Origin of the sequence: Bradyrhizobium sp. C9 (genome assembly GCF_002532045.1) — a bacterium.
In the GTDB taxonomy this organism is placed as follows: domain Bacteria; phylum Pseudomonadota; class Alphaproteobacteria; order Rhizobiales; family Xanthobacteraceae; genus Bradyrhizobium.
Window position 1 is genome coordinate 115,343 of the sequence record NZ_NWTG01000017.1, and the last position, 57,295, is coordinate 172,637.

A 57,295-nucleotide genomic window follows, 5' to 3' on the forward strand; every position below is an offset into this window, starting at 1 on the left:
ACTCAGGCCTTATGCTCGGCACATCGAAGTGAGTGGAGAGACGCTGTTTTGCTATGCGCCCTATCCGGAGCAGGTACGTGTGCAGCTGCGCGGCCGAGCGGGCCTTCGCATTCTGCAGCGGCCGCCGAATCTCGAAGACGTGTTCTTGCGGCTGACCGGGCGCGAGATGGAGAAATGAGCGATGGGTGAAAGTTATGCGGCGCTGATGCCGGCTAACCCGTACAACTGGATCGCGGTATGGCGTCGAAACTTCCTGGCATGGAGGAAAGTCGCACTTGCATCTGTTCTCGGCAACCTCGCAGATCCCATAACCAACCTGTTCGGCCTTGGCTTTGGTCTTGGACTAATCGTGGGCCGCGTTGACGGGACTTCGTACATCGCGTTTCTGGCGGCCGGCATGGTCGCGACCAGCGCCATGACGTCCGCGACCTTTGAAACCATGTATGCAACCTTTGCTCGGATGGATGCCAAGCGTACCTGGGAAGCAATCCTGTCCACACAACTCACGCTTGGCGACGTCGTTCTGGGCGAATTGGTGTGGGCAGCCAGTAAGTCCGTTCTGGCCGGAACCGCAATCGGAATTGTCGCTGCGACGCTGGGTTATGCATCCTGGGCGTCCATTTTGTATGCAATGCCGATGGTGGCCTTGACCGGCCTTGTCTTCGCAAGTTTGGCGATGGTCGTCATATCTCTTGCGCCAAGTTACGACTACTTCGTGTTTTACCAGACACTAATCCTGACACCCATGGTGTTTCTGTGTGGCGCAATCTTTCCGATGAGCCAACTGCCGAGCTCCTTTCAGCAGGTCGCTGGCTTTTTGCCGCTGGCGCATTCGGTGGATCTCATCCGCCCGGCGATGCTGGAGCGTGCGGCCAGCGGCGGGGCTGCCTTCCATGTCGGTGCGCTCTGCATGTACGCGGTATTACCTTTCTTTGTGTCGACGGCCTTGTTTCGGCGTCGTCTGCTGCGTTGACGGAGTTCGCAATGCTCTGTCTTGGTTGAGGCAGCGTGAGCTGTGACAGAAGCAGTCGCAATGACTTGATAACAAGCCGGGCGTACGCCGCCGGATCGGTCGAACGGTGCGGGAACGCCGAGCACCTAAATAGGCCGAGCCGGCTCGCCGCCGGGGGGGCTTCGCAAGAGCATTGGTTGTGCTGCCTGGCCCGCGTGGGCGTGACGGTACAGACGATTTAGTTGGGAGGGCGATTGGCCTTCCTGTCATGATTAAATGGAGAGCGGAATGTTGTGTCTCGGAGTGAGTGGCGGTCTGGACAGAATCTATCAGAACTCGCCCGAGCTGCCCAATACATTTCTGCACGATGGCGCTGCGGTGCTCGTGCGGGATGGCCGTGTGCTTGCTGCTGTCGAAGAGGAGCGCCTCAATCGAGTCAAGCACTCCAACAAGTTCCCAAGCAACTCGATCCGATACTGCCTTTCAACTGCAGGAGTTGAGCTTTGCGAGATCGACCGCATCGCGTTCTACGCGACTGAAGCCTACTGCAATACCATGCTGGAGCGGCTGTTTGTTTCTCAGCCAGTGCCGTTGGACGCCAAACTGTTGCTACGTCAGCTGTTGGCAAGGGAATTCGGCACCGACGTCGATGCGTCGCGCGTGTGCTTCGTAAATCACTATGAAGCGCATGCCGCGAGCGCATTTGCCATGTCTGGATTTGAGCAAAGCCTGATCTTTGCGGTCGACGGCGGCGGGGACTTTCTCTCAGGTCTGCTGGCAGTGGGGTCTGGCACCGAAATTTCGCAACTCGTAAGCTTTTCAGAACATAACTCTCTCGGGCTGTTCTATCTCGAGACGATCCGTTATCTCGGCTACGGGTTGTTCGACGAGTACAAAGTGATGGGGCTTGCCCCCTATGGTGACCCTGCTCCCTATCGCGAGCTCTTCGCGCAGTTCTACGAATTGTTGGACAATGGTGGTTATCGGGTCCATCTGGATCGAATCGGCCCGGCCTTGATCCGCAGCATCCAGGTCCGGCGAAAGGGAATGGCATTCACGCAGCAGCATCGAGACGTCAGCGCTTCGCTGCAGGAAGCGCTGGAGCGGATCATATTTCATATCCTGCGGCATCATCGCGAAGCGACGGGCATGAAGCGCTTGTGCCTGGCGGGAGGCGTAGCCCACAATTGCACGATGAACGGTAAGCTGTTCTATTCCGGGCTTTTCGACGACATCTTCGTCCAGCCCGCAGCGCACGACGCCGGTTGCGCACTCGGCGCTGCATTGATGATGTCAAACGAGCTGGGTCGGCCCGCGCCGCGCGAGCGACTGTCGGACGTCTATTGGGGACCCGATCTCGGGACCGAGCATGCCATAGAACGCGAGCTCATTGCATGGTCCGGCCACCTCGATTTTCAACGTAGTGATGACATCGCAACCAGTGCAGCGGACTGGATGGCAAATGGCGCTGTCATCGGCTGGGTTCAGGGCCGTTCTGAGTTCGGGCCACGTGCGCTTGGCAACCGCAGCATTCTCGCCGACCCGCGGCCAGCGGAAAACAAGAACCGGATAAACGCGATGGTCAAAAAGCGCGAGGGCTATCGTCCGTTTGCGCCGTCAGTGTTGGAGGAGGATGCAAGCGAGTTCTTTGAGCTCCCAGGCGGCAAGCGGGAGTTTCCCTTCATGAACTTCGTGGTTCGTGTGCGTGCGGCTCACCATGGCGTGCTCGGTGCGGTCACGCACGTTGATGGAACTGCTCGGCTGCAAACGGTCTCGCGCAACACAAATCCTGCCTATTGGGATGTCATTAATGCATTCAAGAAGCGAACCGGCATCCCGGTTCTTCTAAACACGTCCTTCAACAACAATGCCGAGCCGATCGTCGATTCCGTTTCAGACGCCATCGCCACCTTCTTGACGACCGACCTGGACGGACTTGTAGTTGGGCCATTCCTCGTCAAGAAGCGGCCGGCAACACTGCGCGATTGGTGTACACTGAGCGTTTCATTGCCTCCGTATGCATCCCTTCATCGTATTCGCGCCTACACAGCGGAAGATCGGCAGGAAGCGGTTTGCGAGATCCGTATCGGACATTCGGGGCCCGAGAGTATGCGTATCTCGCATGAGCTCTTCGACCTGCTGGTGCGGATCGAGGGGGAGGCCTCGCTCGGCTGGCTTCTCGACACAACTATGCTGGACCAGCCCCGGCGCGAAGATCTCGTCAAGGAACTGCGGCTCTTGTGGGAACAGCGGGGCGTTCGGCTGCATCCGCCACGCGCCGCTTGCGTCCGCATTAAAGCGATAGGCGAAGCATAACCGGCGATCATGTGTATGGCCAAGGCTGCGCCTCCATGTACAGGAGGCTAGGTCGAGTGGAATAGGGCACAATAGGCATCCGGTTGAAATCGGGTATATCGGCGCAACAGCTCTAATAGAAGAGAAGCGGCCAGCGTTGAGGGAACCCGCTACGAGGATAGCGCTGCTATGAAGTTCTACCGACGCAACGCGCGAGCAGCACAAGCGCCGACCAAAACATCGGCCAAGACCATATGTGGGCTGTCTCCAATGACGTCTCTTGTTCAACGAGGAGTCCGGAAGGAAGCAATGCAAATGCCTGGCGGTTGGAAAAATGATCGGTTCGTTGTTTCCCGACGGCGTACGGGCTTGGGCGACTGCCTTTGGTCGCTGGCTGCAGCGTGGCGTTTTGCCGAGCGGACCGGACGGAAGCTGGTCATCGATTGGCGGGGGTCCTGTTATCTCGATCAACCATTCACCAACGCCTTTTCCGTCTTCTTCGAACCGGTTCAAGACATTGCCGGCGTACGGGTGATCTGCGACGACCAGATCAATCAGCACTCATTTCCTGGACCATTCTTTCCGGCATGGTGGAATAGGCCAGCTATTGATTGCGCCTATCGACCGGATGAGCAGATTTTCCGGGAACGCGATGAACTCGATCAGCTTTTCCAAAGCGGGCAAGACAGCGATGCAAATACAGTTGTGTGTGACGCCTGCCTGATGTGGCGCTGCGATGAGGAGGCTGAACGGGAGATCTTTCGGAGCATCAAGCCGCGATCCGAAGTGCAGGCACGGATTGATGCCATCTTCCGTGAGCACTTTGAGCCGTATAGCGTGATCGGCATTCATGTTCGGCACGGCAACGGCGAGGATATTATGGGGCATGCGCCCTACTGGGCTGATCCCGAGCGCGCTTTGCAACAGGTCTGTAACGCTATCGACAAGGCCAAGGCGTTACCGCATGCAAAGCCTGTCAGGGCTTTCCTGTGCACAGACAGCGCGCTCGTCCTTGAGAAGGTGTCAGCTATGTTTCCTGACGTTTTCACCATCCCAAAGCGCTTCCAGGCGGCTCAGGCCGGGCCGTTGCACAGCGCGGCGCTCGGAGCGGAGGGCGGCTTCTCCGCTCTCATCGAGATGTATCTGCTTGCGCGATGCGATACTGTGATCCGTTTCCCGCCGACGAGCGCTTTCACGCGCTATGCGCGCCTCCTAGCGCCGCGCGTTATAGAATTCGATTTGAACGATCCGAGCCGATTGATCTTGATTGAAGAAGCATCAAAAGAACTCGTGGCTTCATGAAAGTCGTAACCCGTCTCATCGATCTGATCGCCGCTTTTTGCATCGAGCAGTACTGCCACTATGTTTCCGGGCGGCAATTGATCGCCCAAACCGACGCTTCAACGGGTCCTTGCCCTGGAGAAAAGCAAGTTGCGGCGGCCGAATGCCGTCCGCTGAAGCTCGAGCTTGACAAGAGCGGCGTTAACGTACTGCCGCCGCGCTGACCAGATGGACATCGTCCTCGGCTTTGCATCACGAGGACCCGCAAGTGAAGGCGTTTCGAGGGTTCGTCACGGATTAAGTTATCGAAGGAGGTTACGTTGAGCCGGTGAGTTCCGTTGCCGCGGGCCACCACTCGCTGGCGCGGACAGACCCTTCGGGTTCGAGTATTGAGTTGGACATTCAGTGCGCCAGCTCGTGATCGCGCAACCAATCAGCGCAGCGATGTGCTGCGATGGGCTCGGTATCAGTTGCGAGAAAACCTAACGTATGGAGTTGGTGCGTCAGGTTTCGTTTCGTGCCGACACGGTTACTGGGTGTCTCTACCATCGTGACCAATTGTTGCCTCGACGAGGAGCGTTCCTTGTCCGCTCGCTGCTTCGAATCTCGATCACGAGAGCGCAGTGTGGTGTCTGGTCCTAGCAGTGGCCCAGTGTGCTCCAGGCATTGTGTTGGTGATGCACCATCCATGTTGCAAAGCACACGCGCCATGTCGCGAATCCGCCAAGCGTTTGGAGTGCGCGACATTAGGACGCAAAACCGGAGCGTCTTTGCGTGCATCGCAGTGGCCCAAATCCTGCTACGCGTTCGCCAGCGGCGCTACAGGAGAGGAGGCGGGCGTGGGTCTCGATCTGCCAAATGACGATCTGGTCGCAGGTCCGCTGCCCGAGACACATTTGGGCTGTCCCTTTCGCGCCGATGAAGCCCGCTTCCACCAGGGAGAGCAGAAGGCGATGTTGCTGACTGGGGCATCGCGCGGAATTGGGCATGCTACTGCCAAGCTGTTTTCGGAGGCAGGTTGGCGCATCATTTCTTGCGCGCGCCAGCCATTCGATGGCGCGCGGTGCCCGTGGGACTCCGGGCGCGAGGATCATGTCCAGGTCGACCTTAGCGATCATCAAATGCTGCCGCGCTTGATCGCGCAGGTCAAGGAACGTTTGGCGGGCGGACCCTTGCACGCACTAGTGAACAACGCCGGCATCTCGCCGAAGACTTCCGATGGTGATCGGCTGACGTCGTTGACGACGTCAACCGAAATCTGGATGAGAGTGTTCCATCTGAATCTCGTGGCCCCGATCCTGTTGGCGAAGGGTTTATTTGAGGAGCTAAGGGCCGCGTCAGGATCGATTGTCAACGTGACGTCGATCGCTGGTTCGCGGGTGCACCCGTTTGCCGGCAGCGCGTATGCGACGTCGAAGGCTGCGCTTGCGAGTCTCACACGCGAAATGGCCCACGATTATGCGCCGCATGGCGTTCGCGTGAACGCGATCGCGCCCGGCGAGATCAGGACGGACATGTTGTCGCCCGACACGGAAGCGCGTCTCGTGCCAAGCATCCCGTTGCGCAGAGTGGGAACACCCGACGAAGTGGCCAAGGTCATCTTCTTCCTATGCTCGGATGCCGCAAGCTATGTTACGGGGGCCGAGGTGCCGATCAATGGTGGGCAACATCTGTGATGAGCAAGCCTAGCAAACAGCTAACTTGAGCGTCGGCGCTGGAGCTCGTGCTCTACGCTGACGTCGCGCATCTATCCCGAAAAAAATGAAATCAAGCCACTGTAAGGTTACCGTCGTGCCATGAAAAGGTGTTACGCTTCTATGTCATCTCGTTAACTTGTGACGCTAGATCGAGCATGACATGCAAAACGAAGCTCGCAAATCCGAACAAGGTGCTAGGGAGGATGATCAAAATCACGGAGACCGCCTCATGCTGCATATCGCTTCCGCACGCGAGATACCTGCCTCTCATCCAGAGACGGAGCGCGAGCTCTCGGGCGAGCCGTTGCGCGAGAGCGCGCTGACCGGAATCTTCGAAATATCGAAAATACTCACCGCTCCCTGCCGGCTCGAGGTCACGCTGGCCAACGTCGTGGGCCTTCTGCAATCGTTTGTGCAGATGCGACACGGTATCGTTTCACTGTTCGACGATGACGGGATGCCGGACATTACCGTGGGTGCTGGCTGGAGCGAAGGCAGCGACGACCGCTTCCGGATGCGCTTGCCACGCAAGGCAATCGACCAGATCGTTGCGACCGACAGGCCTCTTGTCGCCGAGAACGTGGCAGCGGAGCCGGCGTTCAGCGCAGCTGACCTTGAAGCGCTCGGTGCCTCGGATAATATGCCGGTGTCGTTCATCGGAGTTCCGATCCGCATCGATCCGAAAGTCGTGGGTACACTGACGCTCGACCGTGTTCGTGACGAAAGGTCGAGTCTCCGGCTCGATTATGATGCGCGGCTGCTCACCATGATCGCCAACCTGGTGGGACAGACAGTGAGGCTTCATCGCTTGTTCGCCTGCGATCGCGAGCGGCTGATGGCGGAGAAGGACCGTCTGCAAAAGCAATTATTCGAGTTTAGGCAGCCTGTACGAGAGCGTAAGAAGCTACCTGTTCATGGGATCATTGGCGACAGCCCGGCGCTGCGTGGGTTGCTCGAAAAGATCGCGGTCGTGGCCAAATCGAACAGCACGGTTCTGCTGCGCGGCGAATCCGGTACCGGAAAGGAACTTGTAGCCAAGGCTATTCACGAATCATCGTCCCGCGCCAAGCGGCCCTTCATTAAGCTGAATTGCGCGGCACTGCCTGAGACAGTGCTTGAATCCGAATTGTTCGGTCATGAGAAAGGTGCCTTTACTGGCGCCTTCAGCTCGCGCAAGGGGCGCTTCGAGCTTGCTGACAAAGGTACACTATTCCTTGACGAGATCGGCGAGATTTCGGCCCCGTTCCAGGCGAAGTTGCTTCGAGTCTTGCAGGAGCAGGAGTTCGAGCGGGTCGGCAGCAACCAGACCATAAAGGTCGATGTTCGAGTCATAGCCGCAACCAACAAGAACCTTGAAGAAGCTGTGGCAAGAAGCGAGTTTCGCGCAGACCTCTACTATCGCATCAGCGTCGTTCCCCTGCTGCTGCCGCCGCTGCGCGAAAGACGCAGCGATATTCCGCTGCTTGCGCGCGAGTTCCTGAGGAATTTCAACAGCGTGAACGGCCGTACGCTGACCTTGGAGCCGAGCGCGATCGATGTGCTGATGAACTGCGGCTTTCCGGGAAATGTCCGCGAGCTCGAAAACTGCATCGAGCGCACAGCGACCCTGTCGGCCGGGCCATCGATCGTGAGAAACGATTTTGCATGTTGCCACGGCCAGTGCCTTTCCGCGATGCTGTGGAAAAGTACATCCGAGGAGGCGACAGTCCAATCGGCACCGCCCGTCCCAGTGCCCGCCAAGCCGATCACTTCGCAGTCTGAAACAACCGCGCCGGCCCCATTTGTCGGCGGCGAACTGGCCTCACTGGCACCCCCTGGCACAGTCCTCGTAAGTGGGGCGAAGATGGCCGATCGCGAGCGGGTCATTGCAGCCATGGAAAAATCTGGTTGGGTACAGGCAAAAGCTGCACGCTTGCTCGGACTAACGCCGCGCCAGATTGGCTACGCGCTGAGGAAGTACGGAATCGAAATCAAGCGGTTCTGAACGCGCGGACGATGAGAGGACAGTGGGTGTTTGGGCGAAATCTGAAAAAGGGCGGCTCGCCTCGGCGGCAGATTGACCACGCATGCGAGGAGCCGCCCGCCTGCCGCCGTGGCAAGGCGAGTTCGCTTGGAGCCCAGCGAGAACTGGACTGAGCGGCGCGGTGGAGAACCCGCCGGCACGCTACGGGTTGAAACCATTGTGCGGCCCCTGACGGACGCCGTCCGTCGCCGACCAGCGGCAGCCAACAGCTCCGATATCGATCAGTTCGCCGCTCTTCCCGTCAGTTCGGCGCTGGATCATGGCGCCTAAGCCACATTCTCTTTCCCAGAAGACTAATTGAATGGACAAACTAGGGTGGATGAATGAAGGAGCGACATAAGGTGGGCGGCGCAAAAAGGCGGTGCGCATGGGACGGCCGCCGACGGACTTGGCCGCCGAAGTGGACCTGCGGATCCTGACCGCGGCATGCGAGTGGTTCCTGGCTCGTGAACTCGCCGGCGTCAGCGTCGAGGAGATCGCGTGCCGTGCTAGCAAGGCAACGGTCTATACCCGTTTTCCCGACCAAAGAGGCGCTGGTTGCCGCGATCACCCTGCGCAACTTGGCAATAGTGCAGAAAGGATAGGAAAGGCGCCGTCGAGCGGGATGCTCGAAGAGCGACTGACGGTTCTCGAGACCGAGATACTCAAACATATCCCAATCGCCGACTTCATATATGGCAGTCACCGAAGCGCGCCGCTTTCCCGATCTGGCGAAAGTCGGCGCATGATGCGCAAACGCGGCACGCATAACGCGCCGGCGTCCTGAAGGACGTTAGGCTCGAGGCACGGCATGGCCCTCTGCCATCTTCACCTCGGAGCGCGTGACCAAGACGCCCCAGTTCTTCCTCGAACTCGTAATCGCGCCGCTGTCATGCGAGCGGTGTTCGGCGAAGATCCAAAGGCACTGCGGGCGCACATCCGCACGCACGTGACGGAGAGCGTGCCGTTTTTCCTGGCGGCCTGCCGCAACGACGCCACTCCATAGCAAGTCGCGCGGCTTCGCCTTTCGTACGTAGGGCGGCGCTCCTCACCATGAGGCAGATGTCAATGGCGGAGTTGGCGAGCTCGAAGATCAGATTGTCGCTCGATCCGTCAACCAGGAACGTATCGACGTCGGGGACGCGGGGCCGGTGATCGAGGAAAGTACCCTGAGATTACCGGCTGAAAGTGAGGCGTGTACAAGTCAATCGACCGCTCTCGCCGCGCGAGTGGGGCCTGAGACGAGATCGCGTCCATGTGCCGCGATCTGACGTCGAGTGCCGGTCAATCCTCGTCGGCGGCGATCGACTCCATCAGCGACACCAGCTGACGCTGGACGGTCTGATCCTTGATCTTACTGTAAGCGCGCAGCAACCGCAGGCTGAAGGCGCTGTCCAGGAACAGGAGGCTCTGAACCTCGCGCGCCTTGTTGTCGCCGTCGTAGAAGAAGGTGACGGGGACGCCGAGCGTAGTGGCGATCTGCTGAAGACGGGCAGCGCCGACACGGTTGACGCCCTTCTCGTACTTCTGGACCTGCTGGAAGCTGACGCCGAGCTTATCGCCGAGTTCGGCCTGCAAAATCTTCTGCTCCACACGCCGCAGGCGGATCCGTCTGCCCAACTCAATATCAGGCTTGCCGGCACTGCGCTGCCGCATCTTCTTTGCTGCTGATCTATTCATTCTGGCGACCCGTCCTTACGATCGAGAGGTCCCCTGCCTTCTAGGTCGTGGATCCGTCATTCCGACAGTTACGCTTGGCAGAATATCGACCGAACCACAACTAGCGCGAGTTCAATTGTCATGGATTTTGTGAGCATGCTTACCGCCGGCGCAGCCTCATTCCCGTATTTATACCGGAGCTCCAACATGATTGCGTACCGTGTTCGTCGCAGCAAGGGCGCCCAAATTCTCGATAGATTTGCGGCTCTCAAGGTGTTCTTGCCAGAGGGAACGACGATTGCTTCCTCCTCAATCGAGCGGACGGTCTTGCGCCCATCGGTGCATCGTGCACGACGCCGCCTTTACGCTGCTTGGTGATGGTCTTCTGATTGGGACCGCGCTTGCTATTCTTTAACTCTTTGAGCGAGCTTTCGATCGCTGTATCGCCGCTCGTGGCGTGCGTGGCCATCCGCTGTCATAGAGTGTTTGGCCCACAGGCCCTCCCGCACGATGGATCAGAACGGTTGAATCTCTGCGCTCTGGGACCAGCGTCCTTCGCCCTGTTTTCCCTCGCTTCGAGGCATCTGAGAGCCCATTGGTATTCGAACTCGCACCACGCAAGCTCGAATGGTTCCATCAGTATCTCTATCCACGTCTCGGCAAATGCTGCAATTCCGACGAAAAATAGAATTCGCGACCTCCTGATTCGCTATCAGTCGACGAAGCCGGCGAGACGAATGAGTTGTCGCTATGGCCAGCCGCACATGCAGCTAAGAGGATCGTGATCAGCGGCTCAATTGAACCATGGTAAAAATTGGGCACCTCAAGGGGGCACGTAACGATACGAAAGTTTATGGCGGTCGTTCGCCTGGCTCGCACACTTCATCCAACGGCTGCCCGAGCAGCAAAATAGGCCGACGGCTTCGTGGGCTCGTTCAAGAGTCGCTAATCGCCTTGCCTACCATATTGAGATTGCGACGACATACCCACTATCTTGAGGCCTCAAGACGAGGTCGTTAGGAGCTGGGTGAGTATGTCAAGCGCAATGGTAGGGATTGCTTCAAGCTTTGCGGGCCCCGCGCTATGGACGTTGAATGAGAATCGGAGCGGCAAATTAACGTTATCTTGCCGATCGTCGGCTCGGCATTGTGATGACCGGCCGTGCGGCAGTTGAATAATCCACCGTCTGATCCGTTTGATTTCTTATCTCCAAAGCCAAAGTCGTCGCTGTTCACAAAATCATAAAATAAAGCGGTAATGTCACTGATGCTCCCCGACGATGATGATTTGTCAGGACGGGACCGGACAGAGGTTGTCTGTAAATAGCAAGCGCGAAGTCAGCTTTGTAGTGTCAGAGATGCTTGTAGAAGAAGGTCGCCGAGCGATATGTACCGTCAGGGGCGAGCACACACCCGGGGATGATGCCCACCCGCTGCCATCCCTCGCTGGCGTAAAGATGCTCGGCAGCGGAGCCTGTGGTAGTGCTAAGCGTCAACAACGACTTTCCCTCGTTTCGTGCTAACTCGCTGACAGCCCAGAGCATCCGGCGCCCGACGCCGCGACGGCGTGCACTTCTTTCAACTAGGACTTTGACGACTCGAGCGCTATGCAATTGGTTCTCGGACGCGGCAGGTACCATCTGGATTGTGCCGACAATCTGACCTGCGCCATCTTCCGCAGCCAGTAACACGCATCCATTGCAACTAACCGCGTCCGCGACGCTACGCCAGTACACCAGCGCACGTCGCCGAGTTAGCGGTGGCAGAAAGCTGACCGAGTCGCCGTAGGCGACGCAGTCAATGAGGATGTCGGCGAGACGCTCCAAACGTTTATTCACGTCGTCGGCGCCGATGCGCCGTACCCGAATATCGTCCGTCATCTGATTTCGGACAGAGCGAGCCTATCGCCCCCGGCTAGCTCGGACGGCGGGTTAATCGCCAACGCCACGGAAATAGCGAATTTCCATCGGAACGACATGCTTTTGAATGCCATAAGTGGTCACGTGCCGTGTCGCCTAACCCAACCGAAGCTGGCAAATGACTATAGAAGATTACTCCGCCAAGGCTGCAATGCTTAGCTGCCCGCTCGAAGCGCCCGGACAAGGCACGCTCCGTATTACGAACCGAATTTTGCGCAGAGCTCCGCAGCACGAAACAAATTTAGCGCGGAGATGAGATTCTTGTCGCGCGGGAACAGCCTCCGAGCGGACTTGACCCGCGAGTCGTGGTCCAGTCCGGATATCGTCTGGCTCTCAAGAATAAGTGCCTCGGAGAATCTGCGAAGAGCAGGGTGATACTGGTCAAGGGCGGCCTCGCTGCGCCTATCGGTACGAGTCGTCATTTCAAAGAAACTCTCGTCGTCCTCTGAGGGGGGTGGGCGGAATCGCACTGCGAGCAGCTGGCTCGCAGCAAGCGCGAAGATTGCTCAACGGCGCCTTCATCGTTCGATTAGTAGAATTCGTTGACGTGAGCGATAAGATTGCTGATTTGCGCAGATCAAACGCTTGACGTCGAAAGCAGAGAACATGCCCGTAATCGGCGAAGTTCGGTGGTACTGCTTTAATGTGTCCCTTTTTAAGACTCCGAGCCGTAGCATTACTAGTCGCGTCATCAATTCGGCGCTGGTCTTCTTCAGATTGGTGAGGACAGGTACCGGTACTGGCTGGGAGCGCCGTCGCCAAGGACGGCTCAAACGCCCATTGCCTCGCCGGCCCTTCTTGCTGCTCTTCCGAAGTGGCATGCTGCAGCTGCGACCAACTGTTACATTGGATGGGTCACAATTGTTCGGGTCCACCTAGCCTCATGTCCAAGATCACCTGAGCAGACATCCTACCAGAGCAAGCTTTCGAGAAGCTGACGAAGCCGCAGCGTAGCTGCTCGCGCTCGGGCGGGGCGGAATTGGCTCCGATCTCTTCCGTCACGCTTACGTCATCGGCCTCCCTCGGGCATGGTGTCGAGCCGAGAGCGCCGAAGTGACTTTGGATCGATACAGAAGGTGAGCCGCGCGCCGCCCTATCGGATGGTCAGCGGTGGCAGCCCTCCGGCCCGGTAGCTCTGCGGCGAGCGCCCTAGTTTATCGTCGCCATTACTTCGTACCAGAAATGATCGGATATAGCGTTTGGTTGTATTTCCGGCTTGCGCATTGTCGACGAATGCCGGCGGCGCTGGGCGTCGAATGAGCTATGAAATCTTGAGCCGATGGGCACGGAGATTCGGCAGGGCGTTCTGCGCTCCCGATCCGCCAGCGCGCTCCGCTCGCGGTCACAGACGGGATCTGGATGAAGTCTTATCCCGGTGGCGGAGAGCGACATCGGCTACGACGTGAGCGAATCATGAGGCGGCATTGGCCGCGCTGTCGAAGTATCATGCGTGATCAAGTTCAACCCAGGCTATGCCAGTCGTGACCTGACACAGCCTTGCACCGACGAACATGCCTGTTCGCCGAAATCCAGGCGAGCAATGATCTTGAACTGTGGCGTCGCTTACAAGTGTAGAATTGCGGGTTTACTAGGTAAGGCCGGCGAGCGAACAACACGCCGAAGTGGTCGGAGGTGGTCATCAGACGGCAACTGCACGCATCCATTCAACCTGAACAATCGCTCGTCCCGTAACGACCAAACGAGACTGCATGATCGGAGCGGCTATCGCATCGATCAGAGCTCGAGGCCGTGCTCCCGGAGAACCTTATGCATCAGCTCGCCGTTGATCTCGCGGGCGATTTCGCTGAGGATCTGGGCTCCGACCACCCGCCGGGCATCGACATCATCCGTCAGGCCAGGCTCCGCGAGTCGTTCGTTCAAGCGCGTCGCAAACTCATCTCCCATTGCATCGGCAAGCCGGTCCCGCATCGCGGCATGATCATCGGGGGCGATCCGCTTCACCACCGTATCCCAAGGCTCCCAGCGCGTTGCCAGAAAATCCGCGAAACCCGCCGCTTCCTGTTCCCGCACCGACGTCTCAGCCCGGGCAACGTCGTCCGCCGTGACGTCAGAGAGATTCAAGAAGCGCATATCAGGAGCGCTGTGGCGCAATTCCAGCCGATCCCGTAGCTGGGTCTGATAGGCAAGATAGACCTCGATCTCGTCGATATTGGCCTCCGGGTCGGCACGACGGAGCGAGCGGACCGTCTCGCGTGCGATATCGTCAAGCGCCTCCAAACGAAGCATGACACGGCCGTGTTGGAGCAGTTGGTCGAGCTGACTGTCATAAAGCCCATCCTTGACATCAAAGTTCAGGCGTGCGGTCTGCATACCGTTCCAAGTCAAAGTGACGCGGTCCTCGCAGGACGCAGTCGCTCCATTGGCCAGCTCGAAATACTGCTCGCGCAGCCGCGGCCTCATCGCGGCCTGTAGCAGATTCTCGGCCACCTGGTCGCGGAACGCCTGATGACCATAGTTCACGGTGCCCGCGAGCCTTTCGAGAAAGAGTGCGAAGTCCTGCGCACCCGGCTCTTCGGCGAAGCCCTGCCAGGCGGCCACGCGCCGGGCTCGTCCGCGAGCCAATCCGCGACAACCTGGTGCAGGAGTGGCGGCTGATGTTCCACCGGTTGTGGGGGCATGGACAGCAAGACCTGCGGGCCGGCATAATCCGGGCCACGCGTAGCTGACGCCAAATCGGCCAGCACTGGGCCCGGTATCGGATTAGATCGCACGTCGATGCTGGACGCGCTGCCGAGCTGCGTCAGCACGGTCGCGGGCAGGCCGGTCAGCTGATTATTGCTGGCGCCGAGCATTTCAAGGCCGACCGGGAGTGTCTCTGGCAGATTGGTCAGCTGTTTTCGCTGACGTCCAGGTATCGAAGTCTGGCCGGAATGCCGGGCAAGCTTGTCAGCTGGTTGTCGCCTGCGTCCAGGTACCGCAGCCTTGCTGGAAGATCGGGCAGGCTGGTCAGCTGGTTATTGCTGGCAGACAACTCCTCGATCGTTGCCGGAAGGGCGGGCAGATCGGTCAGCTGGTTGCTATCGACAGTCAAGCTGCGGAGCCTGGATGGCAGCTCTGCCGGCAGGCTGGAAAGCTCGTTGGCCGTGAGGTGGAGGTGCCGGAGCCTGCTCGGAAGGGCGGGCAGACTGGTCAGTCGGTTGTCAGAGGCGTAGAGGTCCCGGAGTCCGCCCGGAAGCCGGGCCGGCAGGCTGCTCAACTGGTTGCCGATGACATTGAGGGTGCGGAGCCTGGGCAAGAGTGAGGCTGGCAAGGCGGTCAGGGACAATGACGACAAATTCAGCTCGTCTCCGACATCACCTTCGTCCCGCGATGCCCTCGTCCGGTTGACCTCCTCTTGCCGATTCTCGTCTTCGCCCTGCCCCTCTTCCGCTGCCCAGGTCGCCAGGACGCGGTCCTGCGACGAGACGAGGTCGGCGGCGGCCGCTCCTGTCGCCCACCGCGTCAGGGCTGACGCCCACTGGGTCAGGCATGAAGGGGACTGCCCGGCGGCCCTAGATGTTGGCACGGTGCATTCGGATTCGGAAGGTATGCCGGCGCGAGGCTGGGCCCGTTCTGTATTCATTGAACTCCATAATGTCTCGTCTCAGCCGATTAGGCGGCTCAAGCTCTTTGCGCCACCTGAACAGCTGGCTCACATGAAGGCCGGCCATGCGAGCCACCTCGGAAACAGTGGCTCCGGGCTCGAGCGCTGCTGCAACTAGCTTTCCTTCTCATCTCGCGGACCACCGACGCCGCCGCTCGACCGATGTGATCACCTCTGCCCGCGAAATCGTCATAGCGCTTCTCCTAGGATGACCCCTAGGACCTGCAGCGCTTGCCGCCGTCAAACAGGGCGGCCGTCAACAAAGGCGCACGCTAGGAAGCTCAGCTGTCGATAAGCTGACGAGCGTCAGATTATCCGCCATGTTCAAAGACTAGCACGCGCCAATCGGGAGCAACTTCCAATACGGTCTAAGCAGTGGGCAAGGGGCGGTTGCGGCGGATCGATCCGGGCCCCCAACACAATTTGTCGACCCAGAGTCGTGGGACTCAAGCTGGGTGCGAGATTTGCCCACGCCGTTTTGGCATGAAGGGGATCAAGCAGGTCTGCCTCCCGCCGATAGCTGGAATATGACGAATTCTCGCCGCGACCAGCCTATCCGCCAGTGGAAAGCCATCCACCTTCATTTGAGGAAAGCCTCGGGATATCGATCTTCGGTGCATCACAGTACATGCGCAAGTGGTCACCGCGTCGGCGTTGTCTGCCGTATCCATCGCCTTACTCCTTTCTTGCGCGGTCTTCCGTTGGTCCGGAGTCGCCGTCGATATGCATTCATTATGCTTCCATCTGCGAACGGTATTTCCACTCGATCGTGCCGCGGACTAGAACCGCTCAAACAGTTGATCGTGGGCGACGGCATGCTGGAAAGCAGAGCTTCATCCGAATGCTTATGACTGGCTCAGCGGTATCTGGATTGCTTCGCTCAACCCGTGGCCAACGAGCGATCCTGAGGTTCTACAGCGACACTCGTCAGCTGATCGGCAGGTAGGCCTGTTAACGGCAGAACGCTGCCCCGGAACGGTCCTAGGTACTCCCGCTCGGACAGGCTTTTTGCGGTGGAGAACACGGACGGGCGTCACCCTTGCCGCCCAAACATCTCGAGCCGAACTGATCGAGCAAGGACGCAGCTTCGTGGAAATATCGTGCCTCCTCGATGCCGCCAGCGAGGAGACTCTCCGGCTTTACCAGATCGGTCTTGACGATACCGCGGCCGAAGAAGCCTTTGAGCACGCCATGAATCAGCTGCGAATGGTTACAATGCGCGCCACGACCATCGAGCGAATGGGGGCGACGGCCTCAGCGGTCCTCCATTTCGAATGGGACGCAAACGTCGAGTTCACTGAAGAGGCCATCGAAGGCGCGGCCTTCGGCGTGCTTGTCGCCGGCCTGCTCGACAAAGCCGCTTCCGGATCGTCTGCGACTGGGCCGCGGCCAGGATCTGAATCAACGAAAATTGGCCCGCCGGCCGTGAACCGGCATGGGCGGTCCGGCCTCGGCATCAACTGCCCGTGAAATGTGAGGCGGTTCACACTCGATCATCGCGAGTTGGCCTAAGGCACGAGCGGGTGGAAGCTCGGTGTCGGAGAATCGTGATGCCGTTTTTCAGCAGCCAAAGCTTGGCGTCGGCAGCCGCCGCTTCAGTGCTCAGTATTCTCATCGTGGGAGCGGTTGCCTTTTCGGCTGTTGGTTATGTGGAGTGGTCATCGGGCGTCAATCTGACCCATTTCATGGGCCGGACCGTCTTGGATGCCTCAACGCCGGTTCTACCGCTCAAGGGGCGAACAGGTTGCGAGCAGGGCAATAAGCCGCTGCCTGCGCTTTCTCTACCGCTCGAATGACGCCGACCTAAAGCGACAGCGCCCAATCTCCCAAGGAGACTAAACCGCCAAACGGGCAGGCAGGGCAATCGCGCAAGCTTGCTGTGCGAGGAAAAGACGCCGCCGGTCTCAAAAATACACGCCCGGCGGCGTTTCCTTCCTGAACTGGGACACTGAAATCCCCAGCGTCAATTTAACTGCATGGGTCGTGCCGGCAGGGGCCTCAGCGCCTGCTGGCGACGTGCATCGGCGAATTTGTGCCTGGCTCGGGCGCCCCCATAGTCGCCCATACGGCAATGCCGATGGCCAGCGCTAACAGCACGGTCTTTGTAGCAATCTTGTCGTCAGACATCTCGAGACGCCTCTCACGCGTCAGCGCGGCAAATCTCAAAAATTACGCCGCCGGGCCCGAAATGGTTTGTCCCGGCGGCGCCCTGTCATTCCCAGCGCTAGGGCCCTGAAACTCCCAACGTCACTTGCTTAGCAGGTACCCGGAGTGACGGCTGTTGCCTAACTCACACAAGGTCCAAGAGAGGAGCCGACCCTCAGGGCAGGCGCGCCAGCTCCTCCGAAACGTGACCGTGCTGTGTCCGCACCCAACGGTCCCGTCCCTTAGGCGTCGAAAGGCTGCTTGGCAGGCTTGGCACCGACGACCTCGGGCGGGCGGCTGATTTCATGGCGCTGCAGGCAACGGTGCAAGGATGACCGCGTCAGATAAGCCGCCAGTGCTCACCGAACGACCGCTGAATGCTGGTCAAACCCAGGGCATTCAGATCGAAAGCGGCTTTCTCGACGTCCTTTGGATCGACTTGCGGCAGGAGCTTGCACAGATCGTTAATGGTGAGACTTCGGGCTTCGCCCTGCCATGCCATCGCCACTCGCGCGTGCGAGAGCCACAGCCAAATCGAAGCGAGGACCGACCAGCGTTGTAGTTGGCGCCAGCATTTGCGCGTCGGTCAGGCCGTTCGGAATGCACGTTGGTGCGTTCTGAGATTGCACCTTCCCAATCACTGCGGGCTTTCTGAGCCTGGCTAGGGATCAATTCGCCAGCCAGTTTGACCACCACGCCGGATCGTGTCCCATGGCGTGGTGTAGCTGGCGGCAGGTCACCGCCGATTTTCCGGCGGGGTCGGAAGGCATCAGCCTGCCACGGCGGGCAAGCTGACGACGGGATCATCGCTCAACGGCGCGATGGTTTCCAGCGTCATGTAGCGGGCCCGCTGAACCGCCCACTCGTCGTTCTGCTCGAGCAGGATCGCGCCGACCAGGCGAACGATGGCGTCTTCATTTGGGAAGATGCCAACCACCTCGGTCCGCCGCTTGATCTCGCCGTTGAGGCGCTCGATCGGGTTGGTCGAATGCAGCTTGGCACGGTGCCGAGGCGGGAAGCTCATATAGGCGAGCACGTCTGGCTCGGCCTCATCCATGAAGGCGGCGAGCTTTGGCAGTTTGGGACGGAGCTGGTCGGCGACCTTGCGCCACTGAGCCCTGGCCGCTTCGGCATCGTCCTGGGCAAAGGCGGTGGCGATGAAGGCGGAGACGACGCGTCTTCCGCTCTTGCCGGCATGGGCCAGGACGTTGCGCATGAAGTGGACGCGGCAGCGCTGCCAGGCGGTGTTGAGCACCTTGCTGACGGCGGCCTTGATGCCCTCATGCGCATCGGAGATCACGAGCTTGACGCCACGAAGCCCGCGCCGAGCGAGCTTGCGCAAGAACGCGGTCCAGAACGTCTCGGCCTCCGAGGGACCGATGTCCATGCCGAGAACTTCGCGTCGGACAACGCCGCGGCTGCGGATCGCTTGCTCGATCGTATCGGCAATGCCTTTCAGATGCTTGCCGAGAATCCACGGGCGGGCCGCCAGCGGCCCGAGCTGGGGATGAAAATTCGGAGCTTTACTGTCGGCAACTAAGTACTGTTCTACGAAGCATTACCCAACGGTGTCGAGATCGTACGGGTGCTGCATGGTGCTCGCGATATCACGCCGGAGGATCTCGACTGAGGACTTTGCTTTGTCAGCCATCACACAATCGCATTTACGATTTTACGATGGAATCTCGGCAGGCACTCCAAGAGCGACTGAGGGCTGATCCAAGCTTGGGCTGATGGTCTTTCCCTGGAGCGGCTCCCGCCAACATCAAAGGCTATGGGATCGTCTGAATCAGCAGATCGAGGCTCATAGGGAGCAGTTAGGCAGGTGGCTCCCGTTGGCTCGATCGGGATCTGCATAAGCAACCTCATCGCTCGTTTGGCAGTGCTCCGTCCGTAGGATCTCCTGTGCTGCCTTGAACGCCTCAAGAGCTGCAGGAATGCCGCAATATGCCGCCGCGCGAAGCAGGCCGCCTTGATCTCGTCGACACTGGCGCCGTTCCGGAGCGTGCCCGGACCTGCAGCTTGACTTCCGCAGGAGGTCGCGGTGTGGGCCTGCAAGCTCGCGGCTCCGCGCCGTGGTCGGACGGAACGGAATGGCGCTGTTGCAGTTCCGACGGGTGTCGATATTCGTTCGTCCAGAACACCGGGCTGGAGGGGCGATCTACCTATCTAAGCCTCTGTGGCAGCTAACAGATTCCAAAATCGGGCGCTGTGGTACAATACTTGCTGTTCTCTTCGCAGCTACCGCAACCTTTGGAGCAACTCAGTGCACATTGTCGTCTGCATTAAACAGGTTCCGGACTCTGCGCAGATCCGCGTGCACCCCGTGACCAATACGATCATGCGTCAGGGTGTGCCGACGATCATTAACCCATATGACCTCTTCGCGCTCGAGGCCGCGCTCGAGCTGTGCGACCGGTTCGGCGGCGAAATAACCGTGCTGACGATGGGGCCGCAATCGGCGGAAGATTCCTTGCGGAAAGCGCTGACCTTTGGCGCCGATCGCGCCGTACTGCTCACCGATCGCTGCTTTGCGGGCTCCGACACCCTGGCCACAACGTATGCACTGGCAACCGCCATCCGAAAAATTGGCAAGGAATATGGCCCGCCAGACCTCATCTTTACCGGCAAGCAGACCATCGATGGCGATACCGCGCAGGTTGGGCCCGGCATCGCAAAACGGCTGGGTGTGCTGCAGCTGACCTACGTCGCCAAGGTCAAAACCCTCGACCTTGCTGCCCGTACAATTGAAGCGGAGCGACGCTCCGAAGGTGGTGTCCAGGTGCTGCACACGAGGCTGCCTTGTCTCATTACCATGCTGGAGGGGACCAGCCAGATTCGGCGCGGCGCGATGGCCGATGCCTTGCGTGCTGCGCGTGCACCAATCGTGAAATGGAGCGGGCACGATGCCGGCGTCGAGGACGTCTCCAAATGCGGCCTTAAGGGCTCGCCGACCGTCGTCAAGCGAGTCTTCGCTCCCTCTGCACGGGCTGAGAAAGCGGCGCTGGTTGAGGCCGCCGAGCAACCAGCGCAGGCGTTGATTGATGCTATTTTTAAGCATCAACCGAAGCTCGAAACCGATCTTGCGGCGCTCGCCCGCGATGCTTGACCTGGGAGTCTTGGCGACGATAAGCGTTACGGTCCTGAACCGCGTCAAGGTTTGGCTCTCATCCGGTCACACCGACATGCACGGAGGCGTGTAGAGCTTGGCGCCGACCGTTCAGCGGAGCTGAAGCGCAATCCTCCCGTCGGCGATCACCTCTATCTGGGCCGCCGACGATTTGGTGAAAACTGCTGCCACGGGGGTCGGGCATGTCTGCGGTCAAGCTCTGTTGTCAATCAGCTACAATCGATGCTTACTTGTCCGTTACGGACGGCCCATCGCGATGCTTGAGGTGTCGCTTTCGTGCATTGTAACTAACCAGCCAGATCACCCCGACTGCGACCGGCACGCACGCCGCGGTTAGATAAGAGGGTTCTACATGGAGACCAACATCGTGCGCTCCCTTGGCAAGGTAGCCAAACAAACTAACCACGTAATATCCTATCGCCGCGACCGACAATCCCTCCACCGTGCACTGCAGCCGAAGCTGTTGTCCGGTGCGTTCATTGATAGCGTGCAATAGGTCGCGGTTCTGCTGTTCGATTTCAACGTCGACACGGGTTCGCAGCAGATCGGCGGCGCGCGCCAACTTGACCGACAGAGTGACCTCACGATCCTTGGTCGTCTCGCAAGTTCGCATCGCAGGCGCCATCCGGCGCGCCAGGAACGACGACCATGTCGGATAGTCCGTGATCTCATGGCCTTCGATGATGGACAGTCGGGATTGGACCAGCTCGTAATAAGCTCTGCTGGCGCCGAAGCGAAACAGGCTTCCGGTCGCGCCTCGCTCGAAAGAGGCGGCCAACGCGGTCAGTTCGGCAAGCAGATGGTTGTTGAGCTTCAATCCCTCCGCGCCTTGCATTTCTTCGAGCACCTCGCCGAGACGTCTATCGATGCGATCGACAAAAGGACCAAGCTCAAGAGCGGCCGACAGACCAAGCAACGCCAACGGACGATAAGTCTCAACTTCAAGCAGCCGCTGCACCAGTGCACCAAGATTGTGCGGCGTCAGCCCGAGGTCGCAGACAAGAATTTTGGTGAAACCGTTTTCGTCGACGCGAAAATCCGAGGCCATAACACTTGCTCCGCCCTTTATGCGGACCATGGCGAGGCTGCTCTTGTCAAAAAGTTGTTCGGCGCGCCTCAATGGGGAGGCGTGCTGCTCGACATCCAACTTGATTGCGACCAGCAATTGCCCTTCCTGCCGCAAGTCGCGCATCAAAGAGTGAACCGCACTTTGGGAGTCGCCGCTCTGTCGAGCGAGCGGGCCATTCGCTATCCAGGTAAAGGTTGCGAATTCGGCATGCTGCTCCCAGCGAAGCACAACGGGTCCGATGTCGATTTGGTGATGTTTCGCTGAGAGCTGCGGAGCTGGAAGGTCACGCTCTCGACAAAACGTGACGAAGGCCCGGCGATCGCTTGCGGCCGAATCGCCCCGCGCAAGAAATGCGAAGTGGGTCACCTTAAACGGAGGAACAAGCTGCATAAACGGGCGCGCATGCACTTCATTGAGCACGGCATCGCGTTGCGAATGTAGCTTGAAACTCCGAAGATTCAGTTTATCGGGCACGTCTAAGCACCTCGTGTCAGAATTGGCGCGCATTCATCCGTGTCGCGAGCGCATTGGTGTCGACTCTAAGGGGCTGTTCGCGCGGTGTGGGGCGGGTTGATCCGAAGCCGCTCAAAGTTGCGAAACCTGCGCCAAACGCGTTGGTTGCTACCGGGCGCGCACGAACATCGCTCGACATCGATATGCTGGCGCACATAACGCGTGATGCGCAGGCTAGAACGAAATCAAGAGCGGCGGGGCCAACGCACGCAAGAGTTACACGCGTTCGTCTCCACGAGGTTGCTAATCGTCGTCGGTGGCTCTACACCGGCTGCTGTATCGTCGATTGAAGGCAAAGGCGCAAACGTGTCTCTCATCTTCGGTGCTCTCTTGTCTCACATTTGCACGCGATGCAGGATATGGGCCAGCACGGAAGTAGCGGAAAGGTTGTGTTTCTCGCGTAATGTGATTGTCGAAACTGCCAGCGGAGGATCTCCGGCAAGGAAATCGCTTACATTCGGACGGCCATCCTCACAAGGGACTTTGGAACTGTATCGCCATCAGATGGAATCCCAGTCTCATTGCGACCGCGTAGCTTGCGCTCTTTAAACCCGGCCTCTGTAACAACCGCGACATCAGAGGATGCTGATTTCGGAATGCTGACATGGCTGTCGTACTTGATTGAGCAGTCATCGAGGAATGCCGATTAGCGGTTGCGGATCCGCCTTCGGTGCAGAGACATTCCCCTGCGGTGACGACTATCGCATATGGCGGAGCAGAATCGGCATCCGACACAGGGCGGGCCTGCAGGCCGGTCAACTCCAACCTAGAGAATTGATGGCGGTGAACGTCGAGCGTTCCATGCGTCCGATTCCAAGACGCATTGCCTTGTTCAGCGGCAGCGAAGGCGGCCGAGAACTGAGCGGTCCGACGTCGCTCCTGGACATGGCAAAATCCAAGAGCCGACCTGCAGTCCGAACTGACCGACGTGCCGGAGCGCATCGTGTCCTAGCAAACCACGAGGCTGCTGCGGCACAAACTGTCCGCCTGAAAGTGCAAGATGGTGCACCATCGGACGGCACAGGTCGCCGGAAATGGGTACGGCGTCAAAGATTGCATCTCGATGACGTCAGCGGCGATGCCGCTTGAAGACCATCAACCGATCACGTCAGGTTCGCGCCAATCGGCATCCCACCGCCATAAGCGCTCCCATGCTCACCGGCTATTCTGCCACGTTACCAGCGCTCGCGTGCGCCGCAACGACATCAGTAACACCCTCGAGGGTGCGCCCGATCGGTCCGGGCCGACGACGGTGCGAAGTTGAGGGCGATATCGAGCACGCGGTACCAGGGTTTTATACCGCGATACAGCTCGGACTGTCGGCGTGGGTACGGATTCCGGACGCCGACAACGTCCATCACGGCCTGCTGCTACCCAACTTGCTGCACATCCGCGACGACGGAACCGTCCGCTATTCGGAGCGCCATAAGGCGGTGTCCAGACCTGGACTTTCCACCGCTCACAGCCGACATCCAGCGGCCGCCGAGGCCTGGTGTCAATGTTGGATAGCGATTTGCCGCGTACGCGGATCACCGAGGATCTGGCACTCTAACGGCTTACTTGTAAAGTGTTAGCCGTGCAGTCATTGCGTCGTGTCTGGTTTCCGACAATGTCGGACATGCGATGCGCCTCCTAGCCCGCTATCGATGCGCTGAGCGAACTCTGGCTCCGCGCATCGATCGAGGCCGCATGACACGTCAGCGGTTAGGATCACGTGTAGCGAGATGCTGCTTGCACGTCCAAGGTGCTCTCGGGCGATTTCCGAAGCGAAGGCTTCACAGCTCTCGATGGCTTGGGGGGGCCCCTATAGATGGTGAGTGCCGCGATGATACCGAGAGCAGCTGCAAACATCAGCCAGAATCCGGGTGAAGCCTTGTCATTAGTCCGCTCAATGAGCCAAGTGGCGACGAGCGGCGTAAACGTACCAAACAGGGCCGCCGCGAACGCGAAGGCCAGGGAAAAGCAAGTTGTGCGCACGTGCGCAGGCACGATCTCGACGAGAGCGCCCAGCATGGTCCCGCTGTAGGTGCCAAAGTAGAACGAGAACATCATCGCCACGGCAAGCAGCTTGCCGAAACTGGGAGTGCTTACCAACCAACTCAAAGCCGGATAGGCGGTCATCAACGCAAGGCCGGCAATGGCCAGCAGAACTGGCTTGCGGCCGATACGGTCGGAAACGGCGCCGCCAATTGGATTCCAGATGAAGTTGGTCACGGCGACCAGGAGAGTCACCAAGAGCGCATCCTGGGTGGACAGCTTCAAGACGGTCTTGCCGAACGTCGGCGTGTAGACGGTGACGAAATAAAAGGTCGTCGTGGTCAGGATCGCCATCATCATCCCGAGAGCGACCGTGCGCCAATGGACGAGCGCCGAGGCAAAGACCTCGCGCGCCGTGGGATGCTTTTTCATCGCCAAAAATTCTGGGGTTTCCTCCAGCGTCCGGCGAAGGAAAAAGATAAGAGGAATGATAAGGCAGCCGAGAAAAAAAGGAATCCGCCAGCCCCAGGAGGCGACGGCTTCGAGTGGCATCGATTCATTCAGTAGGTAGCCCACGGTCGCTGCGACAAAAATCGCGACCTGCTGGCTGGACGATTGAAAAGAGGTATAGAAACCGCGATTGCCTGGGCTCGCGATTTCCGCCAAATAGACTGAAACGCCGCCAACCTCGACGCCGGCGGAAAAACCCTGCAACAGCCGTCCTGCTAGAACAATGATGGGGGCGGCAATGCCGATTGTCGCATAACTGGGACAGAAGGCGATAATCACGGTGCCGACCGCCATGATCGATAGCGTGATGATCAGGCCTTGGCGACGGCCGATCCTGTCGATATAGGCTCCCAGTACGATCGCCCCCACGGGACGCATTAGGGCACCCAGCCAGAACACGCCAAAGGTGTTGAGCAACGAGGCGGTTTCGTTGTCCGAGGGGAAGAAAGCGTTCCCGATGGCGCTGGCGTAAAAGCCAAATAAGAAAAAGTCGAACTGCTCGAGAAAATTGCCGCTGGTCGCACGAAGAATGGCGTTGATGCGCGATTTGACTGTCGCATGCTGAACGAGTGTTTGTGACACAGCGAGTTTCCTTCCCGTCTGAAATGGCCGGTTGCGGAAAACCTCACGCCAGCCCAATTGCAATCAGGCCGTGATTTTCTCTTAGAGACATTACCGACCAACCGGAAGGCGCCTGATCTTTTCGGCTTATTTTCGGCGACGCTCCATTGGTGCACAAATTTTGAATTCGTTCCTGGAGACGCAAGCGCTGCCAACATCAATCGTCAGAAGCTCGCCTACTCGAGACGAAAGAGGTTCCGCTTCGATCACCGATGAGCTAGCTGTGCGAAGTCCACCGCGGATGGTATCGGCTGATTCGGTAACGCGTCTTCACTGTTCGGCTTCTAACTGCGCGCAAATTCCCGCCAGATTCAAAACATGAGCATTGAGTTGCCGGTTCGTACTCAGACATTTGCCCGCGTAGTGCAAGGTTGGCATAGCAATTGCTACAAGCGTGCAGGAACACAGGATATTGGACGAGTGCACGCAGAACGGGCGAATGGCAGCGGCGGTCCCTTTGCCTTGAGACAATCGCTCTCGGCCGGCAGTCGCAATGTCACGTAGATTGTAGCTGCAGGCCTCGAAGAGCCCGCTGGATGTGGTTCGTCTCGGCAATGCCAAACCAAGTCCGCAGGAGATGCGATGAGCAGGCAGTGAACAGCAACCGTGGACGCTTGATCCGTCCACGACAGGTCGCAGGTGAAAGCGTCGAGCCGGCCGGATGTGCCGCCTGCGCATGTCAGGCGAGCCTTCCTTGGCCTGGCGGACGCCGATATTCAGCGTGAGTCAGCAAATGATGGATGGCGCGTTTGGTCATTCGCGGGATTGGATTGCTCGTGGATGGAAATCCAACGCGAGAGGGTGGTGGCTTCAATCTACCGGCAGGTTCCTATCGACGCGCTCATGAACAGGACTGATCCCCTGGTGGCCCTGCCTGGGACCGCGAAGATGGTTGGGAGCAGTTCGCCTGTACGAAGAACGCGACCGCAAACCCGTCGGACCACGTTGGTGGCCTTCGAAAGTGCTCCTCAACATCATTCTCTCCACGGTTAGGGTTCAAATGAGGCCTTCTCAAGCGTCGCAAGTTCAACTGGATCGACCTTCGCAGATATTCTGCGAGTACTTGACTGAGCAAGCGCGAAATCTGTTTGGCCTGCATCCGTTCGCTGCGGAGATGTCTAAACGCCAAGTTGCGAGCTTGCTGCCGGAATACTTGGCGATGTCACAGGCGTTCCCTTACCTGCAGGCAGGTTCGCAAAAGGATCTCATATTTGATGCGATGCGTCGCAACCGAGACCTTCCTAGGGATGTTGAACTAACCAGCGTGGTCGCAAATTTCATCTGTTGGGATGAGACGGGCGGATATGGCCGGGTTCTCCGAGGCGGCAAGGCGGCGCTACCCGATATTCTGGCGACTGAAAATTTCCACTCAAACCTGCTTAGAAAGGATGCATCGCGACTACTCGGTAGAACAATACAGCCGAACTATAGCGCTATAACGAAGCGGTACCTGCATTCCCTCTATGCCGGATTGTCATCGACAGATCCGGTCGTGCGCTGCGCCTACATGGTCGCCTTTGAGCTGCATGCTGCGGAAATGATCCAGTCACTGTGGACCACTCTGGTCAAAACCTTTGATGCGCGGTCTGACGATCTGGAGTACTTCCGCAGTCATGTCGGCGGCGAGGATCCCGCCGAGAAGTATCACGGAGAGATGACAACCCGGCTCATTCGCGAACTTGTGCCTGCTGACGGTAATCGTCGTTTTTTGGATGAATTCGATCGAGCCTATCGGCTCAGCTTACAGTGGTGCTGCGATCTGCTGCAAACTGTCTCAATTGAGGAAGATGGCCTTGCGGAGATCGAACATCACGGCGGTTGTCATTGTGGTGCCGTCAAGTTCTACGTCCGAGCGCCGCGAGAGCTCTCCGCAGTTCGATGCACCTGCTCCATCTGCCAAATGTCCGAGTTTCTGCACCTGCTTGTACCCGGCGATAAGCTCAGAATTGAGTGTGGCGAAGAGTTTCTCAATACATATCAATTTAACAAGAATATCGCTCGTCACACGTTTTGCCGGATTTGCGGCGTAAAGCCATTCTATCGGCCGCGATCGAACCCCACGGGTTTCAGCGTAAACATTCGGTGCTTGGATAAGAGAACGATCGAAAACATAACAATAGAAGAGTTCGATGGCGAGCATTGGGAGGAAGCGTTCCGCCCGACGCACGAGGATTGGGAAGCCACCCGTTAAGATCAAACTTGGAGTGAAGTCGCATGGCGCGCGCAATGAACGATAGATCTCGTCTGCTTTCAGAAGAGGCTCTCACCAAATACCGTATAGAGCTATTGGTGAAGGGTACGGTCGTGATCGCCCCTCAGACATTGTTCACCCAAGATGATCTGGCGAGGATCGATCAGCTCCAGATGGAGATTCCCGAGGAAGAGGTGCGGGTGGGAGATGCCGGCGACTCGCACAACGTCTTCGTGAAGCGGGTGAGGGTAGATCCGCCGGGCCGCCCTCCGACCAATGTGCATGGCAAAGCTCCGGGGCAGATCATCGAATTGCTTGAGAGGAAAGACCGCAGCTTTGCGCTGAAAAAGATCTTGGGAGCAGCGTCAGATTACGTGATTCGCCGATGCCAAATGCATCGACTGCCTCCCGGTTCGTTCGTTGGCATCCACTTAGACGCTGAGAGCGACCCTGACTTCGAGTACTCCGTGATTGTGCAACTCGCGAGGGACTTTGAGGGTGGGGAGTTCGTGGTCTATCCGAACGCGTACGAACAGCAGGTATTTCGACCGCCGTTTGGGGCCGTGGTTGTCACCACATGTAAGATTCGACATGAGGTGAAGCCTGTGCACGCCGGGGAGCGCCGATCGCTGGTGTACTTCTGTTCAAAACGCGGCGGCGCGAATCGCCGGATCATCGAAAACACTGCTAACGGCCTGTGAGGACCGTTAGCGGAAACGGCTTCGAACGGGTTGAGGACGCGGGCCACCTTCTGGCAGACGCTGCCTAATTCGGAAGAGCGTGCCTTGAATCTTGGTTGGTCTACTTCGAGCGAAAACGGCAACTACTCACCTGACGTTCCCAGTAGCGGGTGTCAAGTACAGGTTCGGATACGGGGGCGGCGTCGAATGAATGGAGGAGTTTAAGAGGTCCGTGATCTCAGTTGGCCATTGCCAATAACCGGTGCTGCAGATCGCGGGCAGTTGACCTATCGCGCGCGATCACCAGGCACTCCACGGTGCCTGCCTCTTGATCGACGGCAAGCGGGATCACGCCCTCCTTGCGTGTGCCATCGAATAGAAATCCATACCTGACGAAGCGATCAAGCGCGGCCTGAAGAGAATATAATGGAACGTTTCTCACGGAAGAAATGACGTGGCGACTGGAATAGTCGGTGCCCAGCAGCCGGACGGCAATACTATGTAATACTGACCCTCCGCCCCACCGGCCGTTCGCTTCGTTAAAGAAAAGCCGGCCGTCGCTCGCGAAAATGCCATCAATGTTGATCATTCCGCGATATCCCAAGGTTCGCGCCAGCTCGACAAATCGGTAGGCGTGCGCCTGGGCAGCCAACCATTGCTCATTCGTCAGGTCGCTTGGAAGCTCGAGCCCTGTCCAGATGAGCGCTCGTTCGGATCGGTCTTCGCTGCGACGTAGACGGATGCTTCCACTGTTGATGAAAACGATGGAACCATCCTCCTCTATCTCATACTCAAGATAGAACGGAGCGCGAGCCAAGTGGTACGATTCAATGACCAATGTCTTGCATGATGCTGTGGTCATCTCAGACCAAAGTGCTTGAGGATCAAACGATGGCCAAGCAACTGTTCGGGTATCTCTCGCCCCAGGAAGTGCTCCACTTTCGTTGCCGGTCAGGATAACATTGCCGACCCCGCCCGCTCCATTATCCAACTTGACGATCACGTTGCCGGTCTGTGACCTCAAGGAGGTAACCGCCCTGAATAGTTCGTTTGGGTTCGTGGTCGCGCATCCACTGGGCAGTGGGAGCGCGACACTTGTCGCCAATTGACGGAAGTGGCTCTTGCGGTTCAAGAGATCCGGCCCTCGCTGCAAAGCGAATTCGTGCCCGCTCTGCGGGATGCCAAGCAGCGCCGCCAAGCGCGCTACGCCTTCACTAGAGTAGCAGGCAGATATTCTCCAAGTTGATTTCTGGCGAATATGGCTGTTGAGTCGCTCGACGAAAGCATTGGATAGCAGGGTGCAATCGTTGAGAATCAGCGATTCATGGGCGTCGTCAGGCACAAGCGTCGAGAGACTCGAGGCATCGAAATTGAGCGTCGCGCCGATGAAGGATAGCAGGTCTGCCGGGATTGCTACCGGAGAGACTATTAGGTCGCCCTCATGTGCAAACCAGGCAGACCGGCATGCGGAGTTGGCGGAAAGAGACAGTTGAGTTGCTGTTAGATCGCCACCGGACATTTGAGCTGTCCCGGCATTCATGATTAAGATCCGAGGCAACGACAATCTCCCAGACGCCTGGCGTGATTAAGCATAGACCGCCATGCGAGCAACGATGAGTTCGCCGCGACGCATGGTATGGAGGTGCCGACCGGAAGGCGGTATTGCGCTGCCTCGATATCTCCTGTGGTGTAGTCGGGAACTACGGCCAACCAATCCGCCGTTCTCAATTGCTGTCTCCTTCCGGGCTTGGCTGCGTATCGAGCTCTTTCAGCATGAAATGCTGGACCTTGCCCAACGGCGTCTTAGGCAGTTCGTGCGTGAATATGATTTCGCGCGGTACCTTAAAACGGGCGAGCTGCGATTGAACATGCGTCATCAGCGCTTCGGCTGCGATCCGGGACCCGGGTCGCCTGACCACATAGGCGATCGGGACTTCTTCCCAGCGTGGGTCCGGTCGACCGACGACGGCGCATTCGGCGACATCCGGATGGCCCATGAGCACACGTTCCACTTCCGCCGGATAGATATTCTCTCCGCCGGAGATGATGAGGTTCTTCTTGCGGTCACGGACCCAAAAATATCCGTCGGCATCGCAGCGGCCGATGTCACCAGTGCGATACCAACCGTCACTAAAGGCCTCACGCGTTGCCTCTTGATCGCCCCAATATCCGCAGAAGACGTTGGGCCCACGTATCGCGATCTCGCCTGGGGTCCCGGGCGGCAACTTGGTGCCCACATCATCGATGATGGCTGCTTCGCAGCAAAGGCCAGGCAGGCCGCTTGCGCCGTCAGGTGCGAGATCTGCGCCGAGCTTGGTATAGACAGCGATGGGAGAGGTCTCGGTCGCACCATAAACCTGTAAGACTGGCACTCCGCGCCTCGCAAAGCGCTCGACAAGGCGCTGAGGTACCATCGTCGATCCGGTACAGATTGCCTTGAGTGCGGATAAATCCGTGCTTGCCCATCGCGGATGGTCTGTGAGCGCTTGCATCATGGCAGGGACCAGGGCTGCAAGCGTGGGTCGGTCATGCTCGAATGCATCAAACGTTGCCTCTGGCGAAAAGCGGCTTTGGATAGTTACCGTCGCGCCATGATGCAAACCGGGGGTCGTTTGGATATTGAGGCCGCCGACGTGGAAGAGCGGCAAAACAGTCAGGGCGTGATCAGTCGAGGTTAGGTCATGCATGTGCTGACTCATAACCCCGTTCCACAGCAACGCGTCCTGACGCAGCACAGCGCCTTTAGGTCGCCCTGTCGTGCCCGAAGTATAGACGATCAGAACCGGGCAGGACAGATCCGCACCTGGAGTGGGTTCGTCACCACAGCATTCGTCCAGAACGTCGTCCAACTTGCTTCCGCCGGGCGGCGCGAAGTCCAGGCCGACGAGGCAGATGTCGGGGAGTTGCCGCGTCAGAGCCGGCAAGACGGCGTTAAATGCCTGTTCAAGCACGAGCACTTTTGCTCCGGAGTCGGAAAGAATGAAAAGCTGCTCGGCGGCCGCAAGGCGCCAATTCAATGGAACAAGGATTGCACCGAGCCGCGCGCAGGCATAGAGCAAGGTCAGATAGTCAGGCCGGTTGAGGCTGAGGATCGCGATCCGGTCACCCCTCTTGATGCCGAGTTGGCGCTTGAGGGCGTAGGTGACACGCCCGATCCGTCGATTGAAGCCCGAGTAGCTCAGAGCGTGTCCCTCGAAACGGATCGCGGCTTTGTCGGGAGCATACGCAGCGTTGCGCTCGATCAATGTGCAGAGATCCAAACTCATCCTCCGTGAGCTTCGCAAGAGACGCTGGTTCCGATGTCGTTCAGCTGGAGTTCGGATCTACTTCGCCAGACCTCGATTGAGTGCTTCCGGTACCCATTGTCCAGATTATGATCCCGCGGCCCGAGCAGGACGGAGCGGTTCTTGATGGCTATCATGGGGAGCGAACGATCGACACTGTTCGAGGTATCAGGCACTTGATCCACTTGCTCGCTCGGAAGCAGTCGTGTGCATCTGCCCGTAGTGATAGGTGCACCATGACGACTGTTTCTTGCCTGGTCTTTGACATACAGGCTCGCCGCACATATATGCCGACCTTGGATCTCCATCTTTGAAGCCGACAATGGCTCGGCATTGGCCTTCAATGTGGTCGATAAGCAGGACCTTCTTGACGCCGTCCGGTTCTTTCAACTTGCTGCTCCGCGATATCGCGCCATCGCTTCGGATGCCGCGCCAGTCACGCCGAGCGACACTTGCAACTCAAGTTTCTTGAAAAGATCCGCAGTCGCATGGGCCGTCGCACACTTGCCCGAAGAAAAGCTCCCACCAGCATCGGGAAAGTGGTGTGAATCGAACCAAATGCTGGTTCTGCGAGCTGAGTGCGGTACGGTCGTCTTGCCGTTCGGTTGCAAATGCGGGAAGCGGCGGCGCCCTGCGAGGGCTCGCGATCGAGGTGTACGCTGATCCTTTCCGGCATCGTCTCGCTGGCGCCTCGCTCTGGGACAGCCGCATAGTATTGGTTCTGGAATGCCGAGGCGTTCACAACTAACTGCGAGCCGCGGTGCTGCGATCAAGACTCGCTGCACGAGCATCTCGACCGATTTGCTGTCGAGAATGACGATCATGACCAACGCTCAGCGTATGTTCTGACGAGGTGAGACATTCGTATCCTTCACGATTCCGACGGCAGACGAAGACTCGCGTCGTTTTAGGGATCGTACAACTTAACGTTACGTCCGATTCAAGCCCTTTTGGGCAACCCGCGGAACATGCCAAAGCTCTCAGGCTTGCCGGTAAGGCGCTGCCAAGCGGTGTCATGTCGACAGCAATTCTGCGCCAGGGTCTGCGTCAGAAAGTCGCTTGGGACGAGGTTCGCAAGCGACGAGGCCGTTGTCGAAAAGCCCACGCTTTCGCGAACGGGCATCCGTCGTCTTTCCCAGCCATAGCAGATATAACGTCCGCGGTGCCGTTATTGAATGCTTCACGGCGCATCTGTCGGGCGCTGACGCGGCAAGCCCAGGACAAGATCCGACGATTGTGTTCGACAAGTCGGCTTGATGGTAGCTGACCTCTTTGCGCTGTTCGAGCGAGCCACGCGAATGTGCGAGCGTGCCGTCAACCGGTGCACGTCGCGGTCGCGGGGTCCACTGGAGCGAAGATCATTGCAGCGTCTGATAGAGGCGATAGAGCAGCCGGGCGCGCGGCTCGATCGACGAAATGTAGAGTTGCTCATAATGCGTATGGGCGCCCTTGCCGTCGACGCCGAGACCGTCGAGGGTTGCGGTATGCGGCGCGGTGAAATTGCCGTCCGAGCCTCCACCGCTGAATACATCGAACAGCTTGAAGCCGAGCTCGGCAGCAAGGCTCCTGGCGTGTTCGTAAAGTGCGGCGCCGGCGTTGCTCTTTTCATACGGTGGACGGTTCAATCCGCCGATAACCTTCACGCTGACACCATGGGTGCGTGAGGTGATGCCGAGGATCTTCGCAACCAACTCGTCGGCGTTGGCCATGGTCGGCACCCGCATATCGACTTCCGCATAGGCTTCCTCGGCGATCACGTTGGACTTGGTGCCGCCACGGACGACGCCGACATTGACGGTGACGCCGCGCCTAAGATCGTTCATCGCCTCCAGTGTCTGGATCACATTGCCAAGTTCCCGGATCGCGCTGCAGCCATCTTCGGGGCGCGCACCGGCGTGGGCCGGCGTGCCCTTGACGAAGACCTCAAAGCGCGCAACGCCTTTGCGTCCGGTGACGATCTTGCCGCCCTCGCGCGCGGGTTCGGTCACCAGCACATACTTGGCCTTGCGGCCCTCGGCCTCGATCAATGCCCGCGAGGTCGGGCTACCGATTTCTTCGTCCGATACGTAAAGCTGGGTGACGCCAAGCGGAGGGCGGACATCATCGGCACAAACCTGCCGGAACGCGTGATACGCGAGATAGGCACCGCCCTTCATGTCATAAATGCCAGGGCCGAATGCCCTGTTGCCCTCGACTTTGAACGGCAGGCGCTCGATGAACCCCATCGGATGAACTGTGTCGAGGTGGCTCAGCACGAGAATGCCCGGTACGCCTTGGCCCCAGGACGAGCGTGTGACCAAATGATCGCCGCAGCCCTCACGTCCCGCAATGCGGTCGACGCTGACCGACAAGTCACGATAGCTCGACGCGACGAGATCAGCCAGTTTATTGACCTGATCCGGCCGTTCCGTTGGAGACTCGATCTCGACCCAGCGACGGATGCCGTCGAGAATCACCGCGGCTTCGAATGGATTGCTGGACATAGATCTGACGCCCTTCGAATTTGACTTTCATTGTTCGCAGAAAATCGTGATAGAATCCATTGGATCGCATCATGATCTAACGCGAAGACCTTCAGAGTCGCCAACGTTGTGGGTCAGCTGAGCCTCTGAAGTCTAAGTCTTGCCGCAGGCAATGATGCTACGCCGGTTGAAATAAGCAGCTACCAAACTTGGTAGGATCCAACATGCAAGCTCGAGAGCCGTTAGCTGTCTCATGAACTGTGGCTGTTCTGATCAATTCCTCCGATAGTTGCGCAGCTTGCATTCCCAATACTCGTCCGTGAAGATGTCTGTGGGCACTGGCCTTGAACACGTCGATGCCAAGGCCGGCGACGAGATCAGTGGCGTCTACCGGTGCGCATGCCGACGCAAAATAGCGGTTCGGTTCGCCATCGAGCAATCGTGAGCTCGTGCTCGAGGTGGAACCCGGCGTCGCGCGTTTTTATACTCACTTCGCAAGATGAGTATAATCCCGGTTAACCTCGGCTTGGGGGGCGAATCAGCGCGTCCGATTCCGACCTCTTGTGCCAAGCCCGCTCTGGCGCGTTCTTGTTCGCATCAATATGTCGTCCAGCTTGAGCGGGTAGCTCACCTTTTGTGCTGGCGTGGGGATCGCGGCTCGCGGGAAAATACGATAGGTGCCTTCGTGACGCAGATCATGAAATTGCAGGTCATCGATCTTTAACGTGTCGCAGGCTCGCGTGAACGCCGCACTCACCGAACGGTGCCTTTAAGAGAAATCGCGCTCAATCAAGCAGCAAGGTTCGAAGCGCGCCCCGGAAGTTGATCAATGGATCGCCGTGGCCGACCCGGGTCGCGACAATTCGTCCGATAAAGATGGTATGTGTGCCAATCACCTTGTGGTCGTACAGAACGCATTCGAGCGCACAAAACGCGTTCAGCAATAGCGGTACATCGAGGACGCCCTGCTTCCAGGGCGCGGTATCGAAGCGGTGAACACCTTTCGCACCCTCCTGACCGCCAAAACGTAGCGCAAGGTCCTCCTGGTCACTGCGCAGAAGACTGACTCCAAAGCTGCGACTGGCGAGTACCCCGTCATGCGTCTCGGAGCCGACTTTTATGCCAACGAGCAGGCACGGTGGCTCCATGCAAATGGAGGTCACCGAACTAACCGTCAGTCCACGTCGTTCGGCGGCCTTTCCGGTCGCCACGATGGCGACACCGCTCGCCAGATTTCGCATGGCCTGACGGAACTCGGTCGCTTGGACAGATGGAATATCCCGAATCCTAGGAGGGGACTGGTGGCTCATGACCTGCCTCTGGAGTTTTACTCCAATTTTCGGTGTCTCCGTTACGCGCAGATGACCTTGATTCCTTTGCGCCTGCTATTGGGCGCACGGTGTCGCATTGCGCAACCAATGGCTGCCCCTCTCGCCGAGCAGCTCAACGCGAGGAAGTTTTCTACTTGGGAGTGCCCTGTTGATGCACGTGTCAGCGGCGATTCGGCCCGCTGCGTCGATCGCGACCGCGAACAGTCCGGCCGGATGTTTTTCGCTTGTAGCAGCATAGGCACGCTAATTTACTCTCAACAGAACACGCTTTTTCGCATCGAGAAGATGCCCATCTAGCGTCGCGTGCAGCGCACCTCGTAGCTCCGGCGGGATCGAGCCGTCTGTGTCGATCAATTCCCGAAACTTTCGAATGATGTGTTCTATCGTTGCAATAGATCCGAGTGTTTCCATATCCTGTGAGGACATTCCCGATGATCTCCTTTTGCGCAGCGCACGAGCGCTTCGTCGCGGTCCCCGACTTCAGCTGAGTGCCGCAACAGGCTCTTGCCGATAAAGAAGGGGGCTCTCGCGCCGCGTGGTTAAGGCGAATTGTTTGATCAGTACGCGGACAGACGGCAACACCGTCTTCGAAAGCTCGCAGAAGCAGCGCGCGTCCGCGGCTGCTATCCCTTCGCGCTTGTGAGCATTGGTCTTGATCAGAAAGTTGGAACATCGATCAACTCGGCTGTCACGCATTGGAAACCGTGATCAGTCGCTTCAGTCGGGCGGCCGCGGCGCCGCGATCAAGCGAATCCTTCCCAAGTGCAACGCCTTCCTGCAGCGTCGAGGCCCGGCCGGCTACAATCAAAGCCGCCGCCGCATTCAAAAGCGCGGCGTCGCGAAATCGACTTGGCGCACCATCGAGCATGCTTTGGAGCGCGTCGGCATCGCCGCCGTCCAGCGCTTCCTTGCGGCAGCGGCGGAGACCGGCTTCTTCCGGCGTCACTTCGAAGGTGCGGATTGTACCCGCCTCGAGCGCTGCAACAAAGGTCTGACCGGTAAGGGTAATTTCGTCGAGTCCGTCCGAGCCATGAACCACCCATACCGATTCCGCACCAAGATTCTTCAATACATACGCCAAAGGCTGGACCCATTCGCGAGAGAATACTCCGATCATCTGCCGCTTGACTCTGGCCGGATTGGACAGAGGTCCGATTAGATTGAAAATCGTGTGGGTCCCAAGCGCGGTCCGAATCTGGCCAACGCGGTGCATCGCCGGATAATGGGGCGCCGCAAACATGAAGCCGATGCCAGCTTCGTGCACGCAACGCGCAACCGCCTCAGGCTCAAGGTCGATCTTGACGCCGAAGCGCGCCAACACGTCTGCGGCAAGCGAACCTGAGGACGCAGCGCGGTTGGCGTTCTTGACAACAGGAACGCCGGCCCCGGCAACAATAAAGGAGGCGCATGTCGACACGTTAACCGACCACATGGGGCCTTCGCTCGTGCCAGTGATATCGATGGGATCGCATGCCGCCTCGACCCGCGGCATTCTATCCCGAATCGCCGAGGCTGCACCGGTAACTTCTTCGACCGTTTCGCCGCGAACCCGCATTCCCATCAACAAGCCGCCGATCTGAGAAGGGGTTGCGTGTCCCGACATCATGCTGTCGAAGGCTAACGCGGTTTCCTCACGCGTCAGAGTGGCGCCGCTGGCAACTTTGCCAATGATCGATTTGAGCGCTTCCATCGAACTTTCCACGATCCCTGTCCAAAGCTGAGGCTGTCCGTTCAACGGGGGGGGCGTTGAAGAGACGTGACATTGGTGCATCGAAGCAGCTGCCTGCCTCCTGGGCGGCTGATACTTCATTGGCCCGTGCGTATCGGTCGGTTGGGCGCGGGGCCCTGGGTGAGGCTACAATCTGACGCTACGTGAGGGTCAAGCTCTCCATTTTTTGGTGCTGTTAGGACAGCTCATCGGCCGATCAGAATAGTGCAGGCGCGCGGACGCAAGCGCCAACGTAAATGTCTCGCGCCGGTGCTTGTCGAGGCTGTCTCTTGATCGTGGTGTTCCGATCCGGTCCACGGAAGCGTTCGGCCTGCGGGCGCCGCGTCGTCGAGCGTTGAAGCCAGCTTCCATTACCTGTTTCGGGTCGAAGCCCGACCTCATGGCTACCAGAAAACAGCCGGCCAGATTGCAGGAGAAGGTGCACCGAACGTCACGAACACCATGCTCTACTGCTTTCACGGATTGGCCGTCATCGAACTCTACCTGCTGACGGTTGCGGAAGGTGGTATGTCTCAAGCCGCATCTCGTGTTCGGTCCTGCCTTATAGCCGGAACACGCCATACTGCGGTACGTCGATCGGCGCATTGAGCGACGCGCTCAATGTAATTGCGAGGGCGGTTCTGGTGTCGACAGGATCCAGGATGCCGTCGTCCCAGATTTCGGAGGTCGCATAATAGGCGCTCGATCGTTCGTGATATTCTTCAAGAATTGGCTCTCGAATGGCTGCCAGTTCCTGCTCGGAGAGGCGTCCGCCCGCGCGAGCCAACTGTCGCGCCTTGACGTGGGTGAGAACGCCTGCGGCCTGCTCAGCGCCCATCGCGGATATCTGGGAATTAGGCCAGCTGAACACAAATCGAGGATCAAACGCGCGTCCTGACATAGCGTAAGTGCCCGCACCGTGCGAGCTATTGCAAACGATCGTAAACTTTGGCACGGACGCTCCGGACACCGCCATGATCAGCTTAGCGCCGTCCTTGGTGATCCCACGCCGCTCATATTCGCGGCCAACCATGAAGCCCGTGACATTCTGCAGGAAGAGCAGGGGGGTCCGATTCTTGTCGCATAATTGGATGAAATGAGCGCCCTTCAGCGAGCTATCGCTGAACAGCACACCATTATTGGCAAGGATCCCGACTTGATATCCATGAAGCCGCGCAAAGCCACATACAAGTGACGTGCCATAACGCGGTTGGTACTCATGAAATCGGCTGCCATCGACGAGACGAGCGATGATCTCTCGCATGTCAAACTGCGCTCGGGCGTCCTTTGGAATGATACCGTAGAGTTCGCAAGCACTGTAAGCGGGAGGCTCAGGAGCCACTCGATCGATCCTAGTTTTCGCCGGTTGGCGGAACCGAGCGACGACGTCGCGGGCAATCGCAATTGCATGCATCTCGGAGCTTGCGACGTAATCACTGGTGCCCGACACGTTGCTATGCATGAGGGCGCCGCCCAAATCTTCGGCCGACACGTGTTCTCCCGTGGCAGCCTTTACGACCGGGGGGCCGCCGAGAAAAATCGCTCCCGTACCTTCGACCATAATGTTGTATTCACTAAGCGCAGGGACGTAGGCCCCTGCCGCGGTGCAGTGGCCCATGACGATGGCGACCTGCGGCACTCCCATCTTCGAGAGAATGGATTGATTCCGGAGTATTCGACCAGCGTGGTAGCGATCCGCAAAGAATTCGGCCTGCAAAGGCAGGAACCCGCCGGCGCAGTCGCACAGATGAACCACCGGCAGACGGTTTTCGATGGCGATATCTAGGGCCCGCACAATCTTCTTGACCGAGAGCGGATACCATGCGCCGCTTTTCACGCTGGCATCGTCGGCATGAACAATCACCTCCCGACCCGCTACAATGCCGATGCCGACGACCTGCGCGGCGCTGGGCACCTCGCCATCATACGCCTTGTTGGCGGCCAGCGTGGAAAGCTCTAGGAACGGAGTTTCCGGGTCGAGCAAGGCTGCGAGCCGTTCGCGAACAAACAGTTTGTTCTGTCGACGCAGTCGCTCGAAGTCCCGTTCTGGCCGGTGGAAGCGGGCAGCGCGTTGCCGTTCCTTCAATTCGGCCGCAAGCTGTCTGTTGTGGAAATCGTTGCGGCGAAACGCTTGTGAGTTAACGTCCGCTACGGAACCGATCCGCTGCATTTCAGCGCCCTTCTTCGGAGAGCGTGACCAGCTCAGCGTCATGCTCGAAGCTTTCGCCTTCCTTGACGTGGATCCGATCGACGATGCCGTCCTGCGGTGAGCGTATCACCGTCTGCAGCTTCATGCTCTCGATCATCATCAGTGCCATTCCCGCCGAGACTGATTGGCCAGGCGAAACGGTAGTCGCAACAACTACGCCAGGCATCGGCGCACGGGCGATTAGCGGGCGTGTTTCGTCATTTGCGGAAGTGAGCGCTCGCAATGGGTCATTGTAGCGCACAATGCGGGTTCTGCCGCGTATATGCAGATGAATCAGATCGCCATCTATGGCGAACCTGACCGGTTCGCTTTCCCCCGCAATGGTCAGGATGCCGCTGCTTTCACCGTGATGCGTGAACGCGACGGGGGCAACCACTCGGTCGCGCAAATGAAGCCGGTAGCCCTGCTGGCTGGTTGAAAGCCATAGCCTATGGTCTACGCGGTCAACCTCGAATGAGTGATACACGTCAATTTCTCCAGCTGCCAAATGCTGCGTGAAGCTCGGGCACGGCGTCAGCGGAAGCACGCACCGGTCTCGTCAGGAGAGCGGCGGATGCCAGGAACGCAGACAATCCGGTAGCAAAATTGTCCGTTGCAAGATGCGGGTTTTCTTCAAGGTATCCCGTATGGAACTGACCGCCGAGAAATGCCTCGTCAGCTAGGATCCGGGCGAGCAAGCTTGCATTGGTCTCACACCCAAGTAGAACAAGTTCTCGAACCGCGCGATGGGCTTTCATAGCAGCCTCTATGCGGCTTGGGGCATGCACGATAATCTTTGCAAGCATCGGATCGAACGCCGCCGTGATGTGCTGACCTCGCATGATGCCGCTGTCGATCCGTACGCCGTCCGGATACTCGAGAAGAAGCACTTTACCAGTGGTTGGAACGTATCCGCGTTCGGGAGCCTCCGAGTATAGCCTGAGCTCGATCGCATGCCCGTTCGAAGCAATATCGGATTGCGAAAGCGCGAGTTTGCGGCCGGCTGCGGCATAAACCTGTTCGGCGATCAGGTCGACACCAGTGACCATCTCGGTCACTGGATGCTCGACTTGAAGGCGGGTATTCATTTCGAGAAAGTAGAAGTCTCCTTCGCTGAGAATGAACTCAACCGTTCCAGCATTTTGATATTGCGCCGCACGGGCGATGCCGACCGCGGCTTCGCAGATCCGTGTCCGCAATTCTGGTGATAACGCGGGCGAGGGCGTCTCCTCTACGATCTTCTGGAAGCGGCGCTGCACCGAGCACTCGCGCTCAAAAAGATGGACTAGGTTACCGAAGGCGTCACCCAACACCTGTACTTCGATGTGCCGCGGGATTTCGAGATATCGTTCGACATAAAGTCGGCCATTTCCAAAGTAGCGACGCGCTTCACTGCGCGCCTGCTCGATGGCTGCTTCCAATGCATTTGGGTTGCGGACAATCCGCATGCCCTTGCCCCCACCGCCCCCCGTCGGCTTCACCAGCAAAGGAAATCCAACAGCTTGCGCTCTCGAAACGAATGTCGTCGGATCATCGTCTTCGATGGCGCAGGGAAGGACTGGAAAGCCGTTGCGCTGAACGAAGTTGCGGGCCCGGATCTTGTCCCCCATGAGTTCGATGGCTTCCGGAGCAGGCCCGATGAAGGTAATGCCTGCCTTGATCACAGCCCTGGCGAACTCCGCACTCTCGGAAAGCAATCCATAACCCGGATGCAGCGCCCCAGCGTTCGCCTTGCGAGCGGCAGCGATGATCTGCGCAATGTCCAAATAGCTCGCCACCGGCGTGCGGCCGCTGATCGGAATTGCCAAGTCGGCCATGGAGACGGCCGGGGTCAGGGCGTCTACCTCGTGGTAGACAATTGCCGAACGGAGTCCAAGCTTCCGCAACGTTTTGATGGTTCGTGCAGCTATCTCGCCCCTATTGGCGATTAGAACCGTATCGAAGGGTAATTTGTGCATTCGCCTATCCGGACAAGCACTGTGGCCAGAGCTTCTGTCAGTTGTGACCGATTGGTACGGCTTTCGACGGCCCGCGCTTGATCGCTTGCCTTCGTGGAAGATCAGGCTTGATCCATTTCTGAATGTGAACTGGCACGCTCACGGCCGGCGATCCCTCACTTTGAGTCACTGTTCGTCTTGCCAGTATCTCGAACGGAGATCACGTAGCGACACTGCTGGCTGAGGCTCGCTTGCTTTGATCGGAGACAAGACATAATGGCGGCACGATCAGGTATGTGGCTGCTGCACAGGCGGAACACGTCCTCCATGCAAGCCTCCTTCTCCTCCGGGGTCGGCGCTTGGTCGCGCGCATTCACCTGTCCGGGGATTGCGGCTGTCATTGCGACAGCAAGAGCGATAGCGCGGTAGTTGGCATTGAGAAGCGAAGCCAAACGGAGTCGTTGGTTTTGAGTCATGGTATCTTTCAAGCCGGTGGTGCAGCGGTTGTTGTTCGGCGCGCCAAACGCAAGATGACCTGACGACCGGAAAATGGGCCCGGGTGCGCGGTTCTCATTATCTGTCAGGAAGCGTCGAGATTGTCGAAGGTGGTCCCCACTTGTCTAGGACCGTACAATCTGACGCAACGAGCGATTCAAGCCCCTTCGTGGGCCAAATCGTCTGAAGATGTTTAAAATGCGCATATTCCGTCTTAGGCAGGACGCCTGCGCGACGGACTTCGGATGGAACAGTGCACACAGTATTGCTGTGCGGCGCCTATGCATGGCACCGCGGCGTAGCCAACGAGATGAGCCTCGCTGGTACGTAATTGTACGTAGCGCGGTTGTCGCATTTCCTTGATCTGAGAATTGCATGCTCGCCGCCATGAATCCAAAAAGCAAACTCTACGAGCCCAATCACTGGCGAGGCCGTGCGGAAGCAACGCGAAAGAAGGCGGAAGAACTCGCTTACGGCAAATCCAGAGATAGGCTTCTTAAGATTGCTATCGAATACGACAAGCTGGCTCTGCGTGCCCAAGATTGGCAGACGCGCCAAAACGAGAACGATGCGTTGTCCGACTATGAGTTGTGAGGGCTGGCTGCGCTTGGGCAAAGCGCCCGTGGGCATACCGGCTCGCAGTTTCATTGGTGGAGCAAAGGTCGCTCAGCGCGCTTGGCGCGGCCAAGTCTATTGCAAGTCTGTATGCGGGGTGAGCCGAGCCGTTCGGCAGGGCGACGAATCTCGGGGGAAAGGGACGAGGTGGCCGCGCGCAATATTTGGTATAACGGCCTGCTCCTGTTGCGATGGGATCGGGAGTGCTGGCGAGGCTGGGGACGCAATCCCTGTCGCCATCCTTGCGCAAGCTTCACAAAGCACGTTTCTGGCCTTAGTTGCGCATCTGGGCGCGGTAATAGCCGATGTCATCCGGCACGTTGGCGGGTCATGTCAGTCCGCTGATTCGAGGCGTTGCCCTGCTATCTCCGCCTCTTTCGTTTGCGTCGCGAGAGAGCCGCACGTCGTGTCTAGGTAGTCCGCCAAGTGTTGACTTGGACCAAGAAGGAAGAGATCTCCACTGCCAGACTGGCGGTTGCCTGCTTGATCCTCGGCACGATTCGATCGGAACAGTCGCGGCATACGAGTGGTCGAGAAGCGCTCGTGTGCCGCACTATTTGTCGAGACATCGTCGTCGATTCTGTATCGCTCATAGGAGCGCTGCGACGAGCCAGCAAATACTGGCCCAGAGCAGCGCGTTTAGGAGCAACCCAAGCAGTGGCCACAGGTTCCATTTCGTTTGCGTCGGCCAAGATCCGCAATCACCGCCATAATGCTTGATCATGGGGTGCTTTGGTGTGCGCCAGTGCATCATTCATCCCACGATGCGCTGGCCCACGGAAGCGGGCTCGCGTTTGGTTGTCTCGTATCACTCATGAGTTTCGCGATCTTCCTTCAAGGCTCGAGTGTCAGAATTCCGTCCGTATCGTCGCTCAGACGAAAACCCCGCGAATTGCCGGCCTGCTCGGCGCTTCAGCGTTCCGGACAGCACAAATAGCCCGTCGTCGATTGACGAGACCGGATATGGCCCGTCCTGTTTGCTTCGTTTTCCTGACCGCAGCAATCAGCATGCCACGAACGGAGATGTACCGGCGCCGCTTTGACAAAAGAAAAATGCAACTTGTCCAGTTCAGCGCCATTGTCTAGCTGCCCTTAGTCGAATTCGCGACACCGATGTCTGAATGCCAACGCCAGGAGGTGCGTCGTCAGCGACAATGCGGTCCGAAAGATCGCCGTTAATCGCGATTGAGTCTGAGGCAGTACGCTAGGCCTAGTCTCCTTCCCTGACCGCTAGCTGACGAAGAGCCCTGAGAGGGAAGAAAAATGATAAGATGTTGTCAGCTCACTCAATGACATGTTGGCTCAGCTGCGGCTTCGATGCGAGCTAGTTCGAGTTTGCGCTCTTGCAGCCTGACCATGGTCACATAGATGACGCATTGGCACTGTTTCAGACCGCGAGAAACGTGCGCTGCGACCTATCGAGTACCCACATGACAGCGCGGACCGACGCGCCGTCCTCTTCGAGTCATAGCGGCGGGAGCGCGCGGGTTTCGAGCCAGAATGGAATCTACAAGCAGGTATCACATGCGATCATATGAAGTTGCCGGGATGACGATCGGTTCATCGGCGATGATTTGATGGGCCATGATCGGCCTCGGTCCATTTCATATGCTCAATCAGATCACCGGCTGATCTGCACGGATAGGGCAATGATATCTGTTTGGACGTGCCAAGGCTCAAGGGCGGACCTGCCTGAAGGCCGGCGCTGTTCGGCGATGAGAGGCCAGGCTAGCCAGCATAAATGAGCGACATGGCCCTCGCGAGACTCGACGTGGCGACGGAATTGTCCATCGGGTCCGCCCATCGGGTCAACCATGGGTGTAACTTGCCGATTCGTATCGAGCGGATCGTGCGCAGCCTCGCAATCAAGGGGGCAATGAGCGTGTTCGTCGTGTCCTCAAACACGATGTGAGCGTTCGAAAACCAAGAATTAGGAGAGCAAGTGATGATGGACATCGGCGTATTTCTCAGCAGATGGTTCGCTGAAGAGTGGTTTTGGAACGCCGGGGTGAGGACCGAGCTGGCGCCGGTTGATCAGTTGCCAGACAACGTCATCTACGTCGACTTCAAAGCAATCCGCGAGGCAAAGGAGGGGACGTGCGAGCGCAGATCATAGAGAAGCTTGAGGCCGGCCGGGTAAAATACGGCCAGTTCGCCAGCGTTCCTGGATCAGGCCCTTGCGGCCTGTTTCTTGTGCAGGGACCCTGCGGGTGTGAACTCAAGATCAGTGGATTAGTTCGTCCTAGCTGGGAGCACGTCGCTGTCTCGACGGCGCGGCGTTGTCCAAACTGGGAAGAGATGTGCTTCGTAAAAGACCTGTTTTGGGATGAAGAGGAGTGCGTGATGCAATTGCATCCGCCTCTTTCGCAATATGTGAATAACAGCCGGTATTGCCTGCATCTATGGAGACCCACTGATCGAGACATCCCGATGCCACCGCCGAGCTTCGTAGGCATTGTTGGGCTAAGGCCGTCCGACGCGGCAATGTTGTTTGCGCGGATGAGTGCGACAGCATGACGAGTTGCATCAACAATGTCCGCGCAGAAGCGGGCGCTTGGTTAGCGCAGAAACGTCGGTTCTGCGCCGCCGGAAGGCAGCACGATTGCCGGACATGTCGGGCTTTTCTGCCAGTTGCAACGTGCCGGAGGGCAGCCGGAAATCCGGCTGCCGCACAGGTGGTCATTAAAGTGTACTGAATCGGCAAGATTTGCCTCATATGCATCACCGCGGCTGCTTTCATTGTGGGCAGCATGATGGGATTGGAATTAGGTTTTGGCGGCGTTCAAGCCAGTGCTTGTGGAAAGGCGCGTTGATCGGGGGGAGCAAAAACGGAAGTTGTATCGATGGATGGAACCGCTTCAAGTGGAGCCATGTGCTCGTCAGCCCCAGCCACCCGCCTGGAACAGAGCTGGCGATCAAAACGGTGTGCCTGCAATAGGGAGACATGGATCGATAACGGTTCCAAAATTGTCGGCTCGACAGCTAGTCGTCAGCTTGCGGCAGTATCCTTCAGAGGCAGAGCATGAGCATCCCGCACTCGCTCTGAGGAAACGTGCACTGATGAGACAGGCGAGCTATCATGTATAGTCGAGTGAGCGGACAATCCATTGGCTCCAATCGGGCTGATGAATCGGCTCAGTCGGTGGACAGTGGCAGCTTTGCGCAAGCACTTGCGGAATGCGCGCGACAGGAGGGCCTGTCAGATGGCGAGTCGCCCGACCAAATGGGGAACTGCTGCAGCAAGCCAGATACCTCAGACGCAAGTATTTACAGTCCAGGCCCCTCCGACCCAAGCACATCCTCCCTGTCCTCCGAATCCAGTCGATCCTCTCCGGCTCGGCCGATCCGTGATCTGTTCGATTACAGGACCGCGGAATTGCCTGAGGCCAATGTCAACGGTATCTGCGTTGGTTTGGTAGTGGAGTGGCTACTCAATCTCCACAGCAGCCCCTCATCCCGAATGAGCGCTCTGCACCCGGGCACCCAAAACCATGTTTCGGCGGCGGCGCGGCAGCGGCGATATGAAAGAATCAAAACTTCGTTGCGAAACGATGGGGCGGCCGGTTCTCACAACCTTCAGGCAAGAAGCGCAACGCTGCGTGAAGCGGATTTGCGGCCGTCCAACGAAGAGACGCGATATAGGTTTGGCTCATCTTCGCGCATTGCCCGGATAGTGGACAAAGTCACCGCCGATCCGTCGATCTATTTGATCGGCTTGCGTTTCGCCGCAGGTGGCAAACACACAATGGCAACGTCGACATCGAATGCAATGACGACCCTCTTCGACCCAAATTATGGGGAGTTTACTGTTCGGTCGGATCAGATGGATGAGGTATTCAAAAGTCTCGCCGAGCGTTACAGGAAGCCCCCGAACCGACATGAGATATCGACGGTCGTCACACAAAGGGTGGGGCTGAGGGTTCGGAGCTTTTAACCAACCTTGCCGTGTTCACCGGCCTTTCGCGGCGGGAAGACGATGGAGACCAACAGCAGCCACGTCAGTTTAAAAGCAAGCAGCTGTGGACTGCGAATCTGCTGCTTCAGCATGCGCAAACGAGTTGAAATGGAGCTCGCCGCGGCCTGGATCTTAGAGGTTCGCTTGATTGAAGGCCAAAAGTGAGAACTCGTGCATTCTTTGCGTGCGGGCGCTATAATTACGAATTCGGCCGGAATGTACGGAGCCTGTCGAGACAAAGTCATTGCTGGCGCGGGCGCGGCTGTCCCGCGGTCTGGATTGTCCGTGAACGCTGCTTCACGTGTTGAATACCAGCTTGCGAACGAACCCATCCAAAACCACCCTAAATCATCTGCCGCGTCAATACGTCTATTCTCAGCGTCTGGCGAGCATCATCATCGAGATCTTGCTTCGGCAGGCCGTGAAGTGTTGTTTTCCGACCCGTCGACATCTTCGGCAGGAACTGTCAGGTCACCTCGGCCTCTGGTTGAAGACGCATTCGTTTTGAGAAGCCATAGATGGCCTGAGACTCACGCCTCGTACGTCAAATTCCGGCCGACGACTGTCAATGCGGGAGCGTCGCGGCGTCTCAATAGCCGCTATCGCCGGCGTGCTATCGATCTGCGGTTGTCCGCGTGAATCGTACGACTCGTGTGAATTCAAACAAAATTCTGCGCTCCGGACCGGTCGACGCGCCAAGTCGTCGGCATCACCAGCTGGCTGCAGCTGCGGTAACGGTCGCGAAAAAAATGGAAACTCCTCTTCCTTCTCATCCGGCTTTACCGGCCCACTTGTGAGATTCGTGACCAATGTAGGAAAGTTGACGAAACGCAGGCGTGACAAGCCCCAGAATCAAGCATTTTCGGTTGGCGCGCCGTTTGCTTCGTTCACGGCGTCAGAACTGATCGCTTCCAAGCAGCGGTTGGTCAGGAGGTTACCTATGTTGCGAGCTGAGGTAGAGCGATACATCGAGTATCCCGCGAAACAGCGTCGTCTACTCTAAAATCTCAAACAGAACGCTACAGGTCTTCGACGTATGGAGACCAATTTGAGATACGCAATCGGACTGCGTCCATAACCCCATAAGTCGCATACGCCTTCGTGTCCCAGCGGCGATGTCTGGCACCTGTTTGGATGCTTCCAGATATGTGTTCATAGAAGTCATTGTGAAGCTATGAAAAAAAGTCCAGCGGTCCCGCGGATAAATGAAGCGAATACGCATCCCGTTGATGTGTATATATCTCCCGTCAACTTGACAGCCAATGGCAGAGCGCATCTGGGCCATGCCGCTGGGCCATATCTCAGAATGGATGTTGTACAGAAGCACCTGAAGCGGGCGGGGCATCATGTCCGTTCTGGACTGACGACTGACGGTTTCGAGAACCATGTCCTGGTCCGAGCGGCTCTTGAGAACGTTGACCCGTCCGCCTTGGCACATGGCTTCCATATCAGAATTGTTGAAGATCTCGCCTCCGTCGGTGTCGTTTTCGATCATTTCGATGATCCAGCGTATGGCAGCAATCTGCAGCGCTTTTCGAAGGTCGGCAACGCGCTGATGGGCGCCTTATCTGCAGCGGGCTCGCTTCGTTTCCTCGCGGGTCGCTTACCAGTGGACGACGCGGATTCTACTGCCAGACCAGAAGAGCGTTTCTGCATTGGAGGCTGGTTTGGTGCAACCTGTCCGGTTTGCCTGGCATCTGCGGGGAGCTTCTTCTGCGAACAGTGTGGACATCATTTTGAGCCCGAGGAAGCGCTGAATCCACTATCCAAGCGCGGGCGGATTGTCGAATGGTTGGAAAACGTCTCCGCATTCCTTTCAATTGCGGGAAAGGACCGACTTCTACGGGCGTGGGACGATACGGCCATCGAATCCAGCTTTCTGGAGATAGGGAAAGGGTACGTCGCACGTAAAGGGCAGCAAATGCGGCTGACCGTACCGGGACTACACGGGCTGGCTTGGAATTCACGACATTTCAACAGCCAGCAGATATTGTTTAGCTACTCCTCGTTACTCTACGCTCATTCTCTCTATTGCGGTTATAAGGACACGGAGGGCACCCACAAGCCCAATCCTTTTGCGCGCGAGTCCAATGCGTTCCTCATTGGCGGTACCGGTATCGATAACACAATCCCGATGCTTGTCGGCGTTACTGGATGCGCATTGGGTCAGAACTCGTTCCGCCCATTTGATCGAATTTTTTTCAATCACTTCCTTCGGCTGAACGGTTCGAAGTTCTCCACAAGTCGCGGCCACGTGATCTGGGCAGGCGAAATCGCTCGAATTCCAAATATATCGGTCGACGTCCTCAGAGTGTACCTGTCGGAAATCTGCCCGGAAGAAACCGAGATTGACTTGGTGCCAGAGCGCTTGGTCGATCGTTACAACGCGGTTCTCGACAAGATATCTGTGGCAATCGACCGCTGCACGGAGTCCCTAAACTCGATGTCTTCTCTCGCTGGATGTCACGTTGATGGTGCGATGATGGTTACGTTGGATCGACTCTACGAAAAGCAGTGCGCCGCGCTTTCGCTCGACCGTCTGCGGGTATCGCAATCGTCGCGGCCCCTTATCGAATGGGTTGATCATCTTGATGGCTCGCCGAACCATAAGACCGCCTACGCCTGGCTTATGGGGCTCTGTATACTGGCTTGGCCGCTGATGCCCAAGATAACAGAAGCTCTATGGCGTTGGCTCGGTCATAGCGGCCATCCAGTTGCCGCACGCGCTTCTACGCCTTCACCTCACCGAAATGGCGCGGCACCGAAGATCGATGGGCGCAGGTTGGCGGTTTCAGATATTGAACGATGCCTTCCCGGAAGGATTGCAGCGTGACAGTCGCAAACATCGTTCCTGCCGAGAAGCTGCCCGGTGCAATGCCGTTAGAAGTCTCCATTCCTTTCATGCTTGGTAGTATCAGCTTGGCCGCATCCTATGGCTCGAGCTTCTCTCTCGTGGACGCTCTGCGGTCAATTCAGCAAAGCGCCACGACCGCCGGAGCCGTTATCTCGACCGGTACGATCGCAACGGTACTGTGTTCGCTAGTGGTCGGCCGGATCGCGGATTCACTTGGCTTAATGCGAACTATCACCGTAGCCGCATTGATGATGGCGGCCGCGATGATATCTTTCGCATTAGCGTCAACTTTAACGCTCTTCGCTTACGTCGGAGGACTTCTTCTCGGCATTGGGTGGTCCGGCTTCTATATGCTGGCGCCGCTTCAAGTCCTGGGTCACGTGCGGGCTGAAGCCCGTATCAAGTATCTGACCTTGCTTTCCGGGTCTCAAATGCTGGGTATCGGGCTTGCTTCTCCTCTCGCGCGCACCGTCGCGGTGACTGCAGGATCCTACATTGCGGTGTACGCCCTATTTGCGGCTGCATGTCTCGTTGGCGCGACGTTCTTGGAGTTCGCCGGTAGGGGGCTGGCGCAAGCTCCTCAGACCAAATTGCCAACTATGCGTCTCAACGTGGGAGGCGTGCTAAAAGCCCTCAAATCAAACACGCGATATCCGATCATCATGATCGGGCTTGGGGCATGCGTCTTCGCCGGTCTTTTCACATTCCAAACGCTCTATGCTGCATCGCGATCGCAGTCTGCCGACACATTCTTTCTGGTGTTCACCCTGACAGCCGTCTTCATGCGGTTTGCTGTGGCGCCGATAATTGGAAGATTTCGCCTTGAACGCGTAGCCGCGGTTCTCAGCATATGCACTATCGCAGGGCTATTCATCCTCTTCGTGAACGTAGGCAGTACGGCGAACTACATCATCGGAACAATGATGTTCGCGCTGGGATACGGTCTCAGCTATTCGACCCTGAACAGTATGGTCGTGTACATTGCTGACACGGATGGGACGTCGTTGGCTATTGCTTCTCAAGTCTTCACGCTCTCCTACTTCATTGGCCTATTCGGATTTCCATACATCGCAGGGCAAATCGTGAGGGTCGGCGGCTTCGATCATCTGCTGATAGCCATGATGGTACTTATGGTCGCGAATGCAGTCCTTCTTGCAACTCAAGTGTTCTCGGGCAGCCGAGAACATTGACTGGCTCTTTGTAGGGATCATGAGATGCTGAAGCACGCCGACAGCTATAACGTCATCGCGATCGGTGCGGGGCCGGCTAATCTGAGTCTGGCAGCGCTTGCGGCTCCGATTCTGGACATTTCGTTGAATGTTCTTGAGAGCTCAGAGAAGGTAAAGTGGCATCCCGGCCTGCTTTTGGCAGGTGCCGTCATGCAAACCAGCCCGCTAAAGGACTTGGTCACACCGGCTGATCCGACGAGTGCATACAGTTTCCTCGCCTACTTGCACGATAAGAAGCGACTTTATCAAGCTATTGTTCGGGGGCTGGCGTCTGTTACTCGTAATGAATTTGAGGACTATTTGCGCTGGGCAGCGGCGAAGCTGGCGAACATTCAATTCGGCGAGCACGTGAGCGCAGTCGAACTGCGCGGCGAGGCCTTTAATATCATAACGAGTTGCCGCAATTACCAAACCGCTACGATTGTGCTTGGCGTGGGCAGGGTACCGTCTGTTCCTGAGTGGGGCAGGAATGCGCCGCCAAATGAGGTGTTTCACGGGAGTACCCTGCTCCTGCGGCGACGTGAGCTTTCCGGCAAGCGTGTCGTGGTCGTAGGTGGCGGCCAAAGCGGGGCTGAAATATTCCTTCATCTTCTCAGTGGTGCATGCGGTCCATTGGGAACCCTGACCTGGGTGACGCGCCGCGCAAGCATATTCGCGCTCGAAGACAGTCCTTTCGTCAATGAATGGTTCTTTCCGCAGCATGGTGATTGGTTTTTTGACCAGAGTGAAGCCGCCCGGAAGCAAATTCTTGAGCGACAATCGTTGGCGAGCGATGGCGTGAACTGCTCGACGCTGCGCGCAATCTACAATGCGCTGTACGACCGCGAGGTTCATAGACGGTCCTACCCGGCGCACGTAAAGATATACGTGGACACCACGGCGGAGGACTTGCGCGGCATGTCTCCCTTTCGCTTGGATTTGCGTCAGCGGAAGACAGGCACTTGTTCACAACATGTCGCAGACATTGTCGTCTTAGCCACAGGCTACCGCACCGAAATTCCATCGTTTCTGGAGCCGATCGCAGGCCGGCTCAAGGTCTTGAATGCCCCGGGTGGCTCGCAAGAGATCGTGGTCGACAAAGAGTTCTTGGCTCGCTTTGACGGTCCCGGGAAGTGCCGCTTGTACGTCCAGAATGGCGCACGCCTTCAGCATGGCATCGCTGATACAAATCTAAGCCTGGTCCCTTGGCGCGCTTCGCTAATCCTCAATTCGATCATCGGCCGCGTAGCCTACGATTGCGGGCCGGGAACTGGCGTCATCGAGTGGAGTAGCGTTGGCTTCGACGGCTCCTGCTGACCGGCGAACAAGTCTGCCACGACCACGGGATAGTCTTTCGGAGTATGCCATGAAGAATGCACGGTTGATGGCCCTGGGCGACATGACTGTCTATAGCCCCGGTGTCGTCTTGCAGCACGTTGAAGAAATCGGTGATTCCGGGACCCCTTGTCCCGTCGAGCTCATCGAATTCCAGCTGGATCCGTTCGCTGTGTCGACGCCTCATTCCCATTCTTCCTGCGAGATCTGGCGCATCACGAGCGGGCAAGGTCGTGTAATAACCGACGATGGAGAATTGGCTATCAAGGCAGGCGATCTGGTGTTTCTGCAGCCGCATCGAACCCATTATTTGGAAAATCGCGGCAGCGAAGTCCTGAGCGCTTTGTCTATCGCCTGGGAGGGAGCTCGATGACCGACAGCATTTACGACCTAGCGGTCATTGGCGCCGGCGTCATGGGCCTGAGTGCCGCCTTTATTGCAGCGAGCAGCCGGCCAGGGGATAGGATCGTCATCTTCGATCGAGAGACCGTTGGGGCAGGTGCCAGTGGGTTTGCCCCCGGAATCCAAATCAACATCGGTCGCAATGAAAAGGAAAGAAGCCTCCTCAATCGTGGTACAAAGATTTGGCAAGAGATCTATCCTCATGGGCGGCCCGGCGGTCGAGATTGCGACGTATTGTGGTTGACGCGCGATCCGGAAGAACTCACGCGAACGAGCTGTGTGGTTAGCACCGTCCCATCGACTTCTTTTGCACTCAGGGAGAGACTTTCCTCGCTGCCGCAGTTTTTGATTCCCAGCGATATGGTCGTGGCGCTGGATCGGGGGTCTTACTGTCCAGTCAATTCAATTGTTCAGGACCTGGCCCAAAGGCTCGGGGCTATCGGGACGTCGATACGGGAGCGCACATCGATTGCACGGATACGGCAAAGACCGAGCCATCTTCTTCTTGAGAGCTCTGATCATAGCGAACTCCTGGCAAGACGGGGCGTTCTTGCAATTGGTCCATGGCTGCCAGACTCGCCGTTGCGAGCGCACCTCGCCAATGAGCCGCGGTTGCGAGTTAAAAAGGTCGTCGCGCTTCACTTGGCGGCCCGCCCCACTACGAACTGTCCAATGGTAGGCTTGTTTGATGACTATGCGTTCCTGATTCCTATGATCGAGGAGGGGTATTGGCTGTTCAGTTTCACCTCGCAAGAATGGGATGTGATGCCTGACCCAGGTGGGCTGCACGTTAGTTCGGATGATCTCGCGCGCGCCACCGCAATCCTGACGAAATGGTTTTCTCCTGACATCCCCGCAGTAGCATCAGCGCGTGTGTTTTGCGACTGCTATTCTGACGATGGTGTCCCGTTCTCTCGCCCAGCTCAAGATGTCGCCGGTCTGTATGTTATTGGCGGTGGTTCAGGTAACGGTTTCCGTTTTGGGCCGGCGTGCGCGGAAGAGGCAATTGGATCGCTGTATTCTCACCATCGATAGTCTTCGGCGTACCGTGATGAAAAGACATATGCCGATCGGTCTCGAAGCCAATCCCTATTACGAACTTGCAGATGCCGTTCGTGAGACGTCGAGATCGACCATGATTATTGATCTCAGCGCCATTGAATCCAACTATCGAAAGTGCCAGGCGCTTGCGCCTCGCAGCGCTTGCGGCGCCGTTGTCAAAGCCGATGCCTACGGTCTTGGCGCGACACGTATAGCGCCCTTCCTGGCGTCCCTCGGATGTGCGCATTTTTTCGTCGCCGATGTGGAGGAGGGCATTGCCCTGCGCGATGTGCTGCCATCATCGGCAAGGATCTATATGCTGTACGGCGCTAGTCCGGGTATGGAGTCGGCGGCCGAGCAGCACAATTTGTTGCCGATTCTCAACAGCAGGGAACAATTGGAGGCCTGGCTTCGGCATTGCCGACTTCGCAATCGCGCGCTGCCAGCAGGAGTTCATGTCGACACCGGCCTGTCTCGATTGGGTTTTTCCACCGATGAGTTGCACACAATCGCCGAAAATAGAAACGGACGATCTGAATTTCCTGTCGTGCTGTTGATGAGTCAGCTCGCCTGTGCAGAGTGGCGAAACGAGATCTGTCTCCAGCAGCTAAATCGGTTTCGTAGACTTTCCCATTTGTTCCCGAATGCGATTCTTTCTCTATCGAATTCGGCCGGATTGTTCGCCGGGCGTGAGTTTCATTTTGACCTCGTGAGATCGGGGGGGGGAATTTTCGGCTTCGCGGCGTCCGATGATCCAGATTTCAAGCCAATGCAAGTTGTTCATCTGCGAACGCAAATTATTCAATGCCGTAAAGTCGAGCATGGGGAAGCGATTGGATACTTCAGGTCCTACATAGTAAAGAAGCGGATGCGGGTCGCGACCGCCGCGATTGGTTATGCAGATGGCTTTCCACGTAATCTGGGTAATCGAGGGTATGTCTTCATATATGGTCGTCGTGCGCCTATCGTCGGCTTTGTTTCGATGGACCTTATCACCATCGACGTAACTGACCTGCCCGAGAGCTGGACGCCGGCCGGGACAGTGGTGGACCTCATCTGCCCCGAGCAGACTGTCGCAGATATGGCGTCAGCCGCGAAAATGTTGAGCGACGAATTGACCACGGCGATGGGACGACGATGCCGCAGGCTTTACGTCTCATCCGCAAGAGATGATATGAGGCACCGGTGAACTCCTCCGCGCTCCGATCCCAGCAAGTCAATCGAGCGATTTACCTATGCGATGAAGGCGGACGTCTCATGCGTCCCAGCTACTTCACTGCCGAGGTGCGTCAATTTCATCATCGTGAGAGACTGTTTTACCTCGATCTCCTGTGCACGACCTACTACAAGCTAATCATAGAAGTAGGTTGTAGTGGCTACCGCCTTATCGGCATCAAGAACGATGACAATGATTATCTTGGCATCGAAATAAATCCACCTCGTATTCGTCGGTTAAAGAGCAGGAGAGGAGCGGTTATCCGCTGCGAGGCAAAAAAATTTTTCAAAAGAACGCGGCTAATCGATGAGATAATGCGCCGATATGATGGAAAGGTGCTCTGCATACTGCCATTTAATTTTATTGGCACGATGGATGCGCCGATGGAATTCCTGTCGCTGGTCTGTAAATCGCCTTTTGATCTAGCTTTGTCGCTCTTTTCGACGAGCGAGACGGCAACGGTGGCTCGCCACGAATACTATGACCTTTGTGGCATCACCGTTCAGGGGGTGGCGCGCACGGATGACTATGTTCGATTAGATTGCTCCAACGGTTTCCAGGCGTTCGCTTTCGATCCGGTCTTTCTGGTGAACCACATATCGTCGTATGGCTTCCGCTTGAATGACATGGAATGTTATGATGTATGTAACCTCCTTCATTTCAAAAATGAGTCATCCTGAAATGAGCGGTCAGTAATGCCAACGAAGCCAAAAAATAGACACGAGGTCATCGACGCCAGCCGGATCACTAGAAAGCAAGCACGGAAAAGCGGAACTAGTCGCATAGCCCGGCACCATCAGGCAACGATGAGCTTGCAACGAGCCAAGCCCAGACCTGCAACGCGCGCGATCGGGAAGATGACCCAATCCGGAGTTTCTTTCGGCTTTGTCCCTGCTTTCTAGATGAAGCAGAAATCGTCCCTCCTAGCCTCGACATTCCGAGAGCAAGGCGCCCTCTTCGGCTTTCTTCAGACTGTGTCGCCCAAGTCACCAATAGGCCGGAGCTTCGGCCTATGTTGGCCCTGAGCGAGGACTTTCATGTACGACGTCTACTTGAACGAACGGAACGACCTTCTCGTCGTTCCTCGAGGCAATTCCATTCCGATCGATCTCAACAGGAACTGGCGGAAGAAACGTGTCGTGCGTTCGGTTAGCGAGCAGATCCGCGAAGATGTTCGGATCTACGGCTACCATCGGCGAAAATTGCCGCTAAGTCGTTCGATGAAAACCGTAGCTGACAAGCTAGCTTGATCTACAAACAATGAGCGATCGACAAAAAATAGCGAACGGTCGTAAATGCCTCGCGTTTCATTTCCGGACCGATCGGCGCAACCGAGAGCACCAAACCGTTTTCAGGGGCCGGCAAGCGATCGCCTACCACACGCGTGATCGTTAGGGACGAATAGAGCTTCGGAAAATAACACGTGTGAATCTCAACGAGGAACCCAGGCTTCCTAGGTATCTTAATCCTAAGCTGCACCGTTCCTCAGCGGCTCCGTTGGCCCCTAACCCTCGGCGCTTTGGTCTGCGAGATCGGAAAAAAACCTGATAGCCCGCGGAGCTGCTCGTCATCGGCGCCGTCGAGCGGTAGGCAGGTGCGATCGCTTCTGCATCATGCGCGGAATGAGGGATCCAATAATTATCGCTCATGGGACGTCATTGATATGCTTCGTTGATCGGTGAATTCAATTCGCGCTCGATCAGCGCAATTCTACAGCATATCTTGCAGGTTCACCCACCGTCATGTCGGAAGCCGATCCGTTTGAAGACCAAGGGGTCGGGAGAAAAGTCGGACTTACCAACTTAGGTCAGAGCCGGATCGCCGCTGATTAAACGACTTTCTGGCTTCGGCGTTGGCGTTCTCGGGGCCAACCGCTAATCCACTTCGGGCTAGCAATGGCTCCCTGGTGCAAGCTTGGCCGAAGAAAACCCCGGCATTGCTGCCAGGGTTCTGCCTGTCGAATCTTTAAGCGAGGGATCAGAAGTCCATGCCGCCCATGCCGCCGCCCGGAGGCATCGCGGGACCGGGCGCGATCTTCTTCGGCAGCTCGGCAACCATCGCTTCCGTCGTGATCAGCAGCGCCGCCACCGAGGAGGCGTTCTGGACTGCGATGCGCACGACCTTGGTCGGGTCAATGATGCCCTTGGAGACAAGGTTGCTGTACTCGCCGGTCTGCGCGTCGTAGCCGTAAGAGTACTGATCCTTCTCTAGGACTTTACCGACCACGACCGAGCCATCTTCACCGGCGTTGATCGCGATCTGCCGAGCCGGCCAAGACAGCGCCTTGCGCACGATCTCGACGCCGGTCTTTTGGTCGTCGTTCTTGGTGCGCAGGCCCTTGAGCTGCTCGGAGGCCCGGAGCAGGGCGACGCCGCCGCCCGGGACGATGCCTTCCTCGACAGCCGCGCGGGTCGCGTGCATCGCGTCATCAACGCGATCCTTGCGCTCCTTCACCTCGACCTCGGTCGCGCCGCCGACGCGGATCACCGCGACGCCGCCTGCGAGCTTGGCGAGACGCTCCTGCAGCTTCTCACGGTCGTAGTCCGAGGTGGTCTCCTCGATCTGCGCCTTGATCTGGGCAACGCGGGCGTCGATGTCGGCCTTCTTGCCACTTCCGTTGACGATCGTGGTGTTCTCCTTGTCGATCATCACCTTCTTGGCGCGACCGAGCATCTGCAGCGTGACGTTCTCGAGCTTGATGCCGAGGTCTTCCGAGATGGCCTGGCCGCCGGTCAGGATCGCGATGTCCTGCAGCATGGCCTTGCGGCGATCGCCGAAGCCCGGAGCCTTGACGGCCGCGACCTTCAGGCCGCCACGCAGGCGGTTGACGACGAGGGTGGCGAGGGCTTCGCCTTCGACGTCCTCGGCGACGATGACCAGCGGCTTGCCGGTCTGCACCACGGCCTCGAGCAGCGGCAGCAGCTCGTTCAGCGAGGAGAGCTTCTTCTCGTTGATGAGGATGTAGGCGTCGTCCATCTCAACGCGCATCTTGTCGGCGTTGGTGACGAAGTAGGGCGAGA

43 protein-coding genes and 3 pseudogenes (1 of these 46 only partly in view) are annotated in these 57,295 nt (G+C 57.8%); 27 read left to right on the top strand and 19 right to left on the bottom strand.

The window, feature by feature from the left end:
* The 8 genes from nodI to CO675_RS27875 form a co-directional block, all read left to right on the top strand.
* Positions 1–178, top strand: partial view of a nodulation factor ABC transporter ATP-binding protein NodI gene (nodI, locus tag CO675_RS27840; protein ID WP_097675013.1) — the 3' end only. It extends 743 nt beyond the left edge of the window; only the last 178 of its 921 coding nucleotides appear in the window; the start codon falls outside the window, past its left edge; it ends in the stop codon at positions 176–178.
* A 3-nt stretch (positions 179–181) separates the two neighbouring features.
* Entirely contained in the window at positions 182–973 is a 792-nt protein-coding gene (locus tag CO675_RS27845) for an ABC transporter permease (RefSeq protein WP_097675014.1), read from the top strand.
* Positions 974–1,240: 267 nt separating this feature from the next.
* Entirely contained in the window at positions 1,241–3,268 is a 2,028-nt protein-coding gene (locus CO675_RS27850; RefSeq protein WP_097675054.1) for a carbamoyltransferase family protein, read from the top strand.
* Between the two features lie 168 nt (positions 3,269–3,436).
* On the top strand, positions 3,437–4,549 hold the full coding sequence (locus CO675_RS27855; protein WP_097675015.1) for a nodulation protein NodZ: 1,113 nt from the start codon (positions 3,437–3,439) through the stop codon (positions 4,547–4,549).
* Positions 4,546–4,752 (top strand): hypothetical protein, encoded by a 207-nt coding sequence (locus tag CO675_RS27860; RefSeq protein ID WP_097675016.1) that lies wholly within the window; start codon positions 4,546–4,548, stop codon positions 4,750–4,752. The genes CO675_RS27855 and CO675_RS27860 overlap by 4 nt, the downstream gene beginning before the upstream one ends.
* 615 nt (positions 4,753–5,367) lie before the next feature.
* The gene (locus CO675_RS27865; RefSeq protein ID WP_097675055.1) at positions 5,368–6,204 is read left to right on the top strand and encodes an SDR family NAD(P)-dependent oxidoreductase; all 837 of its coding nucleotides are present in this window, start codon (positions 5,368–5,370) and stop codon (positions 6,202–6,204) included.
* Positions 6,205–6,454: 250 nt separating this feature from the next.
* Entirely contained in the window at positions 6,455–8,209 is a 1,755-nt protein-coding gene (nifA, locus tag CO675_RS27870; RefSeq protein WP_502693414.1) for a nif-specific transcriptional activator NifA, read from the top strand.
* Between the two features lie 406 nt (positions 8,210–8,615).
* Positions 8,616–9,014: a TetR/AcrR family transcriptional regulator gene (locus tag CO675_RS27875; protein WP_143279155.1), complete on the top strand. Its 399-nt coding sequence runs from the start codon at positions 8,616–8,618 to the stop codon at positions 9,012–9,014.
* 497 nt (positions 9,015–9,511) lie between these two features.
* Here CO675_RS27875 and CO675_RS27880 read toward each other — a convergent pair whose 3' ends face one another.
* From CO675_RS27880 to CO675_RS42035, 5 genes and pseudogenes are all read right to left on the bottom strand, one after another.
* Complete coding sequence (locus tag CO675_RS27880; RefSeq protein ID WP_245452951.1) at positions 9,512–9,883, bottom strand: helix-turn-helix domain-containing protein; 372 nt, start codon at positions 9,881–9,883, stop codon at positions 9,512–9,514.
* Between the two features lie 1,354 nt (positions 9,884–11,237).
* Positions 11,238–11,765 carry a GNAT family N-acetyltransferase gene (locus CO675_RS27885; RefSeq protein WP_097675020.1) on the bottom strand — a complete coding sequence of 176 codons (528 nt, stop codon included), beginning with the start codon at positions 11,763–11,765 and terminating at the stop codon, positions 11,238–11,240.
* 1,773 nt (positions 11,766–13,538) lie between these two features.
* Positions 13,539–14,363, bottom strand: a complete 825-nt coding sequence (locus CO675_RS41615) for an NEL-type E3 ubiquitin ligase domain-containing protein (protein ID WP_245452952.1) — start codon at positions 14,361–14,363, stop codon at positions 13,539–13,541.
* Positions 14,364–14,652: 289 nt separating this feature from the next.
* Positions 14,653–15,387: a leucine-rich repeat domain-containing protein gene (locus tag CO675_RS41620; protein ID WP_245452953.1), complete on the bottom strand. Its 735-nt coding sequence runs from the start codon at positions 15,385–15,387 to the stop codon at positions 14,653–14,655.
* Positions 15,317–15,514: pseudogene (locus tag CO675_RS42035) on the bottom strand (transposase); the annotation flags it as partial. The pseudogene CO675_RS42035 and the gene CO675_RS41620, both read right to left, overlap by 71 nt.
* A gap of 902 nt (positions 15,515–16,416) precedes the next feature.
* Here CO675_RS42035 and CO675_RS41125 point away from each other — a divergent pair.
* Both CO675_RS41125 and CO675_RS40190 read left to right on the top strand, forming a co-directional pair.
* Positions 16,417–16,878, top strand: a complete 462-nt coding sequence (locus CO675_RS41125; protein ID WP_198964774.1) for a hypothetical protein — start codon at positions 16,417–16,419, stop codon at positions 16,876–16,878.
* Positions 16,879–16,958: 80 nt separating this feature from the next.
* The gene (locus CO675_RS40190) at positions 16,959–17,204 is read left to right on the top strand and encodes a hypothetical protein (protein WP_143279156.1); all 246 of its coding nucleotides are present in this window, start codon (positions 16,959–16,961) and stop codon (positions 17,202–17,204) included.
* 600 nt (positions 17,205–17,804) lie between these two features.
* Here CO675_RS40190 and CO675_RS41625 read toward each other — a convergent pair.
* The 3 genes and pseudogenes from CO675_RS41625 to CO675_RS27915 all read right to left on the bottom strand — a co-directional run.
* Positions 17,805–17,900, bottom strand: a pseudogene (locus CO675_RS41625) (IS481 family transposase); the annotation flags it as partial.
* Complete coding sequence (locus tag CO675_RS27910) at positions 17,894–18,055, bottom strand: hypothetical protein (RefSeq protein ID WP_245452954.1); 162 nt, start codon at positions 18,053–18,055, stop codon at positions 17,894–17,896. The pseudogene CO675_RS41625 and the gene CO675_RS27910, both read right to left, overlap by 7 nt.
* Positions 18,056–18,322: 267 nt before the next feature.
* Positions 18,323–18,958 (bottom strand): annotated as a pseudogene (locus CO675_RS27915) (IS256 family transposase); the annotation flags it as partial.
* A 24-nt stretch (positions 18,959–18,982) separates the two neighbouring features.
* On the opposite strand from CO675_RS27915, the gene CO675_RS41630 reads away from it, so the two are divergent.
* Both CO675_RS41630 and CO675_RS27930 read left to right on the top strand, forming a co-directional pair.
* Positions 18,983–19,093: a type II toxin-antitoxin system RelE/ParE family toxin gene (locus CO675_RS41630; protein WP_349644036.1), complete on the top strand. Its 111-nt coding sequence runs from the start codon at positions 18,983–18,985 to the stop codon at positions 19,091–19,093.
* 726 nt (positions 19,094–19,819) lie between these two features.
* Complete coding sequence (locus tag CO675_RS27930) at positions 19,820–20,662, top strand: electron transfer flavoprotein subunit beta/FixA family protein (RefSeq protein ID WP_097675022.1); 843 nt, start codon at positions 19,820–19,822, stop codon at positions 20,660–20,662.
* A 247-nt stretch (positions 20,663–20,909) separates the two neighbouring features.
* On the opposite strand, the gene CO675_RS27935 is transcribed toward CO675_RS27930, so the two are convergent.
* Positions 20,910–22,226, bottom strand: a complete 1,317-nt coding sequence (locus tag CO675_RS27935) for a DUF3422 domain-containing protein (protein WP_097675056.1) — start codon at positions 22,224–22,226, stop codon at positions 20,910–20,912.
* Between the two features lie 1,749 nt (positions 22,227–23,975).
* Positions 23,976–25,334: an MFS transporter gene (locus CO675_RS27940; RefSeq protein WP_097675023.1), complete on the bottom strand. Its 1,359-nt coding sequence runs from the start codon at positions 25,332–25,334 to the stop codon at positions 23,976–23,978.
* A gap of 1,102 nt (positions 25,335–26,436) precedes the next feature.
* Between CO675_RS27940 and CO675_RS27945 the strand changes: the two genes are divergently transcribed.
* Both CO675_RS27945 and CO675_RS27950 read left to right on the top strand, forming a co-directional pair.
* Positions 26,437–27,564, top strand: a complete 1,128-nt coding sequence (locus CO675_RS27945; RefSeq protein ID WP_245452955.1) for a GFA family protein — start codon at positions 26,437–26,439, stop codon at positions 27,562–27,564.
* 23 nt (positions 27,565–27,587) lie between these two features.
* Positions 27,588–28,265, top strand: coding sequence for a 2OG-Fe(II) oxygenase (locus CO675_RS27950; protein ID WP_097675024.1), 678 nt, complete (start codon positions 27,588–27,590; stop codon positions 28,263–28,265).
* A 217-nt stretch (positions 28,266–28,482) separates the two neighbouring features.
* Here the strand turns inward: CO675_RS27950 and CO675_RS27955 are convergent, their stop codons facing one another.
* The 8 genes from CO675_RS27955 to CO675_RS28005 form a co-directional block, all read right to left on the bottom strand.
* A complete protein-coding gene (locus CO675_RS27955) occupies positions 28,483–29,784 on the bottom strand; it encodes a preATP grasp domain-containing protein (protein WP_245452956.1) in 1,302 nt (433 codons plus the stop codon).
* A 184-nt stretch (positions 29,785–29,968) separates the two neighbouring features.
* The gene (locus CO675_RS27960; RefSeq protein ID WP_198964771.1) at positions 29,969–31,504 is read right to left on the bottom strand and encodes a class I adenylate-forming enzyme family protein; all 1,536 of its coding nucleotides are present in this window, start codon (positions 31,502–31,504) and stop codon (positions 29,969–29,971) included.
* Positions 31,505–32,886: 1,382 nt separating this feature from the next.
* The gene (locus CO675_RS27970) at positions 32,887–34,011 is read right to left on the bottom strand and encodes a M20 family metallopeptidase (RefSeq protein WP_097675027.1); all 1,125 of its coding nucleotides are present in this window, start codon (positions 34,009–34,011) and stop codon (positions 32,887–32,889) included.
* A gap of 764 nt (positions 34,012–34,775) precedes the next feature.
* Positions 34,776–35,300 carry a flavin reductase family protein gene (locus CO675_RS27980; RefSeq protein ID WP_245452957.1) on the bottom strand — a complete coding sequence of 175 codons (525 nt, stop codon included), beginning with the start codon at positions 35,298–35,300 and terminating at the stop codon, positions 34,776–34,778.
* 709 nt (positions 35,301–36,009) lie between these two features.
* The gene (trpD, locus tag CO675_RS27990) at positions 36,010–37,011 is read right to left on the bottom strand and encodes an anthranilate phosphoribosyltransferase (RefSeq protein ID WP_097675030.1); all 1,002 of its coding nucleotides are present in this window, start codon (positions 37,009–37,011) and stop codon (positions 36,010–36,012) included.
* Positions 37,012–37,591: 580 nt separating this feature from the next.
* A complete protein-coding gene (locus CO675_RS27995) occupies positions 37,592–39,199 on the bottom strand; it encodes an acyl-CoA carboxylase subunit beta (protein ID WP_502693415.1) in 1,608 nt (535 codons plus the stop codon).
* Between the two features lies 1 nt (position 39,200).
* Positions 39,201–39,704 (bottom strand): acyl-CoA carboxylase biotin carboxyl carrier protein subunit, encoded by a 504-nt coding sequence (locus CO675_RS40700; protein ID WP_158231318.1) that lies wholly within the window; start codon positions 39,702–39,704, stop codon positions 39,201–39,203.
* A gap of 1 nt (position 39,705) precedes the next feature.
* A complete protein-coding gene (locus tag CO675_RS28005; protein ID WP_097675032.1) occupies positions 39,706–41,175 on the bottom strand; it encodes an acetyl-CoA carboxylase biotin carboxylase subunit in 1,470 nt (489 codons plus the stop codon).
* An 849-nt stretch (positions 41,176–42,024) separates the two neighbouring features.
* Between CO675_RS28005 and CO675_RS28015 the strand changes: the two genes are divergently transcribed.
* The 13 genes from CO675_RS28015 (at position 42,025) to CO675_RS28065 (ending at position 55,525) form a co-directional block, all read left to right on the top strand.
* Positions 42,025–42,243, top strand: a complete 219-nt coding sequence (locus tag CO675_RS28015; protein ID WP_097675034.1) for a hypothetical protein — start codon at positions 42,025–42,027, stop codon at positions 42,241–42,243.
* 1,762 nt (positions 42,244–44,005) lie between these two features.
* Positions 44,006–44,176: a hypothetical protein gene (locus CO675_RS40705; RefSeq protein ID WP_158231319.1), complete on the top strand. Its 171-nt coding sequence runs from the start codon at positions 44,006–44,008 to the stop codon at positions 44,174–44,176.
* A gap of 33 nt (positions 44,177–44,209) precedes the next feature.
* Positions 44,210–44,380 (top strand): hypothetical protein, encoded by a 171-nt coding sequence (locus CO675_RS41130; RefSeq protein ID WP_198964769.1) that lies wholly within the window; start codon positions 44,210–44,212, stop codon positions 44,378–44,380.
* 77 nt (positions 44,381–44,457) lie between these two features.
* Positions 44,458–44,781 carry a DUF7694 domain-containing protein gene (locus CO675_RS42040; protein ID WP_502693416.1) on the top strand — a complete coding sequence of 108 codons (324 nt, stop codon included), beginning with the start codon at positions 44,458–44,460 and terminating at the stop codon, positions 44,779–44,781.
* Positions 44,782–45,487: 706 nt separating this feature from the next.
* Complete coding sequence (locus tag CO675_RS28025) at positions 45,488–46,198, top strand: YopT-type cysteine protease domain-containing protein (RefSeq protein ID WP_283808129.1); 711 nt, start codon at positions 45,488–45,490, stop codon at positions 46,196–46,198.
* A gap of 1,195 nt (positions 46,199–47,393) precedes the next feature.
* Positions 47,394–49,052, top strand: coding sequence for a class I tRNA ligase family protein (locus tag CO675_RS28030; protein WP_097675037.1), 1,659 nt, complete (start codon positions 47,394–47,396; stop codon positions 49,050–49,052).
* Complete coding sequence (locus tag CO675_RS28035) at positions 49,049–50,263, top strand: MFS transporter (RefSeq protein ID WP_245452961.1); 1,215 nt, start codon at positions 49,049–49,051, stop codon at positions 50,261–50,263. The genes CO675_RS28030 and CO675_RS28035 overlap by 4 nt, the downstream gene beginning before the upstream one ends.
* Positions 50,264–50,287: 24 nt before the next feature.
* A complete protein-coding gene (locus tag CO675_RS28040) occupies positions 50,288–51,598 on the top strand; it encodes a lysine N(6)-hydroxylase/L-ornithine N(5)-oxygenase family protein (RefSeq protein WP_097675039.1) in 1,311 nt (436 codons plus the stop codon).
* Between the two features lie 49 nt (positions 51,599–51,647).
* Positions 51,648–51,989 (top strand): cupin domain-containing protein, encoded by a 342-nt coding sequence (locus tag CO675_RS28045; protein ID WP_097675040.1) that lies wholly within the window; start codon positions 51,648–51,650, stop codon positions 51,987–51,989.
* Positions 51,986–53,053: an NAD(P)/FAD-dependent oxidoreductase gene (locus CO675_RS28050; RefSeq protein ID WP_097675041.1), complete on the top strand. Its 1,068-nt coding sequence runs from the start codon at positions 51,986–51,988 to the stop codon at positions 53,051–53,053. Before CO675_RS28045 ends, CO675_RS28050 begins: the two co-directional genes overlap by 4 nt.
* 28 nt (positions 53,054–53,081) lie before the next feature.
* On the top strand, positions 53,082–54,248 hold the full coding sequence (gene alr, locus CO675_RS28055) for an alanine racemase (RefSeq protein ID WP_097675042.1): 1,167 nt from the start codon (positions 53,082–53,084) through the stop codon (positions 54,246–54,248).
* A gap of 68 nt (positions 54,249–54,316) precedes the next feature.
* Positions 54,317–54,955 carry a hypothetical protein gene (locus tag CO675_RS28060; protein WP_097675043.1) on the top strand — a complete coding sequence of 213 codons (639 nt, stop codon included), beginning with the start codon at positions 54,317–54,319 and terminating at the stop codon, positions 54,953–54,955.
* Positions 54,956–55,312: 357 nt separating this feature from the next.
* On the top strand, positions 55,313–55,525 hold the full coding sequence (locus CO675_RS28065; RefSeq protein WP_097675044.1) for a hypothetical protein: 213 nt from the start codon (positions 55,313–55,315) through the stop codon (positions 55,523–55,525).
* 727 nt (positions 55,526–56,252) lie between these two features.
* Here the strand turns inward: CO675_RS28065 and groEL are convergent.
* On the bottom strand, positions 56,253–57,295 hold a 1,043-nt coding region (gene groEL, locus CO675_RS28070; RefSeq protein ID WP_143279158.1), incomplete at its 5' end, for a chaperonin GroEL.

Coding starts and splice junctions, on each gene's coding strand:
- CO675_RS27860 (WP_097675016.1), top strand. CDS start 4,546: ATGAAAGTCGTAACCCGTCTCATCGATCTGATCGCCGCTTTTTGCATC.
- alr (WP_097675042.1), top strand. CDS start 53,082: ATGCCGATCGGTCTCGAAGCCAATCCCTATTACGAACTTGCAGATGCC.
- CO675_RS27910 (WP_245452954.1), bottom strand. CDS start 18,055: ATGGCATGGCAGGGCGAAGCCCGAAGTCTCACCATTAACGATCTGTGC.
- CO675_RS40190 (WP_143279156.1), top strand. CDS start 16,959: ATGCCGTTTTTCAGCAGCCAAAGCTTGGCGTCGGCAGCCGCCGCTTCA.
- CO675_RS28025 (WP_283808129.1), top strand. CDS start 45,488: ATGGGGAACTGCTGCAGCAAGCCAGATACCTCAGACGCAAGTATTTAC.
- CO675_RS27955 (WP_245452956.1), bottom strand. CDS start 29,784: ATGAATGCCGGGACAGCTCAAATGTCCGGTGGCGATCTAACAGCAACT.
- CO675_RS27950 (WP_097675024.1), top strand. CDS start 27,588: ATGGCGCGCGCAATGAACGATAGATCTCGTCTGCTTTCAGAAGAGGCT.
- CO675_RS27885 (WP_097675020.1), bottom strand. CDS start 11,765: ATGACGGACGATATTCGGGTACGGCGCATCGGCGCCGACGACGTGAAT.
- CO675_RS28065 (WP_097675044.1), top strand. CDS start 55,313: ATGTACGACGTCTACTTGAACGAACGGAACGACCTTCTCGTCGTTCCT.
- CO675_RS28015 (WP_097675034.1), top strand. CDS start 42,025: ATGCTCGCCGCCATGAATCCAAAAAGCAAACTCTACGAGCCCAATCAC.
- CO675_RS27875 (WP_143279155.1), top strand. CDS start 8,616: ATGGGACGGCCGCCGACGGACTTGGCCGCCGAAGTGGACCTGCGGATC.
- CO675_RS41620 (WP_245452953.1), bottom strand. CDS start 15,387: ATGAATACAGAACGGGCCCAGCCTCGCGCCGGCATACCTTCCGAATCC.
- CO675_RS27880 (WP_245452951.1), bottom strand. CDS start 9,883: ATGCGGCAGCGCAGTGCCGGCAAGCCTGATATTGAGTTGGGCAGACGG.
- CO675_RS28045 (WP_097675040.1), top strand. CDS start 51,648: ATGAAGAATGCACGGTTGATGGCCCTGGGCGACATGACTGTCTATAGC.
- CO675_RS27995 (WP_502693415.1), bottom strand. CDS start 39,199: ATGCAGCGGATCGGTTCCGTAGCGGACGTTAACTCACAAGCGTTTCGC.
- CO675_RS40705 (WP_158231319.1), top strand. CDS start 44,006: ATGAGCGACATGGCCCTCGCGAGACTCGACGTGGCGACGGAATTGTCC.
- CO675_RS27855 (WP_097675015.1), top strand. CDS start 3,437: ATGAAGTTCTACCGACGCAACGCGCGAGCAGCACAAGCGCCGACCAAA.
- CO675_RS27970 (WP_097675027.1), bottom strand. CDS start 34,011: ATGTCCAGCAATCCATTCGAAGCCGCGGTGATTCTCGACGGCATCCGT.
- CO675_RS28050 (WP_097675041.1), top strand. CDS start 51,986: ATGACCGACAGCATTTACGACCTAGCGGTCATTGGCGCCGGCGTCATG.
- CO675_RS41130 (WP_198964769.1), top strand. CDS start 44,210: ATGATGGACATCGGCGTATTTCTCAGCAGATGGTTCGCTGAAGAGTGG.
- CO675_RS28030 (WP_097675037.1), top strand. CDS start 47,394: ATGAAAAAAAGTCCAGCGGTCCCGCGGATAAATGAAGCGAATACGCAT.
- CO675_RS27850 (WP_097675054.1), top strand. CDS start 1,241: ATGTTGTGTCTCGGAGTGAGTGGCGGTCTGGACAGAATCTATCAGAAC.
- CO675_RS28040 (WP_097675039.1), top strand. CDS start 50,288: ATGCTGAAGCACGCCGACAGCTATAACGTCATCGCGATCGGTGCGGGG.
- CO675_RS27980 (WP_245452957.1), bottom strand. CDS start 35,300: ATGAGCCACCAGTCCCCTCCTAGGATTCGGGATATTCCATCTGTCCAA.
- CO675_RS27845 (WP_097675014.1), top strand. CDS start 182: ATGGGTGAAAGTTATGCGGCGCTGATGCCGGCTAACCCGTACAACTGG.
- CO675_RS28005 (WP_097675032.1), bottom strand. CDS start 41,175: ATGCACAAATTACCCTTCGATACGGTTCTAATCGCCAATAGGGGCGAG.
- trpD (WP_097675030.1), bottom strand. CDS start 37,011: ATGGAAGCGCTCAAATCGATCATTGGCAAAGTTGCCAGCGGCGCCACT.
- nifA (WP_502693414.1), top strand. CDS start 6,455: ATGCTGCATATCGCTTCCGCACGCGAGATACCTGCCTCTCATCCAGAG.
- CO675_RS28060 (WP_097675043.1), top strand. CDS start 54,317: ATGCGTCCCAGCTACTTCACTGCCGAGGTGCGTCAATTTCATCATCGT.